The 56,194-nt window shown below is 65.4% G+C and carries 43 protein-coding genes, 1 tRNA gene and 6 pseudogenes; 28 read left to right on the top strand and 22 right to left on the bottom strand.

Features of this window, described 5'->3' with window-relative positions:
- Positions 1-500 precede the first annotated feature (500 nt).
- Genes virB11 through ACFQ24_RS09850 form a run of 5 tightly spaced genes read right to left on the bottom strand, consistent with a single transcriptional unit; the run spans position 501 to position 4,699 of the window.
- Positions 501-1,481, bottom strand: coding sequence for a P-type DNA transfer ATPase VirB11 (gene virB11 / locus ACFQ24_RS09870; protein ID WP_380910777.1), 981 nt, complete (start codon positions 1,479-1,481; stop codon positions 501-503).
- Positions 1,478-2,512 (bottom strand): TrbI/VirB10 family protein, encoded by a 1,035-nt coding sequence (locus tag ACFQ24_RS09865; protein WP_380910775.1) that lies wholly within the window; start codon positions 2,510-2,512, stop codon positions 1,478-1,480. Before ACFQ24_RS09865 ends, virB11 begins: the two co-directional genes overlap by 4 nt.
- A 2-nt stretch (positions 2,513-2,514) precedes the next feature.
- Positions 2,515-2,844 (bottom strand): TrbG/VirB9 family P-type conjugative transfer protein, encoded by a 330-nt coding sequence (locus tag ACFQ24_RS09860; RefSeq protein WP_380910773.1) that lies wholly within the window; start codon positions 2,842-2,844, stop codon positions 2,515-2,517.
- A 17-nt stretch (positions 2,845-2,861) separates the two neighbouring features.
- Complete coding sequence (locus ACFQ24_RS09855) at positions 2,862-3,638, bottom strand: virB8 family protein (RefSeq protein ID WP_380910771.1); 777 nt, start codon at positions 3,636-3,638, stop codon at positions 2,862-2,864.
- Entirely contained in the window at positions 3,635-4,699 is a 1,065-nt protein-coding gene (locus ACFQ24_RS09850) for a type IV secretion system protein (RefSeq protein ID WP_380910784.1), read from the bottom strand. The genes ACFQ24_RS09855 and ACFQ24_RS09850 overlap by 4 nt, the downstream gene beginning before the upstream one ends.
- A gap of 1,136 nt (positions 4,700-5,835) precedes the next feature.
- Here ACFQ24_RS09850 and ACFQ24_RS09845 point away from each other — a divergent pair.
- The 8 genes and pseudogenes from ACFQ24_RS09845 to ACFQ24_RS09810 all read left to right on the top strand — a co-directional run bounded on the left by ACFQ24_RS09845 (position 5,836) and on the right by ACFQ24_RS09810 (position 11,374).
- Positions 5,836-6,134, top strand: a pseudogene (locus tag ACFQ24_RS09845) (DUF736 domain-containing protein).
- 301 nt (positions 6,135-6,435) lie between these two features.
- A complete protein-coding gene (locus ACFQ24_RS09840; RefSeq protein WP_380910769.1) occupies positions 6,436-6,666 on the top strand; it encodes a helix-turn-helix domain-containing protein in 231 nt (76 codons plus the stop codon).
- Positions 6,663-7,244, top strand: a complete 582-nt coding sequence (locus tag ACFQ24_RS09835; RefSeq protein ID WP_380910767.1) for a S26 family signal peptidase — start codon at positions 6,663-6,665, stop codon at positions 7,242-7,244. Before ACFQ24_RS09840 ends, ACFQ24_RS09835 begins: the two co-directional genes overlap by 4 nt.
- Positions 7,245-7,261: 17 nt before the next feature.
- A pseudogene (locus ACFQ24_RS09830) lies at positions 7,262-7,842 on the top strand (lytic transglycosylase domain-containing protein).
- Positions 7,843-8,731: 889 nt separating this feature from the next.
- Positions 8,732-9,166: a hypothetical protein gene (locus ACFQ24_RS09825; RefSeq protein ID WP_380910765.1), complete on the top strand. Its 435-nt coding sequence runs from the start codon at positions 8,732-8,734 to the stop codon at positions 9,164-9,166.
- Positions 9,052-10,674, top strand: a pseudogene (locus ACFQ24_RS09820) (DUF3363 domain-containing protein). Before ACFQ24_RS09825 ends, ACFQ24_RS09820 begins: the two are co-directional and overlap by 115 nt.
- A gap of 83 nt (positions 10,675-10,757) precedes the next feature.
- Entirely contained in the window at positions 10,758-11,177 is a 420-nt protein-coding gene (locus ACFQ24_RS09815; protein ID WP_380910763.1) for a CopG family transcriptional regulator, read from the top strand.
- Entirely contained in the window at positions 11,174-11,374 is a 201-nt protein-coding gene (locus tag ACFQ24_RS09810) for a helix-turn-helix domain-containing protein (RefSeq protein WP_380910761.1), read from the top strand. The genes ACFQ24_RS09815 and ACFQ24_RS09810 overlap by 4 nt, the downstream gene beginning before the upstream one ends.
- Positions 11,375-11,606: 232 nt before the next feature.
- Here the strand turns inward: ACFQ24_RS09810 and ACFQ24_RS09805 are convergent, their stop codons facing one another.
- A complete protein-coding gene (locus ACFQ24_RS09805) occupies positions 11,607-12,644 on the bottom strand; it encodes a tyrosine-type recombinase/integrase (RefSeq protein ID WP_380910759.1) in 1,038 nt (345 codons plus the stop codon).
- Between the two features lie 519 nt (positions 12,645-13,163).
- Positions 13,164-13,238 (bottom strand) — tRNA-Val (locus ACFQ24_RS09800).
- A 129-nt stretch (positions 13,239-13,367) separates the two neighbouring features.
- On the opposite strand from ACFQ24_RS09800, the gene ACFQ24_RS09795 reads away from it, so the two are divergent.
- A complete protein-coding gene (locus ACFQ24_RS09795; RefSeq protein WP_380910757.1) occupies positions 13,368-14,699 on the top strand; it encodes a dicarboxylate/amino acid:cation symporter in 1,332 nt (443 codons plus the stop codon).
- Between the two features lie 13 nt (positions 14,700-14,712).
- Here ACFQ24_RS09795 and cpdR read toward each other — a convergent pair whose 3' ends face one another.
- Entirely contained in the window at positions 14,713-15,090 is a 378-nt protein-coding gene (cpdR, locus tag ACFQ24_RS09790) for a cell cycle two-component system response regulator CpdR (protein WP_380910754.1), read from the bottom strand.
- A 137-nt stretch (positions 15,091-15,227) separates the two neighbouring features.
- Between cpdR and ACFQ24_RS09785 the strand changes: the two genes are divergently transcribed.
- The gene (locus ACFQ24_RS09785) at positions 15,228-16,121 is read left to right on the top strand and encodes an N-formylglutamate amidohydrolase (RefSeq protein WP_380910782.1); all 894 of its coding nucleotides are present in this window, start codon (positions 15,228-15,230) and stop codon (positions 16,119-16,121) included.
- Here the strand turns inward: ACFQ24_RS09785 and ACFQ24_RS09780 are convergent.
- Positions 16,100-17,995, bottom strand: coding sequence for an acyltransferase family protein (locus ACFQ24_RS09780; protein ID WP_380910752.1), 1,896 nt, complete (start codon positions 17,993-17,995; stop codon positions 16,100-16,102). The two genes, ACFQ24_RS09785 and ACFQ24_RS09780, sit on opposite strands and share 22 nt — an antisense overlap.
- Positions 17,996-18,330: 335 nt before the next feature.
- Positions 18,331-19,353: a class 1 fructose-bisphosphatase gene (locus tag ACFQ24_RS09775; protein ID WP_380910750.1), complete on the bottom strand. Its 1,023-nt coding sequence runs from the start codon at positions 19,351-19,353 to the stop codon at positions 18,331-18,333.
- A gap of 194 nt (positions 19,354-19,547) precedes the next feature.
- On the opposite strand from ACFQ24_RS09775, the gene ACFQ24_RS09770 reads away from it, so the two are divergent.
- Positions 19,548-20,333, top strand: coding sequence for a TerC family protein (locus ACFQ24_RS09770; RefSeq protein WP_380910748.1), 786 nt, complete (start codon positions 19,548-19,550; stop codon positions 20,331-20,333).
- A 236-nt stretch (positions 20,334-20,569) separates the two neighbouring features.
- Here the strand turns inward: ACFQ24_RS09770 and ACFQ24_RS09765 are convergent, their stop codons facing one another.
- Together ACFQ24_RS09765 and ACFQ24_RS09760 are read right to left on the bottom strand one after the other, a co-directional pair.
- Complete coding sequence (locus tag ACFQ24_RS09765) at positions 20,570-21,013, bottom strand: hypothetical protein (RefSeq protein WP_380910746.1); 444 nt, start codon at positions 21,011-21,013, stop codon at positions 20,570-20,572.
- 107 nt (positions 21,014-21,120) lie between these two features.
- Entirely contained in the window at positions 21,121-21,945 is an 825-nt protein-coding gene (locus tag ACFQ24_RS09760; RefSeq protein ID WP_380910744.1) for a cold-shock protein, read from the bottom strand.
- 280 nt (positions 21,946-22,225) lie between these two features.
- Between ACFQ24_RS09760 and ACFQ24_RS09755 the strand changes: the two genes are divergently transcribed.
- The 7 genes from ACFQ24_RS09755 (at position 22,226) to ACFQ24_RS09725 (ending at position 29,931) form a co-directional block, all read left to right on the top strand.
- Positions 22,226-22,843 (top strand): ribonuclease D, encoded by a 618-nt coding sequence (locus ACFQ24_RS09755; protein ID WP_380910742.1) that lies wholly within the window; start codon positions 22,226-22,228, stop codon positions 22,841-22,843.
- A 16-nt stretch (positions 22,844-22,859) separates the two neighbouring features.
- Complete coding sequence (locus ACFQ24_RS09750) at positions 22,860-23,507, top strand: LPS export ABC transporter periplasmic protein LptC (protein WP_380910740.1); 648 nt, start codon at positions 22,860-22,862, stop codon at positions 23,505-23,507.
- The gene (locus ACFQ24_RS09745) at positions 23,507-24,088 is read left to right on the top strand and encodes an LptA/OstA family protein (RefSeq protein WP_380910738.1); all 582 of its coding nucleotides are present in this window, start codon (positions 23,507-23,509) and stop codon (positions 24,086-24,088) included. Before ACFQ24_RS09750 ends, ACFQ24_RS09745 begins: the two co-directional genes overlap by 1 nt.
- 47 nt (positions 24,089-24,135) lie before the next feature.
- Positions 24,136-25,677 carry a right-handed parallel beta-helix repeat-containing protein gene (locus ACFQ24_RS09740; RefSeq protein ID WP_380910781.1) on the top strand — a complete coding sequence of 514 codons (1,542 nt, stop codon included), beginning with the start codon at positions 24,136-24,138 and terminating at the stop codon, positions 25,675-25,677.
- A 128-nt stretch (positions 25,678-25,805) separates the two neighbouring features.
- Entirely contained in the window at positions 25,806-26,195 is a 390-nt protein-coding gene (locus ACFQ24_RS09735) for a hypothetical protein (RefSeq protein WP_380910736.1), read from the top strand.
- On the top strand, positions 26,192-29,005 hold the full coding sequence (locus ACFQ24_RS09730; RefSeq protein ID WP_380910734.1) for a hybrid sensor histidine kinase/response regulator: 2,814 nt from the start codon (positions 26,192-26,194) through the stop codon (positions 29,003-29,005). The genes ACFQ24_RS09735 and ACFQ24_RS09730 overlap by 4 nt, the downstream gene beginning before the upstream one ends.
- Positions 29,002-29,931: a diguanylate cyclase gene (locus ACFQ24_RS09725; protein WP_380910732.1), complete on the top strand. Its 930-nt coding sequence runs from the start codon at positions 29,002-29,004 to the stop codon at positions 29,929-29,931. The genes ACFQ24_RS09730 and ACFQ24_RS09725 overlap by 4 nt, the downstream gene beginning before the upstream one ends.
- Positions 29,932-29,953: 22 nt before the next feature.
- Here the strand turns inward: ACFQ24_RS09725 and ACFQ24_RS09720 are convergent, their stop codons facing one another.
- Positions 29,954-31,054, bottom strand: a complete 1,101-nt coding sequence (locus ACFQ24_RS09720; RefSeq protein ID WP_380910730.1) for a Gfo/Idh/MocA family protein — start codon at positions 31,052-31,054, stop codon at positions 29,954-29,956.
- A gap of 60 nt (positions 31,055-31,114) precedes the next feature.
- Complete coding sequence (locus ACFQ24_RS09715) at positions 31,115-31,420, bottom strand: helix-turn-helix domain-containing protein (RefSeq protein WP_380910728.1); 306 nt, start codon at positions 31,418-31,420, stop codon at positions 31,115-31,117.
- A gap of 302 nt (positions 31,421-31,722) precedes the next feature.
- Between ACFQ24_RS09715 and ACFQ24_RS09710 the strand changes: the two genes are divergently transcribed.
- Together ACFQ24_RS09710 and ACFQ24_RS09705 are read left to right on the top strand one after the other, a co-directional pair.
- Positions 31,723-33,069 (top strand): GntT/GntP/DsdX family permease, encoded by a 1,347-nt coding sequence (locus tag ACFQ24_RS09710; protein ID WP_380910726.1) that lies wholly within the window; start codon positions 31,723-31,725, stop codon positions 33,067-33,069.
- 13 nt (positions 33,070-33,082) lie between these two features.
- Complete coding sequence (locus ACFQ24_RS09705; protein ID WP_380910724.1) at positions 33,083-33,760, top strand: FadR/GntR family transcriptional regulator; 678 nt, start codon at positions 33,083-33,085, stop codon at positions 33,758-33,760.
- 13 nt (positions 33,761-33,773) lie between these two features.
- Here ACFQ24_RS09705 and ACFQ24_RS09700 read toward each other — a convergent pair whose 3' ends face one another.
- On the bottom strand, positions 33,774-34,253 hold the full coding sequence (locus tag ACFQ24_RS09700; protein WP_380910779.1) for a gluconokinase: 480 nt from the start codon (positions 34,251-34,253) through the stop codon (positions 33,774-33,776).
- 218 nt (positions 34,254-34,471) lie between these two features.
- Between ACFQ24_RS09700 and ACFQ24_RS09695 the strand changes: the two genes are divergently transcribed.
- From ACFQ24_RS09695 to ACFQ24_RS09680, 4 genes and pseudogenes are all read left to right on the top strand, one after another.
- Complete coding sequence (locus ACFQ24_RS09695; protein WP_380910722.1) at positions 34,472-37,498, top strand: glycosyl hydrolase family 28-related protein; 3,027 nt, start codon at positions 34,472-34,474, stop codon at positions 37,496-37,498.
- A 136-nt stretch (positions 37,499-37,634) separates the two neighbouring features.
- On the top strand, positions 37,635-40,613 hold the full coding sequence (locus ACFQ24_RS09690; RefSeq protein WP_380910720.1) for a TonB-dependent receptor plug domain-containing protein: 2,979 nt from the start codon (positions 37,635-37,637) through the stop codon (positions 40,611-40,613).
- 78 nt (positions 40,614-40,691) lie between these two features.
- Positions 40,692-43,729, top strand: a pseudogene (locus tag ACFQ24_RS09685) (glycosyl hydrolase family 28-related protein).
- Positions 43,730-43,824: 95 nt separating this feature from the next.
- Positions 43,825-46,806 carry an amidohydrolase family protein gene (locus ACFQ24_RS09680; protein WP_380910718.1) on the top strand — a complete coding sequence of 994 codons (2,982 nt, stop codon included), beginning with the start codon at positions 43,825-43,827 and terminating at the stop codon, positions 46,804-46,806.
- A gap of 4 nt (positions 46,807-46,810) precedes the next feature.
- Here the strand turns inward: ACFQ24_RS09680 and ACFQ24_RS09675 are convergent, their stop codons facing one another.
- From ACFQ24_RS09675 to ACFQ24_RS09665, 3 genes are all read right to left on the bottom strand, one after another.
- Positions 46,811-47,308 carry a hypothetical protein gene (locus tag ACFQ24_RS09675; protein ID WP_380910716.1) on the bottom strand — a complete coding sequence of 166 codons (498 nt, stop codon included), beginning with the start codon at positions 47,306-47,308 and terminating at the stop codon, positions 46,811-46,813.
- A gap of 112 nt (positions 47,309-47,420) precedes the next feature.
- The gene (locus ACFQ24_RS09670; RefSeq protein ID WP_380910714.1) at positions 47,421-47,795 is read right to left on the bottom strand and encodes a response regulator; all 375 of its coding nucleotides are present in this window, start codon (positions 47,793-47,795) and stop codon (positions 47,421-47,423) included.
- A gap of 23 nt (positions 47,796-47,818) precedes the next feature.
- Positions 47,819-49,675, bottom strand: coding sequence for an HWE histidine kinase domain-containing protein (locus ACFQ24_RS09665; protein ID WP_380910712.1), 1,857 nt, complete (start codon positions 49,673-49,675; stop codon positions 47,819-47,821).
- A gap of 529 nt (positions 49,676-50,204) precedes the next feature.
- Here ACFQ24_RS09665 and ACFQ24_RS09660 point away from each other — a divergent pair.
- From ACFQ24_RS09660 to ACFQ24_RS09650, 3 genes are read left to right on the top strand one after another with little or no spacing between them, the layout of a single operon-like run.
- Positions 50,205-51,119, top strand: coding sequence for a dimethylarginine dimethylaminohydrolase family protein (locus ACFQ24_RS09660; RefSeq protein ID WP_380910710.1), 915 nt, complete (start codon positions 50,205-50,207; stop codon positions 51,117-51,119).
- 26 nt (positions 51,120-51,145) lie between these two features.
- Positions 51,146-51,439, top strand: a complete 294-nt coding sequence (locus ACFQ24_RS09655) for a hypothetical protein (RefSeq protein ID WP_380910708.1) — start codon at positions 51,146-51,148, stop codon at positions 51,437-51,439.
- Positions 51,375-52,346 carry an oxygenase MpaB family protein gene (locus ACFQ24_RS09650; protein ID WP_380910706.1) on the top strand — a complete coding sequence of 324 codons (972 nt, stop codon included), beginning with the start codon at positions 51,375-51,377 and terminating at the stop codon, positions 52,344-52,346. Before ACFQ24_RS09655 ends, ACFQ24_RS09650 begins: the two co-directional genes overlap by 65 nt.
- A 142-nt stretch (positions 52,347-52,488) precedes the next feature.
- Here ACFQ24_RS09650 and ACFQ24_RS09645 read toward each other — a convergent pair whose 3' ends face one another.
- The 3 genes from ACFQ24_RS09645 to ACFQ24_RS09635 all read right to left on the bottom strand — a co-directional run bounded on the left by ACFQ24_RS09645 (position 52,489) and on the right by ACFQ24_RS09635 (position 55,139).
- Entirely contained in the window at positions 52,489-53,358 is an 870-nt protein-coding gene (locus ACFQ24_RS09645; RefSeq protein WP_380910704.1) for an NAD(P)-dependent oxidoreductase, read from the bottom strand.
- Between the two features lie 138 nt (positions 53,359-53,496).
- Entirely contained in the window at positions 53,497-54,378 is an 882-nt protein-coding gene (locus tag ACFQ24_RS09640; RefSeq protein ID WP_380910702.1) for an NAD(P)H-hydrate dehydratase, read from the bottom strand.
- Complete coding sequence (locus ACFQ24_RS09635; protein WP_380910700.1) at positions 54,375-55,139, bottom strand: histidine phosphatase family protein; 765 nt, start codon at positions 55,137-55,139, stop codon at positions 54,375-54,377. Before ACFQ24_RS09635 ends, ACFQ24_RS09640 begins: the two co-directional genes overlap by 4 nt.
- Before the next feature lie 164 nt (positions 55,140-55,303).
- Between ACFQ24_RS09635 and ACFQ24_RS09630 the strand changes: the two are divergent.
- Positions 55,304-56,032: pseudogene (locus ACFQ24_RS09630) on the top strand (alpha/beta hydrolase); the annotation flags it as partial.
- A gap of 56 nt (positions 56,033-56,088) precedes the next feature.
- Here the strand turns inward: ACFQ24_RS09630 and ACFQ24_RS09625 are convergent.
- Positions 56,089-56,194 (bottom strand): annotated as a pseudogene (locus ACFQ24_RS09625) (IS5/IS1182 family transposase); the annotation flags it as partial.

Genomic DNA, 56,194 nt, shown 5'->3' with positions numbered 1-56,194 from the left:
GCAGTAATGTGCCGATGATCCCCCACTCGTCCTCCGTCAGCCCAATACGCTCGCCCAACGCCACCTCCAAAAGGCAGCCTTGAATCAACGCCCGATCCTGCTGTCAACCTTTGTCCACGAAACCTAGCTCGCGGAGAGGCTGGAAGGCCGCGTTAGCCGAAACTGCTCCATACCCATAGCCGGCAGCGGCTCTGGACCAGCGTCATCGCGCCAGCGGCAAGGTCGGCGTTGCGCTCGTTCAAGCGCTGGCGCACAGATCAAGGTACGGATGACCTGGCGCATACTGCTAGTTCCGCATGTGTTTGGGCTTGCAGGAAGTAGTACAAGAACCGCATGCCGTTGATAGCTTCACCTCACCGCATCAGGCGCGTTGCCTATAGTGGTGAATGCGAAGCGGATTTAAGTGTCTCAAGGAATTGACCCGAGGGCAGCGGAAATATGGAGCGCGGTTCACCGAATACTAGCTTCGGCCTAGTTAACCTCGGGTTAGACCACCGGCCTCAAATCGCTGTAACACACGACATAATCTCGTCGACGCGCCGCCCTCGCGCGTCGCGCTTAAGCTGCACGACCAGGTCGAGCGAGCGGCGAATATAGGTTATCACATCGTCCCAGCGCATATGGATGCCTGTCTGCAGCACCAGTAGCGCAAGCTGGTCGATCGCGCGGGTAGGCGAATCCGCATGGATGCTGGTCAATGATCCAGGATGTCCGGTGTTGACCGCGCGTAGGAAGGTAACTGCCTCTGCTCCCCGGATTTCGCCCAGGATGATGCGGTCAGGCCGCATCCGCAACGACGCAATCAGCAGATCATCGGCACCGACTGCAGCTTCGCCAAGTGCCGATCGCGGCGTCACGAGACCAACAGCATTAGCGTGGGTTATCATCAGTTCGGGCGTGTCCTCGATCAACACCAGTCGCTCATCCGGCGGAACCTCCTGCAACAGTGCGTTAAGGAAGGTGGTCTTGCCCGACGATGTGCCGCCTGAGATCAATATATTGCGCCGGGCCAGCACCGCGTCGCGTAATATCGTCATGGGATGCAATTCACTTGTTGCAGCTGGTCTTATTTCGGGCTTGTCGCCTGCTATGAGGACCCCATCAAACGCGCCCCGCGCCTCATAATCTTCAAGTCTCAGCGCCGCCATGCCATGTTTACGAATGGCGATAGCAATCTCGCCCCGGGTCGCAGGCGGGATGATTATCTGCACGCGCTCGCCACTGGGCAGCGCTGCCGACAGGATCGGATATTCGCGGTTGATCCCCTGCGCGGTTACCGCTGCGACCTGCCGCGCCAACCGCAGCAGCAGTTCCTGCGTCAGTTCAGGTGCGTCGATCCGCTCAATCGACCCACCCAGTGTCTCGCGCCACAATTCGCCTGGCCTATTGATGTAGATGTCGGTCACATCATCATGGGCAAGATGCTGGTGTAGCGGCGCAAGACAGGTTTCGAGATAGACGTTCGCTCCCCCGCTGATCATGGCGATACGTCGGTGAAGTCCAGGTCACGCGCTACGAATACCGAAACGCTCGTGCCCTGTTTGACTTTGACGGTGGGCTGCACCTTTTCCGATCCGATTTGTGGCGCCATTTGGCCTTGCAGCGGCACAGCGTAGATCACATTGCCGTCTGAGGCACGATTGATCGCGATCTGCGTGCCGACGTTCAGCGCCGATTGCAGGATAGATCCGCCAAACCGCTCGACGAAGTGCGAATCGACCTTCCCCTCAACGCCGGCGCGGCCGAGTGGGTCGGCGGAGGGAGAATCAAGGTTTACCAGCACACCATCTGGACGCATCAGCCGCTGCCACTGGATCAGGGCGCGCTTCTGCCCCGGCTGCAGGTCCGCCTTATAGTCGCCTATCAGCCGGCTGCCTCGCGGAATCAGCACCCTGGCCCCATCAAAACCGTAGACGTCGCGTGAGATGATCGCGCGGGCAAAGCCCGGCCGCGTCGAATCCAAAGCGCTTTCAAGCACCGCCTGGATCACGGTGCCCTGAGGCACTGTCGTTCCTGGATTCGAAAAGTGCCTCGCCAACACCCGCTCGCCCGCAGGCGCGGACGCGACCAGGCCGAGCGCTGCGGCGCCGGTGTCGGGCGCTGAAGACGGCATGGGCTGCGGTTGGGGCGTCATCTGCGCGTCGCGAGTCGGCATCATGTCGGGATCGAATTGCTCGCGTGCGGGGCGGACGCGCTGGATGGCGAGCGGGGGCTGACGGGCTACGCGCGCCTGCGAAGGCGCGTTCATAAAGGCGGGGACGGGCGGGTACGGATCGCTATATTCCGGGGTGACTACAATCGGCGGTGGAGACATGATCTGGTCGCCTTCGGCATAACTCGCGGTGATCGTCGGCGTGCTCAGCGTCGCTCGCCGGCTCTCCAGCAGTACGAACAGCGAGATTGCCAGAAGCGCGAGCGCGATGCCGAAAACCCAGACGCCCGTGCTGTTGCGTGGGACGCCCACGCGGGGACGGATGTTTTGGGCCGGGCGTGATTCTGGCTGGTCAATCATCTTTACCGTGCCTCGCCTTGTGCCATCCTGCGCACGGTCACTTCGGCCTTGTCTATGCGGAAGCGCAGCCGCGAGTAGATCCGGTCGATGGTGAAGATGCTGCCGCGCATATAGCCGTCGACCATCTCCTCCCGGCCGCGCGCGTCGATCGCAAAGACAGCGGGTAATGGCTGGTCGGGACGCCATTCGATATACGTCTTCTCTCCATCGTCCGATAGAGCCGTCGGCCTCAGGGCCATGTCGCCCTTCATTTGATAGCGGCCCACTACATCCCGCAATTGGGCCGGTGCGGGCTCATCCCAGAACAAGGCGGCCCCGACCGCCAGCAGCATTATCACAATTCGCCCGCTCACTGCTCGACCTCTGGCCGCCTCGGCGAGGGACGCACCGCGACCGGCCGCGAGACCGCCGGATTGGGTGCGACCTGGACTGGTGCCGTCTCGATGCGCGGCGGGATTTCAGCGTCGCGGCGATAGCGCACCACTTGGAATCCGAGGGGGTTGTCGAGCCGGTCGCCCGCACTCATCCCCGCGCTCGAAAAGCGGTAACTGATCACCGCCTGCCAGGGCTGCGGTTCATGCGCCCGCCCGCCCGGATCAGTGCGCACAGTGACGAAGCGCACCAGTGCTGTCGATGGGCCGAGCGAGGAAATGCCGCGCACCTCCGCCGTCACCACCGCACGGCGCGGCAAAGTCGCGAGCGGGCTTGACGAGTTGGTCGCCTGCATCTGCGCGATATAGCGCGCCCGCGCGTCGCCTGCTGACCACAACGCTACCTTGCGATAGTCGTTCTTCAGGCTATCGACGTCGAAGCCTTCGCGGGACAGCACATATTGCGCCAGAAATGACCGGGTCAGCGCGCGGTCGGGTGCGACCACCTCCTGGTCGAGCGGCTTCAGCGCCTGGACATAGCCGGTCTGGCGATCGACGAGCAATGTGTAGGGCTCAATGGTCTTGAGCGGCGCCAAAGCAATGATCGCGACCCCTTCCACCAGGGCGGTCGCGGTCGCCACCCCGGCGATTAGCCAAGCGATTCGCAGCGACCGGCGCCGCTGCGCTTCGCGGTCCGTGGCCCAGCTTTCGGCCGTTCCCAGATAGCTGCTCAGCTTCTGCCCGGGGTCGTTCATGCCCTGCCGTCCCTTATCTCACTCGACATCGACGCCCCCCGGTGCCTCCTGCTACGAAAGCTGTTGCCTAACATCGTCTGTTCTATCGCGACCGTCGCTGCCGTCGCTTGATCAGGTAGGTGTCGGCTGTGTTCGACCGATCGGCGCACCACATGCGTATTTTCCCAATCCTCGCGCCGAAGTGTCGCCGCCATGACTTCGCTAACCTGCGCCGCCCGCGACTGGCCATGCGCGCTAGGCACCGTCATCGGCGTTATTGGGCTGTCAATCGTCCGATCGCTGCCAGCTGTCCGCCCAAGGCCGTCGATCGGCAATATCTGCAGCGCCCAATCATGTCCTTGAAAGGCGACCCGCGACATCAGGAAAAGCATGCCAGCCATCAGCCCCGCGAAAGCTAACGACATTGTCAACAACTCGGTAGGCGCCGACGGAGTGAAACCATTCGCGGCGCGTTGCGCGACGACGTCGCTCGCCCATGGCAGCATAATGACGACTTGCGCCGCCTGCGCTACGGTAAGCACTAGGCTGCCGAGCGCGCAGAAGACGAGGCCGCGCGCCCAACCTATAAATATGGCCCGCGTGCCTCCGAACAGCAGCAGGCCGGCTACTAGCGGGGCCAACGCCAGCAGCAGGCCTGCGCCGAAGCGCAGGATCGCAAAGGGTCCGATCGCGCCAGCAAGGAACAGCACCCGACCCCAAGCATAGCCGGCCTCATCCGGCAGCGCGATCGATCTGAAGGCTGGGCCCGGATCGTTACCGTCGATCGCCGGATTGTTGGCGCGTCCGGTGCCGAGCAGGGTCAATGCCACAAGCATCTCGTCGACCTGCTGCAAGCGGTCACGCACAGGCTCGCCCGGGCCGGCGATGCCCGACGCCTGCACAACGGAGTGCGCGACTTCCGCCGGCCCATCGAGCACAAGATCGTAACCTACCACGCGCCAAGCCGGCCAACTCGACGCTAGCGCCAGCACGGCTCCGATCTTGATTGCCCCGCCAACCATGTCGCGCGCCGGCAAAGCTTGTCCCATCAGCATCCGAAAGCCCACCAGCGCGACAAACAGGGTCAGCAGGACAGCAGGCCATGCAGAGCCCTGGATTGCTGCGCGACACCTTGTCCAACGCGGCGAAAGGAAAGCAAAATCCCCCTGTTCGGAGGCGGTTTGCGGATATTCCGCATATATTTGCGATATAGTCCTCGCGCCTGTTGCGGCCGAAAGCCGCAGGAATCCGCAGCTCTTCGACGACTGCTAGCTTCATTTGGCATCAGTCCTTTTCGGTTCGGAAGGAGGGACGGGGCCCCGCCTTGCGTCCGCGCGACCGCGCTCTTTGGTTCGCGATGGCCATGGCTTCCTTTCCGACCCCCGTTCGGGGTCTCGGCCTGGTGGTTTCGATCGCCGGCGGGACAAGGAAGCCGCGCGTGCGCGGCGGCGCTTGCTTTGGAGCCTCTCCCTTACGGCAAGTGCGGGTGGCGCTCCCGGCTAGGCCCGTCGCAGCCGAGGCCAACCCCTGCGGAGTGCTCCACTCCAGGTTCCGCCCTTCGGTGTCCTCGCCCGCTTGTGCTTGGCCTTTTGGTCGCGGTTCGCCGCCCATCCCCGCCTTCGCGGGGAGGCTTTGTGCCTTTTTGGGGTGGCTGGAGGACAGGCCATGCCAAAATGATCACGCCGCAGCACCCGCCGCAAGGGTGAGGAAACGGAAATACACGAGCGCGCGAACCTTAACGTGCCGACCGTGCGCAAGCGCGGCATTCTCCTTCCCGTCATGGACGTGCGGACGCCGCTCAACCCAGTCGGATGGCCGAATTCCGTTGCCGTCCTGGCCCGAATCAGGGGCTTTGGAAATTCAGCAGCGGCGGAGCCAGGTCGGCGCGAAGAAGCGATATGCGGAGCCTGCCATTCCCCACCTGCATCACTGCCGGCATCCGCCTATCTTGGCCTGTGTTCCGCTTAACGTCGCAGCGATCGCGTCCCATACAGCCTCTCTTCATGGCGGGTCTGGCGCCTGCGGGCCTTGTCCGCGCAACGGCTTCGCCGGCCTTCTTCCCCGCCCTGTCGGGCTTCCTCGCGAACCAAGAAAGCCGGCTTCGGGCCGTCCTCCGCTGGCGCTTTGGTCCCTTGGATGCGCGGCGGCCGGCCGTCGCCCTGTCGACCGCCATCGAGGCCGCATGGGGCGGCGTTCGAGCAATCGAAGGGAACTTCTCATGGCACAGATTGGCAGCTTCACCCGCAACGAGGACGGCGTCTACAACGGTGAATTCGCACGCTCACCCTTCGCGTCAAGGCCAGCATTCGGCCGGTAGAGCGCGAGCATGACAAGGCACCCGACCACCGGGTCAGCGCCGGCAACGTCGAGTTCGGCGCTGGCTGGACCAAGGCGGCGCGCGAGACCGGGGCTGAATATTTGAGCCTCAAGCTCGATGATCCATCCTTCCCGGCGCCGATCTACGCAACCCTTACCCAAGGGGATAATGGCGAGCACAAGCTCATCTGGTCGCGCTGACCCGCGACGCCCCGCGCCGTTCCGGGCGCGGGGCATTCACTCCCTTCCTTGAAGTCATGCAAATCGCAACGGCAGACCATGGCGACCCGCCGATCATCCTCAGCGAAACACACATTCTCGGATGTGATCGGGCGAATCGATCGTCCCCATGGCTAATGAGGATACGCCGGGCTGAATAGGAATACTCGAGGGGTGTCGAAAAGCGCCTGCCGTTTTTCGACACTCCCGGCCCGGTGTCCTCGTCTCCATCCCGGGTGCCTCGATCGCGCGGTTGCGATCGCTGCGACAGGATATCAGGCACATGGACAGCGATGACGACATCACCCGGGCCAATCGCGCCAAGCGCGGTTCGCCTTTCCTCAATACCGACCAGGCAGCCGCCTATCTTAAACTGTCGAGCCGACTGCTCAAGCGCCTGCGCCGCGACGGCAAAGGGCCGGTCTTTCGCCGCCACAGCCGCTACGTCCAATATCATATCGACGATCTCGACGCCTGGTCGGACGAGCGTAGCGCACGGGAGCTCGGACAATGACCGCGCGCTCCCGCGGCGCCGACGACGCGCCCCTGCTCGCCTGGGGCGAAGCGCTCCGGGCCGAGAAGAAGAGACGCATCGATCTTCGCCGACGCTTCGCCATTGCCGGCGCAGGCGTCGGCCTCATGCTACTCTCCGCTGCGCTGCCGCCGACGCCGCGCTTGGTCTGGAACGCGACCGCCAGCGCGCCGATCGGCCTCTATCTGGTCACGCCCGGCATGTGGGCGGAACCCGGTGACATGGTCGTCGCGCGCCTGCCGCAACCCTATCGCAGGCTGGCGGCGACCCGCCGCTATCTTCCCGCGAACGTGCCCCTGGTGAAGCGGGTCGCAGCCTATGCAGGCGATCAAGTCTGTGCGCTTGGACAGCGTATATTCGTCAACGGGCGCAGGGTCGCCGGGCGCCAAAATGCCGATGCGACGGGCCGCGCCATGCCGTCCTGGCGCGGCTGTGTAACTTTGCGCGGGCGCCAGCTCTTCCTGCTGATGGACCATCCCGCATCGTTCGACGGCCGCTATTTCGATCCGATCGAGGGCAACGACGTGATCGGAAAGGCGCGGCTGCTGTGGCGCGGTTGACGCAACTTGCCACAGCCATGACGCTTGCCCTGGTCGCTCCGGCCCGGGCCGAAACGGTCGCCGACTGGCAGCCCTATATCCGCGAGGCGTCACGCGATTCGGCGTGCAAGCCTTGTGTATCGAACGGGTCATGCGGGCCGAGAGCGGCGGCCGGACACGCCATAATGGCCGCCCGATACGCTCATCCGCCGGCGCGATGGGTCTCATGCAGATCATGCCCGCGACCTGGCTCGAGATACGGGCGCGGCTGGGTCTCGGCAATGATCCCGACGACCCACGCGACAACATTCTCGCCGGCACATTCTATCTCCGCCTAATGTATGATCGCTTCGGCTACCCCGGCCTGTTCGCAGCCTATAATACCGGTCCTGCACGCTATGCGGATTACCTCGCCGGACGTAGCAGCCTGCCTTGCGAGACGGTGGGTTATCTCGCCAGCGTCGCGCCATCGCCGACCGGCGCCCTGCCTTCGCCAACGAAGGCAGAACCACCGCCATCCATCTTCGCGGTGCGCAGGGATGTGCAGCCGGTCGGCTCGATGAAGAGCAATTCTTCCGCAGCGTCGACACTGTTCGTCGCACTGTCGCAGGCGGACTGACGCAATGTCGTGCATGCAGGGGAGGGAGGAAGCTCGTCTCGACAGACCCAGCATGACGGCTGGCGAAATGGCTATCAAGGCCCGCGGGCGCCCCCCAATATTCTACGAAAATCGGTTCCCCCCACGTCCGCTTCGCGGCGCTTCGCTCCTAGGCCCTGACAGCCTCTCCGCCACCCATCTCTTTAACGCCGTTTTTGATGGTTAGAACGCAAGCGTTGAAGGTCACAATGGACATGTCTTAGAGCATTGGAACGGCGTCGGCCAATGTCGTGGAAAGCGTGATGGCGGCGCCCGTTTATGGCCTCGAACTGGAATTTGGATGCGGTGCCGGAGAGGCATTGGCGCATCGGTTTCTTGAGGCTGAGGAGACGGATTTCCCTGGGATGCACGGGCGCAAGAGCGCTGGATCGGCGCTTACGAAAGAGCCGACGACGAGGATTTGGAACTCGATCGGATAGCGATCTGCGGTCCGGCTCGACGGAAATTGGTTCTGCGCCATCATGCTCGTGGATGGCGATGGCCAGGCGCACGGGAAGATGGGGTGCCGGCAGTTTCGGTCGCTGGTCAGGGCGCGGAATGCGATGCTCCATGCGCACTGAACGAAGCCCATTCCGCGGGGCGAGGCGGTGTCGGTCGGCGTCGTCTCTCCCCTTTTTTAAGCGTCAAGGGGAGCAGGAAGGAAGAGAGGGGACGGCAAGATTAAAGCCCTGCCTCCAGGAGAGGCCGGGATTGGCGTCTGCACAGGCTTTGGGATGGAGGCATGGCCAACGCCTTACCTCCATGCTGGCTGGGAAGGTCGGCTCTCCGTGCTCGGCGGTGGAGGCCCTTGAACTGGCCCACGGGCCTTGCCCATCCTTCCTGTCCGCCATGCGACAGGAAGGATCAGGCCATGCCCGGTGAGAATGATTTCGAACTCTGGCTCGGTCATGTCGGTGCCGATCGCGGCGTCACCGGCAGGCTCGCTCGCGCGCGTCGCTTGGGGAGCGCCGGCAGCGCGCGAGGACGCCGCTTCACCGGCGCCGCCATCGGGCGCGGCTCGAGCGTGGGGCGGGTGCTCGGTGCCTCGGATCGCTTCGCCAGCCTTCGCGTGCGCCGCGTGGTGGTGAAGGCGCGGATCGTGAAGCTGGGCGGCAAGGGCATGGCCGCCGCCGCGCACCTGCGCTACCTGCAGCGTGATGGCGTCACGCGGACAGGCGAGCGCGGCGCTCTATGGCTCCGTCGAGGATCGTGCCGATGGCAAGCTTCCTCGAGCGCGGGCAGGGCGATCGCCACCAGTTCCGCTTCATCGTCGCGCCCGAGGATGGCGGGGAGTATGAGGACCTGAAGCCCCTGGTCCGCCGTCTGATGAGCCAGGCGGAGAGTGACCTGGGAACCAAGCTCGACTGGGTGGCGGTCGATCACTCCAACACCGGCCATCCTCATAGCCACATCATGCTGCGCGGCGTCGACGAGAAGGGAAAAGACCTCGTCATCGCCCGCGACTATCTGACCCAGGGCCTGCGCACCCGTGCGGCCGAACTCGTGAACCTCGACCTTGGTCCCCGAACAGACCAAGAGATCATGGCCGCCCGCGAGCGTGAGACGACACTAGAGCGCTTCACCGGCATCGATCGCCAGCTCGTGCGCGAAGCCGATGGCGAGGGCAAGCTGATGCTCACCAGTCGCGACAGCCAAGAGCATGCCCTGCGCATGCGCCGGCTGCGGACGCTCGAGCGGCTCGATCTTGCCGCCGAGGCGAAGGACGGCAGCTGGACGCTGGCCCCCGAGCTCGAGTCGACGCTGCGCCGCCTGGGCGAGCGCGGCGACATCACCCGCACCCTCAATCGCGAACTGCGCGAGGCGGGCATCGCCCGGCCGCCGCAGGACCACTCGGTTTATGATCCCCATGAGCCGGCCGCAGAGCCGATCGTCGGTCGGCTGGTGGCGACCGGCCTTTCGGACGAGCATCGGGATCGCCGCTACCTCATCGTCGACGGGGTGGATGGCCGCAGCCACTATGTCGACATCGGCGAGGATCGGACGCCTCACGCCAAGGGATCGATCCTGCGCCTCTCGCCCCGGCCTATCGAGCTGCGCGAGGTGGATCGCACCATCGCCGCTGTCGCTGGCGCCCATGATGGGCGCTACAGTGTGGACATCCACCTTCGCCACGATCCCGCCATCAGCGAAGAGCAGGCACAGGCTCATGTCCGCAGGCTCGAGGCCATGCGCCGCTCCATCGGCAAGCCCGAGCGGCAGGTGGATGGAACATGGACGATCGAACCCGATCACCTCGCCCATGCGCGTGAACATGAGCAGCGGCAGGGCCAGCGCCTGCCGGTGACAATCGAGACGCTGTCGCACAAGCCGCTCGAGCAGTTGCCCGCCCATGATGGCGAGACCTGGCTTGATCGCCAACTGACCGCCGCCACACCCGAGCCCTTGCAGCGCGGCTTTGGCGCGGAGGTGCGAGGGGCGCTGCAGCAGCGGCGGCAATGGCTGGTCGAGCAGCAGCTGGCCGACAGCGAGGAGGGGACGATCCGCTATCGCCGCAACATGCCTCAGCTGCTCCAGCAGCGCGAGCTCAGCCGCGCCATCACAGCCACGAAGCAGGGGACGGGGCTGGCCCATAGACCCACCTACATGGGAGAGCGGATCGAAGGCACATACCGCGGTGCGGCCTAGGTGGGTGACCGGCGCTATGCCCTGATCGAGCATTCCCGCGAGTTCAGCCTCGTGCCTTGGCGGCCGGTGCTCGAGCGGGCGGTGGGCAAGTCGGTCTCCGGCATCATGCGGAGCGAGGGCATCAGCTGGACCATGGGCGGGCGGGCGCGGGGGCTCGGGATCGGCTGATCCGGGTTGCCTCCATTGGCACCGGAGAGGGACTGTCCACCGCCGGCCGCTGGCGCGATCATGGGAGCGAAGGACAAGCCCCCATGAAGACGTTCAAGACCCGCCATCAATTCTATCTGCCCGATGCGCTGTCTGAGAAGCTGGATGCGCTCACCCAAGCCCCCGGTGCGTCCAAGACCGCGATCCTGACCGACGCGCTTACCGCTTGGCTGGAGCGCAAGGCCGGCCATGAGCTCGACCAGCGCTTCGGGCCACGGCTCGACCGGCAAAGCCGCGCCGCCGAACGGGCCGAGCGCAAGGTCGACGCGCTCACCGAGATGCTGGGCATCTTCATCCAGCACCAGCTGACCCTGGTCGCCCATCAGCCCGCGTTCGATCCCGACACCGCGCAGCTTGGGCGGCTGCGCTACCAGCGGTTCATGGAGCTGGTCGAGCGGCGGCTCGAACGCATCAGCCGGCAGGACAGGCTCCCGGAGCCCAGCCAGAAGGAGGACGAGCAATGACATTGGGCCCCCGCCCGCCAGCCATAACCGTGCGGATCAAGGATGCCTGTCGGATCACCGGCATCGGGCGATCCAAGCTCGATGACCTTATCGCTGCGGGTGAGATCGAGATCGTCAAGGTGGGCGCCATGACGTTGGTGCCGGTTGCCGGGTTGGAGAGGTTCGTCGCGAAACGGCAAGCAGCAGTGAGAAGATAAGTTGCGTTCGTGTCGTACCTTGCCGACAACGCCTGACTTCGGGGCCGGGCAAATAGACGCAGCAGAAGGGCCGACTGTATCAATGGCGGCACACGGATTGGTCGGAATGGGTGATCCGATCCGGCTCTGCGAGGCGCAGATGTGCCGGATCGAGCCATTTATCCTTTGTTTTGTAGCGTCCCGCAGTCGGAACATGGTCAGCTATCGGCCAGATCCCCCTCGGACGGCTGATCTAGCTTAGCCTGTTGATGGACGCACGCATGTGGTCAACGCTGACGCTTGAGTAGCGCTGGACCATTCTCAAGGATTTCCAACCTCCCATGTTCATGATGGTGATGAGGTCGATACCAGCCATCACGCAGTGCGAGGCCCAGTGATGACGCCAGTCGTGGACGGTGAAATCCTCTATGCCCGCACGCTTGCAGGCGGTGGCGTGCTGGGTCTTGATCGGGTTGCCTCCCGGTATCGTAGCCTTGCGGGTGTCTTGATAGGGTTTGCCGAACCGATTGAGGAAAACATGCTCTTTTGTGGGCTGTCCCTGCCTATCCCAGATCGGGCGCAGCACGTCCATGACGCGGGGATGCATCGGCACGGACCGGGTGATCGCATTCTTTGTGTGATTGAGCCGGATTGATCCCTCGTGCATGTCGACGCCCTCGACACCCCACTGCAACTGCAATGCGGTCTGGATGCGAGGGCCGTGGAAGGCAAGCATGGTGATGATCGGCTGGATGTGAGGCGAATAGGCTGCGATCAGCCTGTCGCGGTCTTCCTTGCTGAGGAAGCGCACTCGCTCATTGTTGAAGGGTATGGCCTTTATCCGCAGGGGCGGGAAATCATGCAACTCATGATAGACATTGATCGCCGCCTGAAACACGGCGCGATAGCGGTCCTGGCCCGCCGGATCATGGCCGGTCAGATAGGCGCGGCGAAAATGCTCCCAAGCCTGCTTGGGCTCGCGCAGGCTGAAGTCGCCGATCAGGCCGTTGAGCTTGCCGATACGCAGGATGTCGGACGCACATGGGGGCTTTGCCTTCGTCAGGTAGCTGTCAAAGGCTTGGGCGATGCTTCCCTGCGCGACGAGAGCGGCTGGACCGAACATCAGCTGGTGACGCAGCTTGGTTTCATGTTCAGCCATCAGATAGGCTGCGGCGTCTCGGTCGCTGGTTCCTGTGCTGAATTCCTTGACGATGATCTTCTTCTTGCCGAGTGCCACTGAGCCTCGAATGTAGTAGATGCCGTGTTTCCCACGGGTACGGATGGCTAGCATCTTGGTTTCCTTTATTCTTTGTCGCCTGCTCGCGCCGGACGGGTCTAACCGTGTGCGGGAAAGGCGAAGCGCCAGGTCTGATTGAGATTGCGCGCATCGCGGGGGCCAGCTCGCCACAGGCTAGGTCGGAGCGAGGACGCATTATCGCGATGCGCAAAGCAGCTGATCACCATCTCAGGCGGACCCCGGGCCCTTGAGGCGCTTCGCTGCGTGAAGGCGCGTCGGCAATCTGTGAAAACGCTCCGGCGGTTCAAATCCGGCCTGCGCGACGCTGCCATACCGGTCTGTTCGGGCGGCAGCGAAGGGACGTTGCCTGCGACACCCACAGGTGGTCTCAATGGCGTCGACGACTCGGGAGATGGCTGCGACCGTCCGCAATTCGCATGCCCAGAACTTGCCGAAAGAGGGGGATGAGTTGCCCAAAATTTGCCGAAAAAGCCGGTGGCTGGGGTCAACCGGCGTCCGGCCACAGGCAAACAAAAAAACCCCGCCAACTCGTTGAGTTGGCGGGGTTTTTTATGGTGGGCGTGGCAAGGATTGAACTTGCGACCCCTGCGATGTCAACACAGTGCTCTACCACTGAGCTACACGCCCACTGTGGAGGGGGCCAATAGCGGGGGGCGGGACGGCACGCAAGCGGGAAAATACCCGGCCCCCACATTCTTCTGGACAGCGCGGGGGCCGATCATATGCTGCGACGCAAACAGAGGACGCTTCCGCCACATGCTGCCATCGACATCCTCGCCGATCCAGACGGCGCCACGCCTTCCTTTCTACCGTCAGCTCTATGTCCAGGTTCTGACCGCGATCGCCCTGGGCGTATTGATCGGCCATTTCTGGCCGGACGCGGGGCGTCAGCTCAAGCCTTTGGGCGAAGCCTTCATCAAGCTGGTGAAAATGATTATCGCGCCGGTCATCTTCCTGACCATCGTCACCGGCATCGCCGGAATGAAGGAATTGGGCGCGATCGGCCGGGTGGCGGCCAAGGCGTTCGGCTATTTCCTGACCTTCTCCACGCTCGCGCTGATCGTCGGCCTCATCATCGCCAATCTGGTGCAGCCAGGGGCAGGCCTCAACATCGATCCCGCGACGCTGGATGCCGGCAAGGTCGCCGATTACGCGCACCAGGCGCATGAGCGCACCCTGACGGGCTTCCTGATGAGCATCATCCCTTCGACCATGGTGTCGGCGGTCGCGGACGGCAACATCCTTCAGGTTCTGTTCGTCGCCATCCTGTTCGGGATCGCGCTGACCATGATCGGGGACAAGGCCGCGCCGCTGCTGACGGTGCTCGAATCGGCGAGCCATGCCGTGTTCAAGCTGGTGGGCTTCCTGATGAAGGCGGCACCGATCGGGGCCTTCGGCGCGATGGCGTTCACGATCGCCGAATATGGCGTCGGCACGCTCGCCAACCTGGCTGGCCTGGTCGCCACTTTCTATCTGACCTCGCTGTTGTTCGTGCTGGTAGTCCTGGGCGCGGTGGGATGGTTCGTCGGGTTCAACATCCTTCACCTCATCCGCTATCTGAGGGCGGAACTGCTGCTGGTGCTCGGCACGTCCTCGTCCGAGGCCGCGCTGCCGAGCCTGATCGAGAAGATGGAGCGGGCCGGGTGCCGCAAGTCGGTCGTCGGACTGGTCGTCCCGACGGGCTACAGCTTCAATCTCGACGGAACGAATATCTATATGACGCTGGCCGCGCTGTTCATCGCGCAGGCGTGCAACGTTCACCTCAGTCTGGAGGAGCAGATCCTGCTGCTGCTGGTCGCGATGATCTCGTCCAAGGGCGCGGCGGGCGTCACCGGGGCGGGCTTCATCACGCTGGCGGCGACCCTGTCGATCGTGCCGTCCGTCCCGGTCGCAGGCATGACGCTGATACTGGGCGTCGACCGGTTCATGAGCGAATGTCGCAGCCTGACCAACTTCATCGGCAACGCGGTTGCGACCATCGTGGTGTCGGCATGGGAAAAGGGGCTGGACCGGGAGCGGTTCAACGCCGCCATGGCGGGTGTTCCGCTGGAGCCAGCGCCGGGCAGCGAGGAAGTCGTGCCCGACTGATGGCGGGCTCCCGTCAGTTCAGCCCGGAAAGACTTTCTTTGTCGAACATGCGTTCGACCTCCAGCACCAGATCGCGCAGATGGAAGGGCTTCGACAGCACCTTAGCCTGCGGTACTGCCTTGCCGGCTTTCAGCGTCACGGCTGCGAAGCCCGTGATGAACATGATTCGCATGTCGGGTGCGACCTGGGCGGCGTGCTGGGCCAGTTCGATCCCGTCCATTTCAGGCATGACGATGTCCGTCAGCAACAGGTCGAACCGGTCCGCCTCGATATGCGGCACCGCTTCCATACCGGTGCCGACCGACACGACATCATAACCCGACTTTTCCAGCGCGCGCGCCAGGTAGGTGCGCATGCTTTCGTCATCTTCAGCCAATAATATGCGGATCATCGCCCCACTTCACCTTCGGCCGCGCCGCCGATCGCTCGCGCCGGACCGGGTGGCGCGCAGCCGCCTTATATGCGACAAGGTGTAAATATTATCCAGCCGAGCAGATGATTTTTGGCGCCTTGATGAAGAAAGACATGGTGGATCATCCCGCGCCGCAAATGCCGATGGTGGGCGAGCCGGCATTCGACCTCTATGGCGCGATGACGCCGCGCTGCCCGGTGATATTTTCGGTGCCACATGCGGGGCGGGATTATTCCGAAGCATTGCTGGCGAGCGCCCGGGTCGATCTTGCGACGCTTCGGCGGCTTGAAGACCGGTGGGTGGACTTGATCACGCATCCGCTGATCGAACGCGGGTGCAATGTTCTGGTCGCGCGGACCGCGCGTGCGCTCATCGATCTCAACCGCAACGAGCGCGAGATCGATCCGGCGATGATCGCGGACATGCCGCGGGGTGCTGCGGTGCAGAGCAGCGCCAAGCTGCGGGGCGGGCTCGGCCTCTTTCCCCGGCGCTTGCCGGGTGTTGCGGAGCTGTGGCGGCAGCCGATGGACTGGGACGATGCGCGGGCCCGCATCGAGCAAATCCATCGTCCCTATCACGCCGCAATCCGGCAGTCGCTGCTGGCTGCGCGGGATGCGCATGGGCAAGCCATCCTGATCGATCTTCATTCAATGCCGCCCATCCCCTCATCCGCAGCGGGTCAGCGATCCGCCACGATGATCTTCGGCGACCGGTTCGGGCGAAGCGCTTCCTCGCGTCTGATCGCGCTTGCCGCCGATGTGGCGCAGGCCCATGGCCTCCGGGTCGCGCATAATCATCCCTACGCCGGCGATCATGTGATCGAGCGGCACGGGCGGCCCGAACAACGAGTCCACGCCATCCAGATCGAGATCGACCGCACGCTCTATCTCGATTCGTCGCTTGATGAGCCGGGCGCTGGCTTGCCGCTTGTCCAGAAAGTCATTGCCGATATTACGGACGCGCTGGCGGACGAACTGCGGCGCTCGACCTACGCCTTGGCGGCGGAATAGGCGATCACGGTTTTCGCACCGCTGACGCTCAGGTGGTGGGAGTCGAAATAGAGCGGCTTGCCGTCCCGCTCGATGGCACAGATCCATGCGTCGCAAAGCGCGGCAACGGGGTCGATGATATCGACGCCCTCGCGCTGAAGCCGGCCGAAAAGCGCGCGCAAATGCCTCGTTCGCGCATCCACGAAAGCGCGGGAAACGCCCTTGGCCTCGGCCAGAAGGCCATGTTGCGCCAGATGCGCGAGGCGGCGGGGCACGTCGAACGGCTGAGGTGGCACTGGACCGATGATCGTCACTCTCTTACCAGCCGCGCGCAGCAGCCTCGCCGTGCGATCGAGTTTCTCGACAAAGGTCGGCGCGTCGAAATCGCCATTGGCCCAGAAAGCGGAAAGATAGACGGTATGGATGGCCGGTTCGGCCTTGATGGCGGCAAAGGCGGCGCGATTGGCTTGCGCGCAACGGGGATCGCGGGCCTCATAGTCCAGCACCGGCGGGCAGCTGGAGGTCGTGCGTTCAATGATGGCGCGGCCTTGGCTCCTTGCGCGGAGCGAGAGCGCATAGGCGAGTTCGACGCCGTGGCTGTCGCCCCATAGCATCGCGTCCGGCCGAATGGCGGCACCCAGCACGCAGGGCTTGGCGTCGCGCAGGAAGCTGTCATGGCATTGTTTGCGCGCGGGGCTGAAATCCTCCCGACCCGCCATCTGCGTTAGCGCGGCGGGGGAGAAGCGCGCCGGCCATCCTCCTGCAGCCATCAGGGCGAGAGACAGGCAGCACAGGCAGGCTGCCGACGCGCCGCTGATGGCCAAGATCGTCTTTGCTGACACCGTGCGGCTGTCGCGGAACGGCCGCTCGATGAAGCGCCACGACAGATAGGCGCAGGCGAAGGACGCGCCGATGACGATCCATCGGCCGGTCCCCGACAAGGGCAGGTCGGTCGCATATTCCGTGAACACGATGAGCGGCCAGTGCCAGAGATAAAGCGAGTAGGACAGCAGGCCCGTTGCAACCAAGGGCGGGAACGTCAACAGTCGTCCCGTGCGCGTTGCGGGCGCGCAATGGATGAGCGCCGCTGCGCCCAGAACGGGTGGGAGCGCACCGATGCCCGGAAAAAGGGTGTCTTTGTCATAAAGGAGGACGGCCGCTACGATGGCGATGAAGCCGGCAAGCGCCAGCGCTTCACGCATCCACTGCCGGGACACGGGCGGGACGACGCGGAGGGCGAGGAGGGCGCCGACCAGCAATTCCCATGCTCGGGCGGGCAGGAGGTAGAAGGTAAAGCCGCTGGTGTCGCGCTGCATCGCGGCGGCAAGAGCGAGCGAGGCCAATGTCGCGGCCACAAGGATCACGTTGCGCCAGCGGGGGCGGTAGCGGGCGACGAGCATCAGCAGGACGGGAAAGCCGATATAATATTGTTCCTCCACCGCCAGCGACCAGGTGTGTAGCAGTGGCTTCACGTCCGCGCCGCCCGCGAAATAGCCGGTGTCGGTAAAGAACCACAGGTTGGAGGCAAAGAGGGTCGCCGCCAGCGCGGATCTGGGCACGCCTTCCAGATCGCCGGGCAGGTAGAGCCAGGCCGCCGCAGCCAGCACCGCCAGCATCATCACGGAGAGGGCCGGGACGATGCGGCGGAAGCGGCGTTCGTAGAAGCGCAGGATCGAGAAGCGGCCTTCGTCCACTTCGCGCGCGATGATGCCGGTGATGAGGAAACCGGAGATCACGAAGAAGATGTCGACGCCGATATAGCCACCGGAAAAGCCGGGGACATGGGCGTGGAACAACAGCACCGGCAGGATCGCGAGGGCGCGCAGCCCGTCTACGTCGCGGCGATAGCCGACATGAGCGACTCTATCGCTGCGGGGGGCGGCCGATCCATGCATCCGGCCGCCCTATCGACAAAGCCCTGACATTTCCTTTCCGGGCGACCGATGCGGTGCCGATTGCAGTTCGTGCAACCGTCTTTTCGCCCTTCGCATTTGCAGCGCGAGCCGCCCCGGGGCAAAGAGATTGTGCCTTTCAGGCATCCTCTCCTAAAACTTTCAGGCTGATCTTGCGATCAGCCTTTTTTTTGTCACGCGACTGGGCTAGAGAGTCGCTGCCTATGCCGGGCCACTAAAACAAGTTTCTGGAGAGGAGCCGCCGGTCGGACCGGCAGGCACGGCATGGCTGGGGGATCGAGCGCGCCGCCCGCGCTCTCCCCCAATTTTTCTCGCCCTCAGCTCGCCAGCGCACTCGCCTCCCGGCCATAGGCCAATACTGCTTCCACTTCCGCGCGGTCGCCGAGCACCACGCCGACCCGCTGGTGCAGGCCTTTGGCGGGCACGTCCATGATGGGCATGAAGCCATCGGTCGCCGCGCCGCCCGCCTGTTCGATGAGGAAGCTCATCGGATTGGCTTCGTACATCAAGCGCAGCTTCGCCTTGCCGGGCGTGCGATGATCGTAAGGGTACATGAAGATGCCGCCGCGCTTGAGAATGCGGTGCACGTCCGCCACCATCGACGCGGTCCAGCGCATGTTGTAATCCTTGCCGCACGGTCCCTGCGCGCCCAGCACGCGTTCGTCGATATAGCGGGCGATGGCCGGCGACCATTGGCGGCGGTTGGACATGTTGATCGCGAATTCGCACTTGCCCTGCGGCATCTTCATGTCGGCGTCGGTCATAACCCAGCTGCCGACTTCGCGGTCTAGCGTGAATTCATAGACGCCGGTGCCGACGCTGAGCACCAGGATCGTCTGCGGCCCGTAGATGGCGTAGCCTGCGGCGACCTGCGCCCGGCCGTCCTGGAGGAAGTCCTCTTCCGTCACGTCGCGCCCGGCGCACGCTTCCGGTGCCTTGAGCACCGAGAAGATGGTGCCGACCGACAGGTCGACGTCGATGTTGCTCGACCCGTCGATCGGATCGAACAGCATCAGATATTCGCCCTTGGGATAGCGGTTGGGGATGGGATAGATGGTTTCCATCTCCTCCGACGCCATGGCCGCGAGATGCCCGCCCCATTCATTGGCGTCGAGCAGCAGTTCGTTGGCGATGACGTCCAGCTTCTTCTGCACCTCGCCCTGCACATTTTCGCTGTCGAGGCTGCCGAGCACTTCGCCCAGCGCCCCCTTGCCCACCGAATGGCTGATCGTCTTGCAGGCGCGCGCCACGGTTTCGATCAGCAGGCGCAGTTCGCCCGGCAGGGCGTTGGCCTGCCGTTGCTGTTCGATCAGGAAACGGGTGAGGGTCGTTCTGGACATGGGCCGCCTTTCGCTAAGGGGACGGGAAGGAAGGTGCGCCCCCTCGCTAGGGGACTGTACGGCCCCCGTCCAGCCGCAGGACGCTGGCCGCCGCCGCATGATAACGTTGTCCTGTGACAAAATATGTCCGGCGGAACCCGAAGGTCTCGGTTCCGTTTCGGCCGCGTGTCGATTTCCGGCATCCGAGGACCGATATGGACAGCCTGCTTTCCGCCTTTACCGACCCCGCCGCCCTTGCCGCGCTGATCGCGCTGGTCGTGATGGAGGTGGTGCTGGGCATCGACAATCTGGTCTTCATTTCCATCCTGACCAACAAGCTGCCCGAAGCCCAGCAGCCCAAGGCGCGGCGGATCGGCATCGGTCTGGCGCTGGGGATGCGGCTGGTGCTGCTGTCGATGATCGCCTGGCTGGTGGGGCTGACGCAGCCGGTGATCGACCTGGGTTTCAGCGGACCGCCGGACATGCATGGCGCGCCGACGTTCGAGACGCAGTTTTCCTGGCGCGACCTGATCCTGATCGCGGGCGGCCTGTTCCTGATCTGGAAGGCGACGAAGGAAATCCACCATAATGTCGACCCGGACGGCAGCGACGATGTGCTGGGCAAGGACGGCAAGACGGCGATCAGCTTCGGCAGCGCCATCGCGCAGATCATCGTGCTGGACATGATCTTCTCGCTCGATTCGATCCTGACAGCGGTGGGCATGACGGATAATCTGGCCGTGATGGTCATCGCGGTGATCGTGGCGGTGACGGTGATGCTGGTCGCGGCCGATCCGCTCGCCAACTTCATCGCGCGCAACCCGACGGTGGTGATGCTGGCCTTGGGCTTCCTGCTGATGATCGGCGCGGTGCTGATCGCGGACGGCTTCGGCGTGCATGTGCCCAAGGGCTATATCTACGCGGCGATGGCCTTTTCGACGCTGGTGGAGGTGCTCAACATCTTCGCGCGACGGGCGAAGATGCGGAAGGACGGGGTGTAGCGCAGGGGCGATTCGCCCAAACCTACGAAGTTCACACCGTTATGCCACGCAAATGCGTCGAATCTCCCGCGAAGCGCCCGCGACGCGTCTCGCACGCCTCACCGACGCTTCCCCGACGCGCTCGCGACGCTTCTCGCGCTTGTCGCGCATGGAGGCGGATGAAGTGGCGGGAAGAAGGGGGAGCGGCAAGCCATTGATCAGGTGGATCAGGCGATCGTCGAATAGGAAAGGGGCCCCTAGAATGAAAGGGTCATCGCATCGTTGACGGCCAGTGCCGACCATTGGGTGGTCAGTTCATCGAGGCGGAGGCGGATGGCGTCTATGTCGGCCACCGCTACGGGGAGCGCGCCATGGCCGCGCGCGTCGCAAGCATGTTCATAGGTCGCGATCAGCTCTTCGGCCGGCACGCGCCCGCCCCACATCTCCGCCTGGAAGGTTTCGACCAGACGCTCGATCGCTTCCTCGCTGTCTCCACCCATGGTGGTGAGGTCCGCGGCCGCGCCGTTCCGGACGAGGGAGAGGAAGCCGCTGTGCGCGAGCGTGCTTTCGACGGCATAGTGGACCATGTCGTGCGGGATGATCCCCTGCTTGGGACACTGGATCGTTTCGGACGCGCGGCCGGGACGATGGACGGCGAGTTCGTCGAATTTTCCGCCGCGCTTGGTGAAGATCAGGTCCATGCGGAGAAGGTTTATCGGTCCGACGCTGGCCCGCAACGAAAAAGGGCCGCCCTGTCGGGCGACCCTCTCGATCCTCTCCCTTGTGACAGGGATGATGTCGGCGCGGTTCAGTCTGCCTTGGACTGGAGGTTCACCGCCGCATATTTGCCGCGACGATCGACTTCCAGTTCGAAGTCGAGGCGGTCGCCTTCATTGAGGGCGGCCATGCCTGCGCGTTCGACGGCGCTGATGTGCACGAAGGCGTCCGGCTGGCCGTCGTCGCGCTGAATGAAGCCGAAGCCCTTCATCGCGTTGAAGAACTTGACCGTGCCGCTGGCGCGTTCGCCGGTCAGCTGGCGCTGGGGACCACGGTCGCCGCCGCCGAAGCCGCCGCGTTCCGGACGGTCGCCAAAGCCGCCGGCGCGGGGTTCGCGGGGCGCGCGATCCGTGACGGGGAGGGGTTCGCCGTCGATCACCAGGTCCGTGGCGGACACCTTGCCGCCGCGATCCACCAGCGTGAAGCCGAGCGGCTGACCTTCGGCAAGGCCGGTCAGGCCGGCCTGCTCGACGGCGCTGATATGGACGAACACGTCTTCGCCACCATCGTCACGGACGATGAAGCCGAAGCCCTTCTGGCCGTTGAAGAACTTCACGACGCCCTTGCCTTCGCCGACGACCTGCGCGGGCATGCCGCGGCCACCGCCGCCGCCGCCGCCGAAGCCGCCGCCACCGAAGCCGCCGCCACGGTTGCCGCCGCCGAAGCCGCCGCCACCACCGAAGCCGCCACGGTCGCCGCCGCCGAAGCCGCCGCGATCACCACCGAAGCCGCCGCCGAAGCCGCCACGATCACCACCGAAACCGCCGCGGTCGCCACCGCCGTAAAAATTGTCGTCGCCGAAACCGTCGCGCTTGTCCTTGCCGCGCCCGCCGCGGCGACCTCTGTCAAAACTCATGCCCTGTTAGTCACTTTCGCTTCGCCCCAAGACCAATCGGACAAACATGTCGGGCGAATGACATGCAGAATCCACCGCAAAGGCGGGTTTGGGAATCACTATAACAACTTTTCAGGGCAGCGCGAATGATTTTCACTGCGAAGATCATGATCCGTTCTTCTTGGAAAAGGTGGGGCGTAGACCGCGCATTTCGCCGCGCTGGAGGGGCGTTTCGTCGCCGGTTGGCATCGGGCGAAAGCGTCGATTGCGGCGCAGGCGGTTTCGCCATAAGGGGAAAGCCATGACCGTTCATTTCCATGAAGAAGACCTGCCCGCCGGCGTGCTGGCGCCAGGGCCGATCGCCGTCGATACCGAAACGATGGGCCTTATCACCCCGCGCGACCGGCTGTGCGTCGTCCAGATCAGCGACGGCAAGGGCGACGAGCATCTGGTGCGCTTCAATCCCGGCAGCGATTATGCCGCGCCCAACCTGCGCGCCGTGCTGGCCGATCCGGCGCGGTTGAAGCTCTATCATTTCGGGCGGTTCGACATCGCGGCGATCCGGCATTATCTGGGCGTCGTGGCCGCGCCGGCCTATTGCACCAAGATCGCCTCGCGCCTCGTGCGCACCTACACCGACCGCCATGGCCTGAAGGAACTGGTGCGCGAACTGCTGGGCCAGGACATCAGCAAGCAGCAGCAGTCGAGCGACTGGGGCGGGCCGGTGCTGTCCGACGCGCAGAAGGACTATGCCGCGTCCGACGTGCGCTACCTGCACCAGTTGAAGGCCGAACTGGACAAGCGGCTGGTGCGCGAAGGGCGGATGGAACTGGCGCAGGCCTGTTTCGATTTCCTGCCGCATCGCGCGGAGCTGGATCTGGCCGGGTGGCCGGAGATCGATATCTTCGCGCATATGTAAGAGGAGCAGCAGGTCCGTGTCCGTCCAGGCCGATCAGCAACGCGACGTGCGCCGCCACTGGGCGCGGCCGGGCGGCAGCCACGACCGGCTCGTCGCGCTGCTGAAGAACTGGCTGCCGGTCGCCGTCGGCGTGTTCGCCGCGCTGTTGGCGACCGCGCCCTTCACCGGGCATGAGGGCGTCAGCTTCGTTCTCGACAAGAACAAGGTGGACGTCGCGAAGGAGCGGATGCGCGTGACCGAGGCGCTCTATCGCGGCGAGGACAGCAAGGGGCAGCCCTTTTCCCTGCGTGCAGGAAGCGCGGTGCAGAAAAGCTCGCGCGAGCCGATCGTCGATCTCAACGCCATGTCCGCGCGCATCCTGCTGTCCGACGGGCCGGCGGTGCTGACCGCGCAGAAGGGCCGGTACGACATGGAGACCGAGCGGGTCGGGATCGACGGGCCGGTGCAGTTCCAGTCGGCCGGCGGATATAGGCTGACCACGCGGGACGTGGGCGTCGACCTCAAGACCCGGCGGATGAAGAGCGCGGGACGGGTGGACGGCCGCATGCCCATCGGCGTGTTCAGCGCCGACCATCTGGAAGCCGACATGGCGGCGCGGACGGTGACGCTGAACGGCCGCGCGCGCTTGCGCATCGATCAAAATGGTCTCAAAGGGCAGAAGTGATGAAACGCACCCTGATCCTGACGTCCGCCGGCTTGATCGGCGTCGCGGCGACGATGCTCGCCGGGGCCGGCGCGCCGTCCTTCGCGCAGGTTTTCAAGAATCATGACAGCAACGCGCCCGTCAACTTCACCGCCGACCGGATCGAGGTGCAGGACCGCGCCGACCGCGTGCTGGTGTCGGGCAATGTCGAGGTGACGCAGGCGGGCATGACGCTGAACGCCGCGCGCATGACGGTCGCCTATCGCAACCCGCCGGGAACGGCTTCGAGCGGCGACGGCATGGGCGGGATCGAAATCGACCGGATCGACGCGTCGGGCAATGTCGTGGTGCGCAAGGCGGACCAGACGGCGCGCGGCAACGTCGCGATCTACGACCTCAACGCCAAGCTGATCACGATGCTCGGGAATGTCACGCTGACGCAGGGGGCCAACCGGCTGACGGGCGGGCGGCTGGTGATGGACCTCAACAGCGGCCGGTCCACTGTGGATGGCCGGTCGACCGGCAGTGGCGTGCCTGGCACGGCGACCAGCCCGAGCGGGCGCGTTTCGGGCACCTTTACCGTGCCCCAACGAAAAAATTAAAGGCGCTTTGGGCGGAGCCGCAGGCCGGGAGTAGCCGATTGCCGAAAATGTGGGTGGCGGCTGGCCTGCTGGGCGTTTGGGTGGCGGGGCTGGCCGCGCCGGTGGCCGCCGAAACCTATCATGTCAACGCGCTGACCGGCGACGACCGGGCGGACGGCACGAGGCCTGAGCGTGCCTGGCGGTCGCTGGCGCGGGTCAACGCCTTTCCGCTGAAAGCCGGCGACAAGGTGATGCTGACCGCCGGGTCGGTGTGGCGCGAGTCGCTGACGCTCACCCGATCGGGCACGGCGTCCGCCCCGATCATCGTCGCCGCGACCGGGCAGCTGCCCCGCCCCCGCATCGAGGCGGGCGGCGTGTCGCCCCATGGCGTCGCCGTGCTGAACGCCGAATATGTGACGGTCAGTGGTCTGGAGGTCACGAACGACACGCCGGGCGGCGTAGCAGGTACGGAATCGCGCTTCGGCATATTGGTGTCGGCGCAGGACCGGGGCGTGACGCGCGGCATTCGCATCGCCGACACCTATGTCCATGACGTGCGCGGCACCAACGCGCGCAAGGACAATGGCGGGATCGTGTTCCAGGCGCTGGGGCCGAAACGGCCGACGCGGTTCCAGGGCATCACCATAGAGCGGAACATCGTTTGGCGGGTCGATCGGTCGGGCATCGCCGGGATCAGCGATCAGGTGACGCGCGCGAACTGGTTCCCCGGTGAGCAGGTCGTCATCCGCGACAATCTGGTCGAGGATGTGGGCGGTGACGGCATCGTGCCGCGCGGCACGGACGGCGCTCTGATCGAGCATAATATCGTGCGCCAGGCCGGAGCGCGCGCGCCGGGATACAGCGCTGGCATCTGGCAATGGAGCACGGACAACAGCCTGATCCAGCTGAACGAGGCGGCCTATACCCGCACCCGGTATGACGGGCAGGGGTTCGATTCCGATTTCAATTCCCGGCGCACGACGCTGCTCTACAATTTCAGCCACGACAACCAGGGCGGGTTCCTGCTGATCTGTTCGCCCAGGGTCGACGACCGCGACAATCTGGGCAATCGCGGCACGGTGGCGCGGTTCAACGTCAGCCGGAACGACGGCACGCGGATATTCCAGCTGGCCGGCAATGTGACGGACGCGCTGGTGGAGGGCAATGTCGTCCATGTCGGGGCGGCACTGGACGTGCAGATGGTGGTGGCGACACAGTGGGACGGATGGGCGCGCGACGTGCGCTTCCGCAGCAACGCCTTCCGTGTCGCGGGAACGGCGCGCTATGGCCGCGAAGCCGGCCGCAGCGGCCCCGATTACCTGATCCAGCCGGGCTTTGCGCCCGCCGAGTATATCGCCTTCGACGGCAACAGCTTCCTTGGCCGCCATATCGGCGTGCCGCAGGATCCTTCGGGGCGATATGACGCGACCTATGTGGCCCCGCCGGCCGACTGGGACGTGCCCGTCTTCGACCCGGCAAGGCCCGAAGGCTTTTCCGATTTCCTGATCCATCATCGCAGCTGGATGATGACGATGCTGCAGCGGGAATTGAACGCGCCCGTCAGGCTGCAGCAGGCGCAGCCCATATCGCTGTTCGAGGCGCGGCGTTAGGGCGCTGGGCGCCAGGGCGCGGGCGTTAACCAAAGCTTTCACATGCAGTGCGGAACGGACCCATTCGCAGCGATCTTTGCTGCGTCCTTTTGAGGATTTTAACGATCCGGGTCCAGAATAGCGGCTGTATGAATCAGTGGGTTATCTTTTCCGGGATCAGGCTGCTGCCCGTTCGCAAGGGCGGACAGGGCGGAGCGCTGTCCGCCCTTGCGCCGGCAGCTTTGTTGCTGGTGGCGGGCCTCGCCGGGCTGGCTGCCGCGTCGTCGGCCGGAGCGGGCGGAACGGGCAGCTATGCGGTGATCGCGCCGCCGGGATCGACTCTGGCGGACAGCATCAACATCGTCCGCGCGGCGGATGGACGAATGGTTCAACCGGGCCGCTTCGCCAACATCGTGATCGCCCGGTCGGACCGCAGCGATTTCCCCGACGCCTTGCGCCGCGCGGGCGCCTGGGCCGTCATCGACGCGCCGTCGCCGGGCGGTTGTCTCGCTCCCCTTGTTGAGGACAGGCCATCATGATCATCGAGCTGGATACGCTGCGCGGGCAATTCGGACGTTTCCTCGTGCCGCTCTTCTGGGCGCATGTGCCGTTGCTGGCGTCGGTGGCGATGATGACCGGCCATTCGGCCGTCGGCGCGGCTGGGGCGGGGGCGGTGCTGGCCGCCGCCTATCACCTGACATGGCGGCGAAACGGCACCGCGCCCGTCACGCGCTATCTGTCCGCCATCGCGCTGATGGGCGAACCGGCCATCCTGCTGGTCCTGCTGCGCGGCCATGCGTGGCAGATGGACATGCACATGTATTTCTTCGCGATGCTGGCGTTGACCATCGCCTGGTGCGACAAGCGCGCGATCCTGGCGGCCGCCACGGCGACGGCGCTGCACCATCTGCTCCTGCTCTACTTGCTGCCCTATGCCGTGTTTCCGGGCGCGGGCAATCTGGGCCGGGTGCTGCTGCACGCCGGCATCGTGGCGTTCCAGACGGCGGTGCTGGTGTGGTTGAGCGACATGCTGGTCGAGAGCTTTGCCCGCAACCAGCAGATGGGCGAGGAGATATTGGCGAAGAATCTGGCGCTGGAGGACCGCACCCGCGAGGCGGAGGATGCGAACCGGGCCAAGAGCCTGTTCCTGGCGAACATGAGCCACGAGATCCGCACGCCGATGAACGCGATCCTGGGCTTTTGCCATCTGGTCCTGCGCACCGACCTCAACCCCAAGCAGCAGGATTATATCGGCAAGATCAACCAGGCGGGCATGTCGTTGCTGCGGCTGATCAACGACATATTGGATTTTTCCAAGAATGAGGCGGGCAAGCTGACGCTGGAACTGCGCCCCTTCGACCTGCGCCGGGCGATCGAGAACCAGATCAACATGGTCGCCGAAACGGCCGAGACGAAACGCGTGTCGCTGGAGACGCGGATCGCGGCCGACATGCCCGATCGGCTGGTGGGTGACGAGATGCGGTTCGGACAGGTGGTGCTGAACCTGCTGAGCAATGCCGTCAAATTTTCCGAAGGGGGGCGGGTGACGATCAGCGTCGGCGTCGAATCGCAGGACGAGGACGGGACGATGATCGCGCTGACCGTGCGCGACACGGGTATCGGCATGACGGAAGAGCAGCAGCGATCGCTGTTCCACAGCTTCACCCAGGCGGACAGTTCGACCACGCGGCGCTTCGGCGGCACCGGCCTTGGCCTCTTCATCTGCCGGCAGATCGTCGAGCGGATGGGCGGCGACATAAGGGTCGAGAGCGCGCCGGGCGAGGGCAGCAGCTTCCTGTGCCGGATGCGCATGGCGCGGGCGGGCGGGACAGCGGCAGGCGACGACGCCGTGCCCGACCATGTTCGGACGCTGCATGTGCTGGCGGCTGACGACAATCCCGCCTCGCGACAGATACTGCACGACATCTTTGCCGGGTGGGGCATGGCCGTCGAACTGGTGGCCTCGGGCGACGAGGCGCTGGCGGCGGTGCAGGCCGCCGATCAGGCAGGAAGCCCCTATGACCTCGTGCTGCTGGACTGGAAGATGCCGGGCATGGACGGAGCCCAAGTGGTCGAGGCGATCCAGGCCGCGCCGTTCCGCGGCGAGCGCCCCCGGACCTGCATCATCACTGCCTATGGCGCGGACGAATTCCGGGCCGGCGCGCGCGACGATCATGTCGCCGCCTTCCTGACGAAGCCGATCGCGCCAGACACGCTGCTGGACAGCATAGCGGGCCTCTTCGCGCGGACGGAACCGGTCGCCGCCGTCGCGGCCGATGCAGGCACGGTGCCGCGGGTCGCCGAGGGGCTGCGCGGCCTGACCGTGCTGCTGGTGGAGGATAATGAGATCAACCGCGAGATCGCGGTGGAATTGCTGACCGATGGCGGTTTGCAGGTGGATGTGGCCGAAAATGGCCGGGTCGCCTGCGAGAAGATGGAGCAGCAGGGCGAGCGCTATGCCGCCATATTGATGGACGTGCAGATGCCCGAGATGGACGGCATCGCCGCCACGCGCGCGATCCGGGAGCGCTGGCCGTCCGATCGGCTGCCGATCGTCGCGATGACGGCCCATGCCTATGAGGAGGAGCGGCTGCGCTGCCTGGACGCGGGGATGGACGATCATGTCGCCAAGCCCGTGGACCCCGCGACGCTGATGCGCACGCTGGAGCGCTGGCTGCAACCTGCGGGCCATGCACCGCAGCCAGCCGTCGAGAGCGGGAAGTCCGCTCCGTCCCTGCTGCCCGATCAGTTGCCGCCCTTCGACCTGTCGGCCGCGTTGCAACGCGTGAACGGGAAAGCGGCGCTGCTGCGCAAGCTGATCCTGAGCTTCGCCCGGAGCTATGCCGATGTCGGGCGCGACCTGCGCACCTATATCGGGGTTGGACTGCTCCCCGACGCGCACCGCCTGGCGCACAGCCTGAAGGGCGCGGCGGGATCGCTGGAGCTGGCGGCCGTGCAGGACATCGCGGCCGAGCTGGAGCGGATGCTCGCGGCGGGCGAGGTGGAGCAGGCGCGAGTCGCGATCGTGCAGCTTGAGGCGGCGATCGCGCCCGCCATCGCGGCGGCGCGGACGCTGGAGCCGGGGGATGCGGCTGCGTCCGTTCCGTCGGGCGCACCCGCCGATAGCGCCATGGTGGATGCGCGCCGGATCGACCTGCGCGACCTGCTGTGTCGTCGCAGCCTTGGCGCGCGGGCGGCCTTCGCGCGCTTCGCCGACGCGATGGGGCTGGACGAGGGACAGCGACGGGGACACCCGATCCACCAGGCGCTGGACAGGCTGGATTATGAAGCCGCCCTGTCCCTGCTGGACGCGGAGAGGGCCACCGGCCGTGAAGGTGTGCCGTCATGAGCAAGGGAACCATCCTGATCGTCGACGACGAGATTTCCAACATCGAGATCATGAATGCGGTGCTGGAAGAGGACTATGAGGTCTGCTTCGCCACGTCGGGACGGGAGGCGCTGGAGGTCGTGAAGACCGCGCAGCCGGACCTCGTGCTGCTGGACGTGCTGATGCCCGGCATCGACGGGTTCGAAGTGTGCCGCCGGCTGAAGGCCGATCCGCTGCTGACCGACATCCCCGTGATCTTCACAACCGGCCTTGGCGACACGGAGGACGAGATGCGCGGCCTGTCGCTGGGCGCGATCGATTATGTGACGAAGCCCGTGCAGCCCGCCATCCTGCGGCGACGGGTGGGCAACCATGTCGAGCTGAAGCGGCTGCGCGATCAGCTGGCGACGATGGCCGTGACCGATGCGCTGACGGGCCTGAGCAACCGCCGCCATCTGGAACGGTCGCTGGATCTGGAGGCGGCGCGCCTCGCCCGGACCGGCGACTGGCTGTCGGTGGTGATGCTGGACATCGATTTCTTCAAGCAGTTCAACGACACCTACGGCCATCCGGCCGGGGACCGTTGCATCATGATGGTGGCGGCGGCGCTGGTCCGGGCGGTGAAGCGCGCGACCGATTTGCCCGCGCGCTATGGCGGGGAGGAATTCGCCTGCATCCTGCCCGGCCTGGACGCCGCCGGCGCGGAGATGGTCGCCAACGACATCCGGCTGCAGATTCAGTCGCTCAACATCCCGCATGAAGGATCGCAGGTCAGCCCCTACATCACCGTCAGCATCGGCGTCGCGAGCGCCCGCTGTACCCCGCAGGCGGCGTCCGACCGGTGGATCGCGGAAGCCGACCGGCAGCTCTATGTCAGCAAGCAGCGAGGGCGCGATCGCATTTCGGTGACGCAGTTCGACCATGAGGCGGTGCGCCGCCGGGCCTGAGCCCGGCCGCGCGCGCGCCGTGTCAGGCCTTGATCCCGACGCTGCGATGTTCGGCGGCGGAGCGGTAGATCGCCTCGATCACGCGCATGTCGGCGAGGCCTTCCTCACCCGGCACGATGGGCGTGGCGTTGGTCAGGATGCATTCGGCCAGATGATCGAGCTGCCCGGCGAACTGCGTCTTTGCCGCCGCCGGCAGCACGCGGGGGGTGGCGACGCCGTCCTTGCGGATGGTCATGCTCTGGCCCTGATAGGGCGTGGCCGGCTCCATATCGATATAGCCCTGCGTACCGATGACCCGGTAGCTGTTGTGCGACGAGCTGTAGCTCGACACGCAATTGGCGATGATGCCGGAGGGAAAGCGCAGCATGAAATTGATGCGGTCCTCCACCGTCTTGAAGCGCGGATCGTTGCGGTCGGTGGATTCGACCGCGCTCACTTCCACCGGCTCCTCGCCGGTCAGGTAGCGCGCGGCGTTGAGGCTGTAGATGCCGATGTCCATCAGCGAGCCGCCGCCCGACAGCGGCCGGTCCAGACGCCACTGGTTGGGCTGAGCGGGAAAGCCATGTTCGGCGGTGATGAGGCGCGTCGGGCCGACATGGCCGCTGCGCGCCAGGTCGATGGCGAGGCGATTATATTGCTCGAAGCGCGAGCGGTAGCCGATCATCAGCTTCTTGCCCGCCTTCTTCGACGCGGCGATCATCGCCTGGCATTCCGCAACCGAAATTGCCATCGGCTTTTCGCACATGACATGCTTGCCCGCCTGCGCCGCGCGGATGCTATATTCGGCATGCATGCTGTTGGGCAGGACGATGTAGACGGCGTCGATGTCGGGATTGTCGCGGATGCGGTCGAAATCCGCATAACTGTATCGGTGCGTCTTTGGGATCTTATATTGCGTGCCGAACTGTTCGAGCTTGGCGGGCGTGCCGCTGACCAGCGCCACCAGCCTGGCGCTGTCGCAGCCGGCGAAGTTCGGCATGATCTGGCGCGTGGCGTAGGAGCCGAGGCCGACGACCGCATAGCCGATCTTGCGGTTCTGGGCGAAGGCGCGGGGTGCGCCGCTTCCGGCCAGCGCCAGTCCTGCGCCGATGCCGCCGATCAATGCCCTGCGCGAATGCTCCATGCCTTCAACCCTCCGACAAATGGGGCACAACGCCATGCCCCTGTTCTTGCTCCGCACATCCTATAGGATAGTAAATCGCGGAGGGGTAGTCAGGCGTGCTGCATCCAGCCGAAATGACCGGGCGATTGCGACCTGCGTGCGATTGCGCACGTTGAGCTTGCGCATGAGGGCGGTCATGTGGACCTTCACCGTGGCTTCGGCCATGCCGAGTTCATAAGCGATCTGCTTGTTGAGCAGGCCGGAATGGACGCAGCGAAGCACCTTCATCTGGGTCGGGGTGAGGTGGGGAGCGGGGATGGGCTGCGCGTCTGTGATCCGGCGATCCTGCGGATCGTGCCTGTGCTGCAGTTCCATGGCGAATTGCATCTGACCTCTCCCTTTGGCTGATCCCGCGCGGAACATGGACGCGTTCCGAAAACCAAGATTCGTTATCGCTAACGATAGGAGAATCAGTCAGACAGATTCAAGCGAATTTTGATGATGTGCGCGAATTATCCTAGTTTAGCGTGGCATTTATGTATAACCTGTCTAACAGATTTTCAGGGTTCGACCGATCGAATCACTGGATGCGGGTTGGGGAGAGGGGCGGAAAAGATGACGTTACCATTGCATCGGTCGACGGAGCGCAACAACCTGGGCTCCCTGCGCTTCCAACGGGAGCGGGTGCTGTGAATCCGGCCGACTACCGGCTGCTGATCGCCGCCGTCGCCGGCATCGCGCTGTCCATCCTGCTCATCATCAAGGGACGTCTGCATCCCTTTGTCGGGCTGCTCTGCGGCGCCTTCACCGTGGGCCTGCTGGCCGGGCTGCCGATGGAGGAAACCGCCAAGGCGGTCGAGAAGGGCGCGGGCACCATATTGGGCGGCACCGGGCTGGTCGTGGCGCTGGGCCTGGGGCTGGGCGCGATGCTGCAACTGTCGAACGGCGCGGGCGGGATCGCCAGCGCGGCGCTGCGCATGTCCGGCGTACGGGGCGCGCCCTGGGCCAGCCTGTTCACCGCACTGCTGATCGGCCTGCCACTCTTCTTCGAGACGGGCCTGGTGTTGCTGCTGCCGATCGTGGCGTCGGCTGCCGCGGCGCTGCCCAACGGCCAGAATGACGACACGGCCAAGCTGAAGCTGATGCTGCCGGCGCTGTCGGGCCTGTCGGTAGTCCACGCGCTGGTGCCGCCGCACCCCGGGCCGCTGCTGGCGGTCAACGCGCTGGGCGCCAATCTGGGGCTGACGCTGGTCTACGGCCTGATCGTGGGGATTCCGACCGCGATCATCGCCGGGCCGCTGCTGGCGCGCTTCACCGCGCCCGGCGTGAAACTCAGCCCGCCGCTGCTCGACCCCGTCCACCTTGACGTCGCGACGCCTTCGGTCGGGCGGGCGCTGGCGGCGGTGCTGCTGCCGGTCGTGCTGATCGCGGCCGGGCAGGCGGTGGCGCTGATGCCGCCGCAGGTCGCCGGGCATTTCGAGTGGCTCAAATGGATCAGCGATCCCGTCGTCGCGCTGCTGGTCGCGGTGCTCGTCGCGCTGCCGCTGCTGTTCGGGCGGCGCATTGCCGACAGGGATGTGCAGGGTGCGATCTGGACCGAGGCGATGACGCCGGCGGGCGGCATCATCCTGGCGATCGGCGCGGGCGGCGCGTTGAAGCAGGTGCTGGTGACGGCCGGCCTGTCCGACATGCTGGTGCGGATCGCGCAGGGCGGGGCGATTTCTCCCATCCTGCTGGCCTGGGGCGTGTCCGTCTGCATCCGCCTCGCGACCGGCTCCGCCACCGTTGCGACGATCACGACTGCGGGCGTCATGGAGGGGCTGGTCGCGGCGTCCGGCGTCGCGCCCGAATGGATGGTGCTGGCGATCGGTGCGGGTTCGCTGTTCTTCAGCCATGTCAACGATCCGGGCTTCTGGTTGGTGAAAAGCTATCTCGGCACCGACATGCCGGGGACGTTCAAGACCTGGTCGGTTATGGAGACGGTGGTCGCGGTCGTGGGTCTGCTGCTGGTGCTGATCGCCAGCAGCATCCTGTGACAGGGCGGTCGCGATGAGCGCGCCGCGCCTGTCCGATCATGCCTATGCGGCGATCGTCGACATCATCAATGCGGACGATCTGGAGGTCGGCGCGCGCCTGCCTTCGGAGGCGCGGCTGGCCGAAATGTTCGGCATGTCGCGCGCGATCGTGCGCGAGGCGCTGATGCGGTTGGCGTCGGACGGCATTACGGAGGCGCGGCGTGGGGCGGGTTCCTTCGTCAAGAGCCGGCCGTCCGAGCGGCTGTCGGCCTTCATGTCGGCGGCGGAACTGCCGACCACCCTCGGCAGCTATGAGGTGCGGTTCGTGCTGGAGGCGGAAGCCGCGCGGCTGGCGGCGACGCGGCGGACCCCGCAGGAAATGGCGCATATCGAGGAGGGCATGGAATTGCTGCGCGAGGCGCTGCTGTCGAGCGAGCCGGCCCATGCCGAGGATATGGAACTGCACCGCCGCATCGCCGAGGCGACGGGCAACCCGGCCTTCCGCCTGGCGTTGGAGGCGCTTCATCCCGACATCGACAAGATCATGCGCGCGGGCGTGGACATTTCGCGGTCCCGCCCGCCGCAGGTGATTGCGACGATGCTGCGCGAGCATGACGTGATCGTGGACGCGATCCGGGCGCAAGACCCGGAAGGCGCGGCGCTGGCGATGCGCTGGCATTTGTGGGAAGGCCGGCGGCGGTTGATGCCGTGAGGCGGGCCTCGATCTAGCGCAGCGCGCCCAGCACCCGGTCGCGCAGGGTTTCGGCGGGCATGTCGGTCGTGAGGATCATCGCGCCTTCGTCGGGCAGGGGCCGCTCCAGCGTGGCGAGCTGGCTGTCGAGCAGGCTGGCGGGCATATAATGGCCGGGGCGGTTGCCCAGCCGGGTGAGTAGTGCGTCGCGATCATTGTCCAGCATCACGAACCGGACCGGCCCGCCGATCGTCGTGCGCAGCCGGTCGCGATAGATTTTGCGCAGCGCCGAGCAGGCCGCGACGGCGACGCCGTTGTCCGCCTTCGCCCCCGCGATCGCGCTGCCCAGCCGCTCCAGCCACGGCCAACGATCCTCGTCGGTCAGCGGGGTGCCGTTGCGCATCTTCTCCACCGCGTCGGCGGAATGGAAATCGTCGCCCTCCAGGAAGGGGCATGCCAGCGTCTGCGCCAGCAACGCGCCGAGCGTCGACTTGCCGCAGCCGCTGACGCCCATGACGATGAGGACGGGCGGCGCGGACGGAAGCAGGGCGGGGGAGGAAGGCAAGGCGGTCTCGCGAAGGAAATGCGGGCCGTTTGCAGCCTCGCCATGATGATCCCGCTATACCGGCAGCGGTGGGGCGCTGGAAACTACGACCTTTGTCGCAAGTGCCAAGGCGCGCCGGCTCCCCTAGCGGGGAAGCATCCAGCACCAGCCAGTGAGGAGAGGCGGCTATGATCGCACGCAGCATGATCGCGGCGCTTTTGGCGGCAACGGCCCTCGGCGCGCCGGCCGCGGCGTTTGCCGCCAGCCAATCCCTGTTCCCGGTCGCGCCCGACGAGCCCCATGCGGTGACGGTCGCGGCCAAGGGCGACGGCCGCGCCGACGACAGCGACGCGATCCAGGCCGCGCTGGACAAGGCGCGCGACAAGACGGGGCACGGCATCGTCTTCCTGCCGTCCGGCCGCTATCGCATCACCAAGACGCTGGTCGTGCCGGCGGGCGTGCGCGTCTATGGCGTGGGCGCGACGCGGCCGGTCATCCTGCTGGGCAGGAATACGCCGGGCTTCCAGAAAGGCGTGTCGACCATGATCGTCTTTGGCGGCGGCGACCAATATAACGTCGGGCAGGTGCCGGTGCCCGTGCCGACCGTGGTGCCGCGCGACAAGATCGTTCGCGACGCCAATTCGGGCACCTTCTATTCGGCGATGAGCAATGTCGATATCGAGATCGGCGCGGGCAATCCGGCGGCGGCGGGCGTCCGCTTTCGCATGGCACAGCACGCGTTCCTGAGCCACATGGACTTCCGCCTGGGGAGCGCCTTCGCCGGCGTCTACCAGGCCGGGAACGTCATCGACAATGTCCATTTCGAGGGCGGCCGCTATGGCATCGTCAGCGAAAAGACGTCGCCCGCCTGGCAGTTCACGCTGCTCGATTCGACCTTCAACGGGCAGAAGGCCGCTGCCATCCGCGAACATGAGGTCGACCTGACGCTGGTCAATGTCGCCATTCGCAACACGCCGGTCGGCATAGAGATCGACCGCGGCTATGGCGACAGCCTGTGGGGCAAGGATGTCCGGTTCGAGAATGTGTCGAAGGCCGGCATCGTCATATCGAACGAGAAGAATGTCTTCACGCAGATCGGGTTCGAGAATGCGCTTGCCCTGAACAGCCCCACCTTCGCGCGTTTCCGCGACAGCGGGCAGGCGGTGAACGGCAAGGGGAAGGCGTATAAGGTGGCCTCCTTCTCCTATGGGCTGTCGGTGCCCGCGCTTGGGCAGATGGGGGAGTATAAGACGCAGGCGCAGATCGAGGCACTGCCCGCCATGCCCTTGGCCCGCGCCGACGCGATCCGCGACCTGCCGCCGATGGCGGAATGGGTGAATGTCCGCACCCTGGGCGCGGTGGGCGATGGCAAGGCGGACGACACGGCCGCGATCCAGAAGGCGATCGACGCCAACAAGATCCTCTATTTCCCGACCGGCTTCTACAAGGTCACGAACCGGCTGACGCTGCGGCCGGACAGCGTGCTCATAGGCCTGCATCCCGCGATCACGCAGCTTTACATTCCCGACAATAATCCGGCCCATGCAGGACTGGGCAGCGTGATGCCGATCCTGGAAAGTCCGAGGGGCGGAGACAATATCCTGTCCGGCCTCGGCCTGTTCACCGGGCGGGTCAATCCGCGCGCGTCGGCCCTGCTGTGGCGGTCGGGAGAAAAGAGCCTGGTCAACGACGTCAAGATCATGGGCGGGGGCGGCACGCCCACGGCCGATGGCACGATGCTGGGCGCGGCGCGCGTCCATACCGGCGATCCGATCACCGACGACAGGCTGGACGCGCAATATCCCAGCATCTGGGTGACGGATGGGGGTGGCGGCACCTTCGTCGACGTGTGGAGCCCCAACAGCTTCGCGCAGGCGGGCTTCTACATCACGGACACGGCGACGCCGGGCCATGTCTACGAAATGTCGGTCGAGCATCATGCCCGCAACGAGTTCGTGCTCGACAATGTCCAGAACTGGGAGTTCCTGGCGCCCCAGACCGAACAGGAGGTGGGCGACGGGCCGGACGCCATTTCGCTCGACATCCGCAATTCGAAGAACCTGCTGTTCGCCAACTATCACGGCTATCGCGTGACCCGCACCTATGCGCCGGAAAAAAGCGCGGTGAAGATCACCAATTCGGGCGACATCCGCTTCCGCAACGTCCATGTGAATGCCGAGAGCGGCTATGCGACCTGCGACGACGAAGGCTGCGGCACCTTCCTGCGGGCGAGCAAATATCCGTTCGACAATGCGATCGAGGATGTGACGCGAAAGCTGTTGGTGCGCGAGCGGGAGTTCGCCAGTCTGGACATCGGGCCGGCGGGCAGCGCCATTCCGGCGGTTGCGCCGCGTGGCGAGGTCAGGAAGCTGGAGGAGGGTTTCTGGTCGATCTCCGGCGCGGCGGTGGATGCGGCGGGAGCGCTCTACTTCATCGATCGGCGGTTCCAGCGCATCCATCGCTGGAGCGAGGCCAAGGGGCTGGAGATCGTGCGCGATCATGCACTCGACCCCGTCAACCTTGCCATCGACGCGTCGGGGCATGTGATGGTGCTGTCGTCCCTGGGGGCGAAGGGTGGGGTCTATTCCTTCGATCCTGCCGGACCCAAGGACGCGATGACGCTGATCCAGCCGACGCCCGTGCGCAGCGGCGGGACGGCGCGCACGCTGCTGCCGGTCAACTGGTGGAACAATGGCGAGTTCAGGGACCAGCTCGATTTCAAGACATATCAGTTCACCACGCTGGCCGAGATGTTCGCGCGCGACGCGGGGAGCGCCAAGGCCAGCGAATATGTGTCGCCCGATGGCAGCCTGTCGCTGCCCGCCTTCCGCACATGGCAGCAGGGGCCGGTCGATCATACCGGCTGGCGCTGGTCGGACAGCCTGAACGCCCATGGATTCGTGTCCGGCCGGCAGGGTGAGCGCGTCTTCGTCACCAACGCATCGGAGAATGTGACCTATAGCGGTATCGTCGGCGCGGGCGGGGCGCTCAAGGGCCTGAAGCCCTTCGCCAATCGCGGCGGCGAGAGCGTGGCGGTGGACGGGCAGGGCCGCGTGTTCGTCGCCAACGGGCAGATCTTCGTCCACAGTCCGGACGGCAAGGAAGCGGGCCGGATCGACGTGCCCGACAGGCCGCTTCAGATTCTGTTCGGCGGTCCTGACAAGCGCACTTTGTTCATCCTGACGCATCACGCGCTCTACGCTGCAAGGCCCTGAAAATGGCCCGTCGCGCTGGCACCTACGACCTATGTCGTAAGTGTCGGCGGCGGCCTAGGCGGCTAGTGTTGAAGAGATCGCCCGATATGGGCGCGGTCGCCTATGGGAGGGCGGCCGAGAAAAAAGGGGAAGATCCATGAAGGTGACGATCGGAATTCATCGGCAGCTGGCGAGCGTGAGCCTGGCGGCGGTGGCCGCCATGGCGCTGGCCGGCGCCGCGCAGGCGCAGGACGCGGGTTCGGTCGCGCCGCAGGCAGCGCAGCAGGAAGCCGCCGGCGACGCGAACATCGTCGTCACCGGATCGCGCATCACCACCAGCGGCTTCAACGCGCCCACGCCCACACAGGTGATCGGCGAAGAGCAGATCGCCAACAACGCGCAGCCCAACATCTTCAATACCATCGCGCAGCTGCCCTCGCTGCAAGGGTCGACCGGCGCTGCCACCGGCACCTTCTCCACGTCGAGCGGCCAGCAGGGCCTCAGCTCCTTCTCGCTGCGTGGCCTTGGCCCGATCCGCACGCTGACGCTGCTCGACGGCCAGCGCGTCGTCGGCGCGAACGTGACCGGCGTGCCCGACATCTCCATGTTCCCGCAGCTGCTGGTGAAGCGCGTCGACGTGGTGACGGGCGGCGCGTCCGCATCCTACGGGTCGGACGCGGTGGGCGGCGTCGTCAACTTCATCACCGACACCCATTTCGAAGGGTTCAAGGGCAATATCATGGGCAGCATCACCAAATATGGTGATGACGAGACCGCACTGGTGCAGGGCGCCTGGGGCAAGTCCTTTGCCGACGATCGCCTGCATGTCGTGCTGAGCGGCGAATATGACCATGAAGGCGGCGTGGGTGCCGGCGATTTCGGCACCGATCTGGCCGGCAGCCGCAACTGGTATCGCGCGACGACGCTGATGAATACCGGACAGCCGGACAACGGGTCGCCGCAGCTTGTCTATTCCGACTATGCGCAGCCCTATCAATATGCACGCTACGGTCTCATCAACAACGGGCCGTTGCAGGGCATCGCGTTCGACGCCGCCGGCAATCCCTATAATTTCCAGTACGGTTCCAACGGTCAGCCGACCGGCACCGGGCGCGTCACCAACTGCTATCCCGGCAACAGTTTCTGCGTCGGCGGCGACCTGTCCGGCGCCCCGGGGTCGGGCGCTTCGCTCAAATCCTCGCTGGAGCGCGTCAACGGCTATGGCCGCATCGGTTATGACTTTGCCGACAACAATGAAATTTACCTGACCGTCAATGTGGCGGAGGTGAAGACGCACAATCAGCCGAGCCCGGGCTACAACCGGCCGAACATGGTTGTGCAATGTTCCAACGCCTACCTGCCGCAGCTGATCCGCGATCGCTGCGCCGCCGCGGGCATCACCGAGTTCAATTTCGGGTCGAGCAACGCGTCCTTCCCCGATCCTCAGGTCTACACGGACCGAAAGCAGTACCGCTTCGTCGGCGGCCTGAAGGGATCGTTCGGGGCGGCGGGCACGGACTGGAACTACGACGCCTATTATGAGCATGGCATAACCATCTCGGACATCAAGGTCCGCGACATCGTGCTGGGCAACCGTTACCTTGCCGCGAGCGACGCCATCACTCTCAACGGCGCGATCGTGTGCCGTAATCCGGTGGCGCGGGCCAATGGCTGCGTCCCCGTCAACGTCTTCGGCAACTTCGCGCCGTCCGCTTCGGCTCTTGCCTATGTCGCGCCGCACGAGAACGGCCCGTTCCAGCACACCAAGCTGACGCAGGACGTCGCCAGCGCCAACTTCTCGGGCAATCCGTTCGAAAGCTGGGCCGGCCCGGTGTCGGTCGCGTTCGGCGGCGAATATCGGCGTGAGTTCTATCGCGTGAACGCCGACCCCTACGGCGCGGGCGTGTCGGCGCTCAGCCCCAACAGCGCGGCTTATCCCGCCGATCCGCTGCTCAATTCGCAGCTGGGCAGCAACTGGGCGGCCGGCAACTACAAGAACGGCAACGGCAAATATGAGGTGTATGAAGGCTTCCTGGAAGTCGACATCCCGCTCATCAACAGCGACGCGATGGGCCGTGCAAACCTGAATGCGGCGGGTCGTGGCACCCACTACAGCACGTCTGGCACCGTGTGGGCGTGGAAGATCGGCGCGACCTGGGACACGCCGATCGACGGCGTGCGCCTGCGCGGCGTGACGTCGCGCGACGTCCGTGCGCCGAACCTGTCTGAACTATTCGCCGCGCCGACCGTCACGACGCTGCCCAACTTCACCAACCCCTTCCCGCGCTTTCCGGGCGGCCCGGCGATCGGCGGCGTCTCCGCGTTCCAGAACACGATCGGCAACCCCAATCTTCGTCCGGAAATCGCGCGCAACACCGAACTGGGTATCGTGCTGGCCCGGCCGTCCTGGGCACCGGGGCTCAGCCTGTCGTTCGACTATTATGACATCAAGCTGAAGGGCGTCGTCTCCACGCTGTCGGCCGACCAGATCGTGCGCTTCTGCTTCGAGGGCAATCAGGCCTTCTGCGGCGGCTTCAGCCTGGACAACCTGAACCAGCAGAACAACTTCATCAACGTCCAGCCCTTCAACCTCGCGTCGTGGAAGACCAGCGGCTTCGATATCGAGGCCAGCTACCAGTGGCAGCAGCCGCTCGGCCTGCCGGGCAGCTTCACCGTTCGGGCGCTGGGCACGCACGTTCGCAAGTTCATCGTGAAGGCGGGCATTGCGGGCGTCGCCGACATCGACAATGCCGGCGCGAACACCGGCGCTACGCCCGACTGGAAGTGGCTCGCGATCCAGAATTACGACAGCGGGCGGTTCAGCCTGACGGTGCAGGAACGGTGGATCAGCGACGGCGTGTTCAACAATAATTATGTCGTCTGCCAGACCGGATGCCCCCGCTCGGACGCCAACCACACGACGGTCAACTTCAACAAGATGAAGGGCGCCTTCTACGTCGATCTGGGCGCCACCTTCGACATCACGCCGGCCATCAAGATCTACGGCAAGGTGGACAATCTGTTCGACAAGGATCCGGTCGCATCGCCGCAGACCAACACCGGGCTCGACATCAATCCGGCGCTCTACGACACGCTGGGCCGCATCTACCGCGCGGGCGTCCGGTTCAACTTCTAAAGACGCTCCTCTATCCTCCCCAACCTTGTCCCGGCCCTGCACGGCCGGGACATTTGTTTTTCAAAGAAGGAATGACGCATGGTTCGCGGACTGAGTGGTGCTTGCGCGGCGGTGATGCTGATGCTGGGGGCCGCCGCGGCCCATGCCTCTCCGTCCGTCTACACCACAGCACCCGACGAACCCCGCGCCGTTACCGTCAAGGGCGTGGGCGATGGCCGCGCTGACGACAGCGCCGCGATCCAGCAGGCGATCGACAAGGCGGCGGCGAAGGGGGGCGGCGGCATCGTCTTCCTGCCCGCCGGCACCTACCGCATCAGCCGCACCCTGTTCCTGTGGCCGGGCGTGCGCATCTTTGGCATCGGGGCGCAGCGGCCGGTGATCCTGCTCGGCCGCAACACGCCCGGTTTCCAGAAGGGCGTCGCGCACATGCTGATGTTCACGGGGGCCAAGCGCCAGACGGACAAGGATACGCCGCCCGCCGCCTTCCCGCCTGCGGGCAGCGTGCCGTTCGACAAGACGATTGCCGACGCCAATCCGGGCACCTTCTATTCGGCGCTGGGCAATATCGATTTCCGCATCCTGGACGGCAACCCGGCCGCAACCGCCATCCGATTCCACAGCGCGCAGCACAGCTTAGTGTCCCATGTCGATTTCGACTTGGGGACGGCGCTCGCCGGGCTTTACCATGTCGCCAACGAAGCCGAAGACCTGCATTTCAAGGGCGGGCGCTATGGCATCCTGGCGGAAAAGCCGTCGCCCGCCTGGGGCTTCGCACTGGTGGACGCCACCTTCGAGGGGCAGCGCGATGCCGCGATCCGCGAGCATGAGGCAGGGCTGACGATGGTCAACGTCGCCTTCAAGAATGTGCCGGTCGGGATCGAGATCGATCGGGGCTATGGCGACTGGCTGTGGGGCCAGGACTTGCGGTTCGAGAATGTGGCCCGAGCGGGCGTCGTCATCTCCAACGAGAAGAATGTCTATACCCAGGTCGGTTTCCAGAATGTCGTGGCGTCCGGCACGCCGACCTTCGCGCGGTTCCGCGAGAGCGGGCGGACGGTGGCGGGCAAGGGCGCGGCCTACAAGGTCGCGTCCTTTACCCATGGCCTGACCCTGCCCGGTGTCGGCCGCATGGGCGACTATAAGACGGACGCGAAGATCGAGGCGATCGGCGCTCTGCCCGCCCCGTCCGCGCCGGCGATCCGGGCGCTGCCGCCGGTGTCCGAATGGGTGAGCGTTCGTTCGCTTGGTGCAAAGGGCGACGACAAGAGCGACGACACTGCGGCGATCCAGAAGGCGATCGACAGCCACCGCGTCGTCTATCTGCCTGCCGGCTTCTATCGGGTGAGCGAGACGCTGAAATTGCGGCCGGACACGGTGCTTCTCGGCCTGCATCCCAGCCTGACGCAGATCGTGCTGCCGGACGGCACGGCGGCGTGGCAGGGCGTCGGCGCGCCCAAGGCGCTGGTCGAAAGCGCGTCGGGCGGCGATGCGATCGTCGCCGGCATCGGCCTCGACACCAATGGCGCGAACCCGCGCGCGACGGCGCTGCTGTGGAAGGCGGGCGCGAACTCGATGGTCAATGACGTCAAATTCCAGGGCGGGCACGGCACCGATCGTTTTGACGGCACCCGGGTCGTTCCGTACAATAATAATGCCACCGGCGATCCCGATGCGGCACGGCGTTGGGCCGGGCAATATGCAAGCCTGTGGGTGACGGAGGGCGGCGGCGGCACCTTCGCCAATGTGTGGAGCCCCAGCACCTTCGGCCATCCCGGCATCTATGTGTCGGACACGCAGACGCCCGGCCGCATCATCCAGGCGTCGGTCGAGCATCATGTCCGGTCGGAATTCGCGCTGAACCGCGTCGCCAACTGGGAGATACTTGCGCCCCAGACCGAAGGCGAAGCGGGTGAGAGCGGGGATGCCGTCGCGCTGGAAATCCGCAATTCCCGCAACATCCTGGTCGCCAATTTCCATGGCTATCGCGTCACCCGCACGCGCAAGCCGGCGCCTGCGGCGGTCACGCTTTACAATTCGCAGGACATCCGGTTGCGCAACGTCCATGTGAACGGCGAAAGCGGGCTTGGCACATGCGATGAGAATGGCTGTGCGACATTTCTGCGGCTGACCAAATTCCCGTTCGAGAATGCCATCCGCGACGTGACGCATGGGATCGATGTGCGCGAGCGCGAGTTCGCGGTGCTCGACATTCCGGCAAAGCCCGAGGCGGTCGAGCCGTCCACTTTCCAGGGGAGCAAGGTCACGCAACTGGCCGATGGCTTTTATGCGGCGGGTGGTGGCGCGGTGGATGCGCAGGGGCGACTCTACTTTATCGACCGCTTCTTCCAGCGCATCTGGCGCTGGAAGAAGCGGGCAAGCTGGAGATGGTGCGCGACGCGACGCTGGACCCGGTCAACCTGACCGTCGACAAGTCGGGCGACCTTCTGGTGCTGTCCTCCAACGGCCGTAACGGCACCGTCTACAGCGTGAAGCCTGACGCGCCCGACAGCCAGATCAGTGTGATCCCGGCCACTCCCGTGCGCTCCGGTCCGGCGACCGTGCTGCCGGTCAACTGGTGGAACAATGGCGAGTTCAAGGACCAGATCGATCCCAAGACCTATGAGTATACGACGCTGGCCGAGATGTTCGCGCGCGACATGGGGAAGGCTAAGTTGCACGAATATGTGTCGCCGGACGGCAGCGTGGCGCTGCCTGCCTACCGCACTTTCGCGCAAGGGCCGGCGGACCATCGCGGGCTGCGCTTCTCCGACGCGCTCGACAGCTATGGCTTCATCCAGGGCAAGCCGGGCGAGCGCGTGTTCCTCACCAACGGATCGGAGAACCGCACCTATAGCGGTGTGGTCGGCGCGGGTGGGGCTATCACCGACCTCAAGGTCTTTGCCGAACGGGGCGGCGAGGGCGTGGCGGTGGACGGGCAGGGCCGCGTCTATGTCGCCAACGGGCAGATCTTCGTCTATGCGCCAGATGGCAAGGAGATCGGGCGGATCGACGTGCCGGAGAGGCCACTGCAACTGCTGTTCGGGGGCGAGGACAAGCGCACGCTCTATGTCCTGTCGCACCATGGCCTTTATGCCGTGACGGGTCGGGGGCGGTGATCGCTCTGACAGATTAGCGCTTCTCATTTGTCGCTGGCGGGTTTGCGCGCCAGGACCGTCCTTCAAGCCGTTGATCGCGTTGAGGGAGCATGGGAATGAGCGCAGGGCGAACCGTCTGGGCGGGAGCTGTATCGGTGCTGGCGATGATGGCGGCAGCCCCCTTCGCAGCGGCGCAGGCCCCCTCGCTCACGCCGCCGGGACAGGGACAGACGATCGGCTTCGATGTCCATGAAGGCACGTCCATGTCGGTGTCGGCGTCGCCCGATGGCAGGACGATGGTGGTGGACCTGCAGGGCAGCCTGTGGCTGATTCCGGCCAAGGGCGGGACGGCGAAGCGGGTCGGCGATTATTTCAGCGACGCGCGCCAGCCGGTCTGGTCGCCCGACGGCAAGACGATCGCCTATTTCGCCTATCGCGACGGCAATTACGACCTGTGGATCATGGATGCTGACGGCGGGAACGCTCGGCAGCTGACGTCGGGCACCTTCGACGATCGAGAGCCGGCCTGGTCGCCCGATGGGAAGACTATCGCCTTTTCGTCGGACCGGGCGGGAAAGGGCGATCCGAGCTATAATATCTGGACGATCGATGTCGCGACCGGCGCGGTGGCGCAGGTGACGTCCGACCCGTCCGAGGACCGGCTGCCGACCTGGTCGCCGGACGGCAAGACGATCGCCTACAGCTCCACGCGCGACAGCAAGAGCGCGATCTGGGCGACGAACCTGGCGGACGGAACGGAAAGGCTGCTGAAGGAAGCAGCCGGGAAGGCGGATGCGCCCTCCTATGGACCTAAGGGTCAGCTTGCCTATGTGGTCGCGGATGCGCAGGGCAGCCATCTGGAGATTGACGGCGTCGCGGTGTCCGGCAGCGAGAATGTCTTTCCCTTCCGCGTCTCCTGGGGCGCTGGGGGCCGATACAGCTATGTGTCGGACGGCCTGATCCGGCAGCGGACGGGCAAGGCGGTGAAGACCGTGCCCTTCGCAGCGCGGCTGGAGGTGACGCGGCCCAGCTATGTACGGGCCAAGCGGGACTGGGATTCCACCGCGCCGCGCAAGGCGGTCGGCATATTGAAGCCGCGCCTGTCGCCCGATGGACAATCCATCGCCTTCATTGCGCTGGGCGACCTCTATGTCGTGCCGGTGACGGGCGGCAAGCCGACCAACCTGACCAACGATCATGCGATGGACGCGGACCCCAGCTGGTCGCCGGATGGCAGCAAGCTGGTCTATACGTCGGACAAGGGTGGCGGGCTGCCTCAGCTTTGGATCCGCGACCTGAAGAGCGGCAAATCCGCCAAGCTGACCGACATGACGACCCAGCCGCTGGGCGGGGTGTGGTCGCCGGATGGAAAGACGATCGCGGCGATCGACGTGGACGGCCGCTGGGGCGTCGCGGGGGTGTTCACCGTCGATGTGGCAAGCGGCAGGATCACGCGCCTCCAGGGATCGCTTCCGCAGCCGGGCGAGCCGAGCTGGTCGGCGGACGGCAAATATGTCGCGATTTCGCTGTCCAAACTCTATTCCAAGAGCTTCCGCGAAGGCACCAACCAGGTCTATGTCATCCCCACGGACGGGAAGAGTCCGCCCGTCTGGCGCGTGCCGACCGCCGACATGGGGATCGATACGCGGGGCGGCGGTGGCCCGGCCTGGTCGCCGGACGGAACCAAGATGGCGGCGGTCTATGAAGGGCTGCTGAAGGTCTGGCCGGTGGCGGCGGATGGGACGCCGGTCGGCGCACCGCGCGCCTATGGCGCGGACATGGCGCATTTCCCGACCTGGAGCGGGGACAGCCGGACCATCCTCTACCAGTCCAACGACAAGCTCAAGACGATCGATGTCGCGACTGGCGCGACGCGGGAGGTGCCGCTGGACCTCACCTACACGCTCGCCAAGCCCAGGGGGCGGACGGTGGTGCATGTCAGCGGGCTGGTGGATTCGGTGCGCGACGAGACGCAGCGGGACAAGGACATCGTCATCGAAGGCAATCGCATCGTGTCGATCGTGCCGCATGACCCGGCGCTGCATGGCGGCGGCGTGAAGCTGGTGGACGGGACGGGGATGACGGCGATTCCGGGCCTGATCGAGCATCACAGCCATGCGCAGAAGGATTTCGGCGCCAATTCGCACCGGGCCTGGCTGGCCTATGGCATCACCACGGTCCGCGATCCGGGCAACCAGGTCTATAGCGGGCTGGAGGATCGCGAGGCGGCGGAAGCGGGGGTGCGGATCGGCCCGCGCATCTACACCAACGGGCCGCTGCTGGAATGGCAGCGCGTCTTCTACAAGATGGGCGTGGCGGTCGAGGGACCGGCGCATCTGGAGCGCGAACTGGAACGGGCGCGGCTGCTCAAATATGACATCGTGAAAAGCTATGTGCGGATGCCCGACATCCAGCAGCGCCGCATCGTGGAGGCGGCGCATGCCATGGGCGTGCCGGTGACGGGCCACGAAATCTTCCCGGCCGCCTACACCGGCGTCGACGCGACCGAGCATATGGGCGCGACCAGCCGGCGGGGCTATTCGCCCAAGCAGGGGCCGCAGGGCCGTGCCTATGACGATGTGATCCAGCTGTTTGGAAAGAGCGGCCGGACATTGACGCCGACGATGTTCGGGGCGCTGACCGGCTACCTGCAGAAGCATCCCGACTACAGGAATGATCCGCGCGTCAATCTCTACCCGCTCTGGGCGCAGGAGTCGGTGCGCGGGCCGGACACGATGGCGGCGCTGCTGACGCCGATGCTGGAGGGGCAGCGCAAAGCGATCAAGGCGATGTACGAGGCCGGAACCAATATCACGGCGGGCACGGACACGATCATCGCGACCAACCTGCATGCGGAGATTGCATCCTATGTCGATGCTGGCCTCACGCCGTTCCAGGCGTTGCAGACAGCGACGGTCAATTCCGCCAGGTCGCTCAACCTGGACGCAGGAACGATCGAGCCGGGCAAGCTGGCCGACATCGTATTGCTGAAGGGCGATCCGCGCGCCGATATCGCCAACACGTTCAAGGTGGCGACGGTGATCGCCAACGGGACGGTCTATAGCGAGGAAGAATTGCTGGCCGCGCCGAAGGACTGAGCCGTCAGTCCTCGCCTTCCGCGACGCCGTTGCGGTTGGCGTCGTCGTCCACCGTCCGGTCGCCCAGATGGCCGGGGCCATGATAGTTCATCTCGCTCTGCCCGCCATGGCCCATGAGCGAGGTTGGATCATTGTCGCCCTTCCGCTCGCCATGCGGGTAGGGGCCGCCGGCGCTTTCTCCGCCGGGCTTGTCGGGCGACAGGCTGAGGTCATTGATGCCGTCGGGACGGCTGGCGGGGGATGATGCGGTCGGTTTGTCGGAGGCCTTCGGAGCGGGCTGCGCTTCGCCTTCGGGTTGGGATTGCAGGCCCTGCGCCTCCGCATAGGCCACGCCCGACACTTCCTCTACGGGTGCGGAAAGGCCGGCTATGCGGCGGCTCTGGTCCGTTCCCTCGGCAGCGTCGGTGGCGGATCGTTCGCCGCGCCAGCCCTGTTCGGGCGGCGGCGCGTCATCCTTGATCGGCGCGCTTTGTCCGTGAAGGAAGGCGTTGCGGTCGTTCATGTCCGTGGTCCGTTCTGATATGGCTTCCTGTGCGGAACGCGCGGACATCCACGGTCGATCCTGGGGTCTCGCTGATCCATGTTAGGAAAATCGCCTGCGACCCAAGTTTGCGTCAGACGGGATCGGTCTCGTCAGCTTCGCGGAATAGGGCTGCCACGGCGGCGATCAGTTGATCCGACGAGAAGGGCTTGTTGATGCGCGGGATGTCGCGGAACGCGTCCGGCAGGGACCAGCCGTCATAGCCGGTGAGGAACAAGTAGGGGATGCCGCGTTCCGAAAGGCGCATCGCGAGGTCGAAGGTGGTGGTGCCATCGAGATTGACGTCCAAGATTGCCGCATCGATCCGTTCGCTTTTGATAAGGCGTAGGGCATCGACGACCTTGCCCGTCGGACCCACGATCACGGCGTTCGCGTCGGCGAGCGCGCGCCAGACATCCTTCGCGATGAAATATTCGTCCTCCACGACGAGAATATGTCTGCGATCCACGGCTTGGCCCCCGTCCTGTCTGGCTAGGCGGGTGAGGCGTCGAGCGGAACCTGGATCAGGCACCGGATGCCGCCGCCACGAAATTCGAGTTCGGTCTGCGCGCCGAGCCGGTAGGGCAGCACTTCCTCGATCAATTCGCGGCCAAACCCCGCCCGCGTCGGAGCCGTCGCCACCGTGGGCACGCCAGTTTCTGACCAGCAAAGCTCCAGCACAGGGCCGCCGTCATTCCGCCTGATCCTCCAGCGGATGTCAAGGCGGGCATCGTTGAACCGCAAGGCGCCATATTTGAGCGCGTTGGTGATGAGTTCGTGGAAAGCGAGGCCCAGCGTTTCCGCGAGGCTAGGGGTGAGATCGACATCAGGGCCTGTGATCTGGACCTGCGGCCCTTCATTGGCGCCCACGCTCATGAGTTCGTCGCGGATCAGATTTTCAAGATCGACCGGTTGCGAAGGGTTGCTGGTCACGATGACCTGCGTGCGCGCAAGCGCGTCCAGCCGGCCGCGGAAATGATCCACCAGTTCATCCAGGTCGCGACGCGTTTCGGCGGTGCTGGTGAAGACGGAGCGGACGATGGTCAGCATGTTACGCACCCGATGCTGTAGTTCCGCCACCAGCACCCGAAGCCTTTCCTCGCTCTGCCGCAGCCGGTTTTCATTCTGCCGCTGTTCTGTGATGTCCTGGAACAGCACGGCTACGGTCTTGTCTTCCGCCTCTCCGACGCGGAAGGCGAACAGGTTGAAGGTGCGTCCTTCCAGCGCCTGGGAATCCTCCTCGAAGCGCAGGCTTTCGCCGCTTTCCGCGACACGCGCGTAGATTTCCACCCATTTGGGTTCGATCGCGGGCTGAAGCTCGCGGATGGTGCGTCCGGTCGCGTCCACCAGTCCGTTATGCTTTTCGAAGGCGGGATTCACTTCGAGAAACCGCCAGTCGACCGCTCTCTCCCCGTCGTAGAGCATCTGGATGATGCAATAGCCTTCATCCATCGAATTGAAGAGGTCGCGATACTTCCGTTCGCTCTTGCGCAGCGCAGCGTCCGGCAGGCATCGTTCGACCGTGACCAGCATCCGGACGGCGGTCGCCTCTATGATGGCGATCTCGGCGGGCGTGAACTGATGCGGCCTGTCATAATGCACGGTGAGGACCGCCACGGCCCGGCCGTCGCGGGACAGCGGTACGTTGATCGTTGCTGCCAGGCCAAGCGCGGCATGCGCCGCTTTTTCCGCGTCGCTCATCCGCGGGTCGCCTGGAATGTCCGGGCGGATGCAGGTTCGGCCGGTCTTGAGCGCCTCGATCAGATCCTCGCCATAGTCGGAATAGCGGTAGATGCCAGTGATGCTGGGGACGCCGTTGGTCCACTCGCGTGTCACGGCGACGTGGACGCCGTCGCCGAAATCTTCGGCATAGCCCACCCCCGATGCGCCAAGACATTCGCCGAGCATGCGCTGGGCGATGTCTTGAACCGCGACCGGATCGCTCACGTCGCGCAAGGCTGCGCCCAGTCGCCAGAGAAAGGCCTGGGGCGTATCGTCAGGCCGTATCTGTCCAAGATCGCGCCCGACGCAATAGAGGAGCGGATCGCCGTCGAAGAGGCTGAGCTGCCAGCTGATCGTGCGATATTGGCCATCGCCGCGCAGGACGCGCTGTTCCAGCTGCAGGGCGCCGCCGCGATCGTGCAGCCGGGCAAGCCATTGCTGCCGGTCGAAGGGATGGATGAAATCGACGACAGGCTTGCCGAGCAGGTCATGGGCGGTCCAGCCGATGCTCTGTTCCAGCGCGGGGTTGACGCTGCGCCATTCGCCGGTGTCCAGCGTCACTGTGGCCAGCAAGTCCGTCGCCAGGGCATGGAAGCGGCTCGAAATCGGATCAACTGCGTCGGCCATGGAGGGGCTATGTTAAACGGTCCTGCCCAGCCGATCAACGCGCACGGAAGCATAGTGGATTGCATTTCAAGCGGATGCTGGCGTCACGCCCCAGCATGGGCGGATCGGCCGGCGGCTCTTGCCTGAAGGTCACGGCCGACAACAGGTCCAAAGTGGCGGCACCGTCGCTCTCGCACGCGCGGTGCGGCCGATCGCCGTCCGTGTCGGGGCGACAACCGGCATCTCCTTGAAAAGAGACGGCTGCTTCCTATCTCCCCGTCAACGTCAACAAGGAAAGGAGGTGGTCTGATGTCTCATTGTCCCACGCCGCATGCGGCAGATTTGGTGAGCCCGGCCTCCCTTGAGGGAGCGCGGCTCGTCTGAGCTTGCCGCTTCGGCTAGACAATGGAAAGGCTGTCCCAAATCGGGGCAGCCTTTCGTCTTTCCGGGGATCATCCCGCGTCGCCCGAGGAGCGCCGACCTGACTAACCTGGTATAAGCGGCGGGAACGCGGGACAGAAACTGTCGTTTGCATGGTCAGGAGATGATCATGAAAATCGATTTCGGAGCCGCCGCCGGCGGCACGTCCGCTTTTAGTTCCAGAGACATCATTGCACCTCATGTGGCCGGCGAAAGCGACCTGCTGACCGATGTCCTGCTGTGCCCGCCGCATCATCTTGCGCCGGTGCCCTGCTGCGCCGTCACGCGCCACCATCTGGATCAGGGCCATGTAACGGGCACGGAAGAGGCGCTGCGCCAGCATGGCGCGCTGGTGGAGGCGCTGGAGCGGCAGGGGGTGCGTTGCCATATGCTGCCTCCCGCCGCCGACCTGCCCGACATGTGTTTCACCAGGGATGTGGGCGTGGCGACGCCATGGGGCATGGTCGCGCTCAGCCCGGCCATGCCGCACCGCCGGGGAGAGGTCGATGCGCTGATGCGCGCCTGTTCGCGGTGGGGCACGCCCGTCCGGCGCATCACGGAGGGCACGATCGAGGGCGGCGACATATGCATCGCGCGCGACGGGCTGCTTATCGTCGGCATGTCGGGCGAACGCAGTTCGGCGGCCGGGATCGAAGCGTTTGCGGCCCCGTTCCGCGTCGCGGGGTGGGATGTGCTGATCTGCCCGTTCGACGCCGATCATCTTCACCTCGACACGATATTCTGCATGGTGGACCGGGACCAGGCGATTGGCTGTATCGAGTTGCTGAACCCGCGGTTCGTCCGCGCGGTCGAGGCGCGTGGCATTTCGATCCTGCCGATGCCGGCCTCGCTGGCCGCTTCGCTCGGCTGCAACATCCTGTCCCTCGGCCGCCGCCGCGTCCTGACGAGCGCGTCCGACACCCTTGTCACGTCCTTGCTGAGGGAGGCGGGCTACTCGGTCGAAGCCATCGACATTTCTGAGTTCGCCGCCTGCGGTGGCGGGATTCACTGCCTGACGCAGCCGCTGCGCCGCATCGCCGCCTGACACAAGCCTGTATGGATGGAGGATAAATGAGCCAGACCGTGGAAAAGCGTTTCATCACGCGGGCAGACGCCGAACATGCCGTGGAGTTGCTGGTGCAGCAGCATGGCGTGGAGCGCACGGACATTTTCATCACCGCCGACGGGTCGGAGAACAGCGTCGGCGAGCAGACGAGCGGTGGCGACGCGGCCGTGCCGCTGGAAGGCGAAAGGGACGACGCAGCGTTGCATTCGCCAGTGCTGCTTTCCGTGGATGTGAATGACGAGGGCAGGGTCGCGCTGGTGCAACGCGCGCTGGACGAAGCGGGCGCGTCGCCCGCCTGATCCCATGCGCGACGCGCTGCGGCGGCGGATCCGGCGCGAGATCGCCAATCTGTTCGGCTCGGGGAACGAGCCGGTCGACCTAGACACGCCGGCTGGCGATCCGGGGCTGTTCGGTCCATCCTCCATGGCGTGGCGCGTGCATGCCGATCTGGGGCCGATGATGGTCGGCGGCATCGCGGCTTTGCTGCTGCAGATGCTGCACCCGGCCGCGCTCGCTGGCGTGTGGGACCATAGCCATTTTCGGAAAGACCGGACCGGCAGATTGCGACGCACCGCCCAGTTTATCGCCGGCACGACCTATGGCGGGACGGCGGAGGCGGAGCGGCTGATGGCGAAGGTGCGCGCTGTGCATACCCATGTGCGCGGCACGATGCCCGACGGCACCGCCTACCGTGCCGACGATTCCGATCTGCTGCTGTGGGTCCATGTCGCGGAAAGCTGGTGCTTGCTGGAGGCGTATCGCCGCTATCGCGCGCCTTTGCTGACCCGGACGCAGGCGGACCGCTACCATGGGGAGGTGGCGATGATCGCGGATCGGCTCGGTTCCGCGCCCGCCCCCTCTACGCATGACGGCGCGCGCCTCTATCTCGAATCGATGAGGCCGCAGCTGCGATATGATCTGCGGACGCGCGAGGTGGCCGATGCGCTGCTGACCCGCCGGCCTGGCGATCTGGCCGCGCCCCTGTCGCGGATCGTCGTCGACGCAGCCGTGGACATATTGCCGCGCTGGGCCGCCCATATGCACGGATTTTACCTCGGGCCGCGCCGGCACATCGCGCGCGCCGGCATGTCCGGCATGGGCGTTCTGCTGCATTGGACGCTGGACGACAGTTCCGCTGCACACGCCCAGCGCCGCGTGGCGCGCCGTCCCCTACATCCCATCGCAAAGAAAACCCCGCCGGAGTAAACTCACGACGGGGCCAGGTTCAGGGAGGGTGTCACTCCAAAGGGGGGAGAGTGACAAGATCCATATGGGGCACCCGGCATGAACCTTCAATGACCCCGGCGTTCAGCTAAGCGCAAATAATGAAAGGGCGCGGGAGAGGGCGTCAGGCCTTGCGGAGCGTTTCCACCACCGCCGAGATGTCCTTGTTTCCCAGGCCCGCCGCATCGGCATCGAGAAAACGGGCGCGCGCCGCGGTGGCAAGGGTGGAACTGATGCCGACCGAGTCGAGTAGCGCGTCCGCATAGCCCAAATCCTTCGCCATCAGCGATATGAAGAAATTGGGGTCGTAATTCCGCTCCAGCATCCGGTCGGCCATCAAGCCGACCATCGGGCTGCCCGGCGCGCCGTTGCGCAGGACATCCGCGACCTGCCTGGGGTCCAGGCCCTTGGCCTCCACCAGCGCAAGCGCTTCGGCAAAGGAGGCCACCTGCACGCCGGCCATATAATTGTTGGCGAGCTTCATCACCGCGCCGCTGCCCGCCGGCCCCAGATGGATGACACCGCTTCCCAGGACGTCGAGAACCGGGCGGGCGAGCGCCAGGCTCTCTTCATCGCTGCCGACGAAGAAGCGCAGCGTGCCGCTTTCGGCCTGCACCTTACTGCCGGTGACGGGCGCTTCGACGAAGTGGATGCCGGCTGCCTTCATGTCCGCCGAAAGCGCGTCGATCCAGTGGGGGTCGAGCGTGCTGCAGTCGATCGCGACCGCGCCCGCCCGCATCGCCGCGAGCGCGCCCTGCGGACCGACCCAGGCTGCGCGGGAGGCGTCATTGTCGGACACCATGGCGATGACGATGGACGCTCCGGTCGCGGCCTCGGCCGGACTGTCCGCCTGCCGCGCGCCGGCCTCGACCAGAGGCGCTGCCCGCGCGGGGCTGCGGTTCCAGACGGTGACGTCGTAGCCGGCCTTCAGCAGCTGCTGCGCCATGCCTGCGCCCATGATGCCCAATCCCAATATCGCGACCTTGTCACTCATAAGCCATTATCCTGATCTGGAGGGGCGCCTCTTCATGAAGCCGGAGGCGAAAGATGGAGCCTATGATATGGGGCCGGCCCGCTCGTCGCGCCAGCATGGGCCTGAAAAAAGGATGCTCTTTGCGGGAGGTGCGTTCGGCTACACCCCCGTCAAAAGACCCGGAACGAGCGGGGAAAGTTCACGGGCGAGAAAGCCGACCCGCCCGATGCTTTCCGACAGGAGCTGCCCGGCCTGCCCATGGAGCCAACAGCCCCAGGCGGTCGCCGTCACCGGTTCCGCCCCGCGCGCGAGCAGGCCGCCGATGATCCCGGCGAGGACATCGCCTGATCCCGCCGTGGCGAGGCCCACGCCGCCGCCCTTGAAGTGGAGAATGTCGCCGGAGGGGGCGGCGACGAAACTCTCCTCGCCCTTTAGCAGGATGATGGACCCGAACCGGCGCGCCATCCTGATCGCCGTTCCGGCCGGATCCTCGTGGACCTCGGCTATGTCGATGTCCGCCAGCGTTGCCATCTCGCCGGGATGCGGGGTCATGACGATGCGGCCTCCATGCGCGCGAACGGCATCCGCATCGCCCCGGGCCGATGTCAGGGCGGCAGCGTCCAGGAGGATGGAAAGGTCGTCTCGCGGCGCGGCAAGGAGAGCCCGAACCAGCGTTTCAGTTTGATCGGTTGCGCTCATCCCGGGTCCAAGCACCAACGCGTCGCAGCGGTCGATCGGTTCCTTGAGCAAGGTCGCCGCGTCCGCCGCGATTTCACCGTCTGCGTCGGAGGGCAGGGAAAGGACGGACGCTTCGGGCATGCGGACGCCGATCAGGCTCGCCACCCTCTCGACGGTTGCGAGCTGCACCTTGCCCGCGCCGGCGCGCAGGACCGCTTCGCCCGTCAGCAGCAGCGCGCCGGGCACGAAGGCGGCACCCCCAACCACCAGCGCCCGGCCTCGGCCGTTCTTGTCGCACCCTTCCTCCATCGGCGGCAGGGGGTGGTCTTGGAGCCAGTCCCGGTCGATCAGAGGAAGGGTCATCCCCGGGCCCCCGCGATCCTGTCCGGCGCCTGGGTGACGCGCGTGTCCTCCTCCTCCATCGGCGCGGTGACATTATAGCGGGCCAGCACCAGCTTGCCGTCGCCGCGACCGGCCGGGTCGAGCCGATATTCGGTGATGGCGCAGTTGGCGACGTCACCTGCCGCGTCGATCGCAAGAATGTCCTTTTCCGTCAGCGATTCGAGGATGTAGCGCAGGCAGAGCACCACCACCTGATGACTGAAGATCATCACGCGCCGTCCCGCATAGTGCAGGGATATGGTGTCCATCACCGATCGCAGCCGCAGGATGACGTCGCACCAGCTCTCGCCGCCGGGCGGCCGGTGGTAGAATTTGCCAAGCAGCTGGCGGAAATCCGCTTGTTGCGGGTAGAAGCTACGAATGCCGTGCGTGGTCAGTCCGTCCAATATGCCGAATTCCTTTTCGCGCAGCCGTTCATCGAAGCAGATCGGCTCCTGCGCGGGCGCGCCGCCCTGATCGCGGAAGATGGTGGCGGTCTGGCAGGCGCGCAGATAAGGCGAGGAGAGGAGAATTTCCGGGCGATCCTCCGGCGGCCGGCGGGCGAACCAGCGTCCGAGCGATGCGGCCTGATCGCGTCCCAGATCGCTGAGCGGGACATCCGCGTCGCGGGTGGAGAGGATGATCCGCTCCTCTTCCGCCTCATGCGCCAGGTCGCGCGCCACATTGCCCGCGCTCTGGCCGTGGCGGACGATAATCAGTTGACTGGGCCAGCGGATCGTCATTCGCGCGCTTCCTCATCCCTTGCATCCAATGAAGGAGAGGCAACGCATCAGCCATCGATCGGCTGCACGGTCGCGATCGTTCAAGCCCGCGCGTTCGATCCTATAGGATTTGACATGGCCTTGATCGGCGGAGAGAAGTGCATGCTTAAAGGAGAGGGAAGACCATGTTGAGCCGCCGCGATACGCTGTTCGCCGGGATCGCCACCGGACTGCTGGGCGCTTCCGCACAGGCGGCGCAGCGGCCGGGCATCTGGCCTGCCTTTCCCGCCGAGGAAATCGACCTGTGGCCCGGCGTCCCGCCCGGCGCGCCGTCGGTGCTGCCAACGGAGCAGGTCATCGAAATGGGAGACGACCAGCGTCATAGTCGGCTGGTCAAGGGCATCGCCCGCCCGCGCATGAAGGTCTTTCGGCCCGCCAAGCCCAATGGCGCGGCCTTGCTGGTGACGCCGGGCGGCGGCTTCTCCGTGATCGTCGTCGATGCGGAAGGCTATCAGGTCGGTCCCTGGCTTGCCGAGCGCGGCTGGACGGTGTTCGTGCTTTACTATCGTCTGCCCGGCGAAGGCTGGGCAGACCGCGCCGATGTGCCGCTCGCCGACGCGCAGCGCGCGATGCGGATCATCCGGTCGCGCGCGGCGCGTTACGGGTTCGATCCGGAGAAGGTCGGCGCGCTGGGCTTTTCGGCCGGGGGGCATGTGTGTGGCGATCTCGCCACCCGCCATGACGCCAAGGTTTACAGGCCGGTGGACGCTGCGGACAGGCTGAGCGCGAGGCCGGTGATTGCGGCGCCGATCTATGCCGTGCAGTCGATGAGCCTGCCGCTGGCGCATGGCGGCTCCCGCGACATGCTGCTGGGCGCGAATCCTTCGGTCGACCTGCAGCGTGCCCATAGCCCGGCCCTGAACGTGACCGCCACCACGCCGCCCTGCTTCCTAGGGTCAGGACTCGTTGATCACAGCCAGAAGATGACGGTGGCTGCGAGCGCGATGGCCGAGAAGAACGTAGTGGGGCATCGATCGTAGCGCGTGGCGACCCGGCGCCAGTCCTTTAAGCGGCCG

The sequence above is a fragment of the Sphingobium olei genome, assembly GCF_042678845.1.
GTDB classification, from domain to species: Bacteria; Pseudomonadota; Alphaproteobacteria; order Sphingomonadales; family Sphingomonadaceae; genus Sphingobium; species Sphingobium olei.
The sequence above is the reverse complement of the archived record's forward strand: the minus strand, read 5'-3'. Positions and strand labels throughout refer to the sequence as shown.

Excerpts from the sequence above, each read along its gene's own strand:
- ACFQ24_RS09825 (WP_380910765.1), top strand. The coding sequence starts at position 8,732 with ATGCCCGGTGAGAATGATTTCGAACTCTGGCTCGGTCATGTCGGTGCC.
- ACFQ24_RS09805 (WP_380910759.1), bottom strand. The coding sequence starts at position 12,644 with ATGCTAGCCATCCGTACCCGTGGGAAACACGGCATCTACTACATTCGA.
- ACFQ24_RS09765 (WP_380910746.1), bottom strand. The coding sequence starts at position 21,013 with ATGGACCTGATCTTCACCAAGCGCGGCGGAAAATTCGACGAACTCGCC.
- ACFQ24_RS09795 (WP_380910757.1), top strand. The coding sequence starts at position 13,368 with ATGCTGCCATCGACATCCTCGCCGATCCAGACGGCGCCACGCCTTCCT.
- ACFQ24_RS09635 (WP_380910700.1), bottom strand. The coding sequence starts at position 55,139 with ATGACGATCCGCTGGCCCAGTCAACTGATTATCGTCCGCCACGGCCAG.
- ACFQ24_RS09720 (WP_380910730.1), bottom strand. The coding sequence starts at position 31,054 with ATGGAGCATTCGCGCAGGGCATTGATCGGCGGCATCGGCGCAGGACTG.
- ACFQ24_RS09650 (WP_380910706.1), top strand. The coding sequence starts at position 51,375 with ATGACGAGGGCAGGGTCGCGCTGGTGCAACGCGCGCTGGACGAAGCGG.
- ACFQ24_RS09715 (WP_380910728.1), bottom strand. The coding sequence starts at position 31,420 with ATGCAATTCGCCATGGAACTGCAGCACAGGCACGATCCGCAGGATCGC.
- ACFQ24_RS09705 (WP_380910724.1), top strand. The coding sequence starts at position 33,083 with ATGAGCGCGCCGCGCCTGTCCGATCATGCCTATGCGGCGATCGTCGAC.
- ACFQ24_RS09780 (WP_380910752.1), bottom strand. The coding sequence starts at position 17,995 with ATGCATGGATCGGCCGCCCCCCGCAGCGATAGAGTCGCTCATGTCGGC.
- ACFQ24_RS09815 (WP_380910763.1), top strand. The coding sequence starts at position 10,758 with ATGAAGACGTTCAAGACCCGCCATCAATTCTATCTGCCCGATGCGCTG.
- cpdR (WP_380910754.1), bottom strand. The coding sequence starts at position 15,090 with ATGATCCGCATATTATTGGCTGAAGATGACGAAAGCATGCGCACCTAC.
- ACFQ24_RS09810 (WP_380910761.1), top strand. The coding sequence starts at position 11,174 with ATGACATTGGGCCCCCGCCCGCCAGCCATAACCGTGCGGATCAAGGAT.
- ACFQ24_RS09680 (WP_380910718.1), top strand. The coding sequence starts at position 43,825 with ATGAGCGCAGGGCGAACCGTCTGGGCGGGAGCTGTATCGGTGCTGGCG.
- ACFQ24_RS09865 (WP_380910775.1), bottom strand. The coding sequence starts at position 2,512 with ATGATTGACCAGCCAGAATCACGCCCGGCCCAAAACATCCGTCCCCGC.
- ACFQ24_RS09645 (WP_380910704.1), bottom strand. The coding sequence starts at position 53,358 with ATGAGTGACAAGGTCGCGATATTGGGATTGGGCATCATGGGCGCAGGC.
- ACFQ24_RS09745 (WP_380910738.1), top strand. The coding sequence starts at position 23,507 with ATGAAACGCACCCTGATCCTGACGTCCGCCGGCTTGATCGGCGTCGCG.
- ACFQ24_RS09690 (WP_380910720.1), top strand. The coding sequence starts at position 37,635 with ATGAAGGTGACGATCGGAATTCATCGGCAGCTGGCGAGCGTGAGCCTG.
- ACFQ24_RS09660 (WP_380910710.1), top strand. The coding sequence starts at position 50,205 with ATGAAAATCGATTTCGGAGCCGCCGCCGGCGGCACGTCCGCTTTTAGT.
- ACFQ24_RS09835 (WP_380910767.1), top strand. The coding sequence starts at position 6,663 with ATGACCGCGCGCTCCCGCGGCGCCGACGACGCGCCCCTGCTCGCCTGG.
- ACFQ24_RS09775 (WP_380910750.1), bottom strand. The coding sequence starts at position 19,353 with ATGTCCAGAACGACCCTCACCCGTTTCCTGATCGAACAGCAACGGCAG.
- ACFQ24_RS09740 (WP_380910781.1), top strand. The coding sequence starts at position 24,136 with ATGTGGGTGGCGGCTGGCCTGCTGGGCGTTTGGGTGGCGGGGCTGGCC.
- ACFQ24_RS09760 (WP_380910744.1), bottom strand. The coding sequence starts at position 21,945 with ATGAGTTTTGACAGAGGTCGCCGCGGCGGGCGCGGCAAGGACAAGCGC.
- ACFQ24_RS09675 (WP_380910716.1), bottom strand. The coding sequence starts at position 47,308 with ATGAACGACCGCAACGCCTTCCTTCACGGACAAAGCGCGCCGATCAAG.
- ACFQ24_RS09755 (WP_380910742.1), top strand. The coding sequence starts at position 22,226 with ATGACCGTTCATTTCCATGAAGAAGACCTGCCCGCCGGCGTGCTGGCG.
- ACFQ24_RS09855 (WP_380910771.1), bottom strand. The coding sequence starts at position 3,638 with ATGAACGACCCCGGGCAGAAGCTGAGCAGCTATCTGGGAACGGCCGAA.
- virB11 (WP_380910777.1), bottom strand. The coding sequence starts at position 1,481 with ATGATCAGCGGGGGAGCGAACGTCTATCTCGAAACCTGTCTTGCGCCG.
- ACFQ24_RS09735 (WP_380910736.1), top strand. The coding sequence starts at position 25,806 with ATGAATCAGTGGGTTATCTTTTCCGGGATCAGGCTGCTGCCCGTTCGC.
- ACFQ24_RS09725 (WP_380910732.1), top strand. The coding sequence starts at position 29,002 with ATGAGCAAGGGAACCATCCTGATCGTCGACGACGAGATTTCCAACATC.
- ACFQ24_RS09700 (WP_380910779.1), bottom strand. The coding sequence starts at position 34,253 with ATGGGCGTCAGCGGCTGCGGCAAGTCGACGCTCGGCGCGTTGCTGGCG.
- ACFQ24_RS09695 (WP_380910722.1), top strand. The coding sequence starts at position 34,472 with ATGATCGCACGCAGCATGATCGCGGCGCTTTTGGCGGCAACGGCCCTC.
- ACFQ24_RS09655 (WP_380910708.1), top strand. The coding sequence starts at position 51,146 with ATGAGCCAGACCGTGGAAAAGCGTTTCATCACGCGGGCAGACGCCGAA.
- ACFQ24_RS09665 (WP_380910712.1), bottom strand. The coding sequence starts at position 49,675 with ATGGCCGACGCAGTTGATCCGATTTCGAGCCGCTTCCATGCCCTGGCG.
- ACFQ24_RS09770 (WP_380910748.1), top strand. The coding sequence starts at position 19,548 with ATGGACAGCCTGCTTTCCGCCTTTACCGACCCCGCCGCCCTTGCCGCG.
- ACFQ24_RS09640 (WP_380910702.1), bottom strand. The coding sequence starts at position 54,378 with ATGACCCTTCCTCTGATCGACCGGGACTGGCTCCAAGACCACCCCCTG.
- ACFQ24_RS09730 (WP_380910734.1), top strand. The coding sequence starts at position 26,192 with ATGATCATCGAGCTGGATACGCTGCGCGGGCAATTCGGACGTTTCCTC.
- ACFQ24_RS09860 (WP_380910773.1), bottom strand. The coding sequence starts at position 2,844 with ATGCTGCTGGCGGTCGGGGCCGCCTTGTTCTGGGATGAGCCCGCACCG.
- ACFQ24_RS09840 (WP_380910769.1), top strand. The coding sequence starts at position 6,436 with ATGGACAGCGATGACGACATCACCCGGGCCAATCGCGCCAAGCGCGGT.